We start from the raw sequence: 57,307 nt of genomic DNA on the forward strand, positions 1-57,307 counted from the left end.
GCGCCGATGGTACTGCAAGGGTGACCTTGTGGGAGAGTAGGACACCGCCGGACTTAACTTGCACAAAGGCTATGGCCACCCCGACACCGGGGTGGCCATTGCTGTTTAACCCACAACCAGGTGAACTGGTCGTGCGACACCAGACCTTCACAGAGCGCATCAGCATCAGGCCGGAGAAAACCTTGAGCGACACAGGCGACGACAGACAGGACCGCGAGCAGCGAGGCGGCGGTCGGCCGGAGCGCCAGGGTCGCCCCGATCGCGGCGGCCAGGACCGCGGGGGCCAGAACCGCCGGCCGAGCGATCGCGCACCTCGGGACGGAGATCGCCGCCCGTGGTCGCGCGACGAGCGCCCGAGCAGCTCGAGCGAGGGACGGCCCTACCGCCCGAGCTCGGGGCGCCCCGAGCGATCGGGAGAGCGTAAGCCGTATTCGCGTGATGGTGGCGGTGAGCGTAAGCCGTATTCACGTGATGGTGGTTCGGGTGAGCGTAAGCCGTACTCCCGTGATGGTGGCGGTGAGCGTAAGCCGTATTCGCGTGATGGTGGTGGGGAGCGTAAGCCGTTCTCCCGTGATGGTGGTTCGGGTGAGCGTAAGCCGTATTCGCGTGATGGTGGTGGGGAGCGTAAGCCGTTCTCCCGTGATGGTGGTTCGGGTGAGCGTAAGCCGTACTCCCGTGATGGTGGTTCGGGTGAGCGCAAGCCGTTCTCCCGTGACGGTGGTGGAGAGCGCAAGCCGTATTCGCGTGATGGTGGCGGGGAGCGCAAGCCCTACTCCCGTGACGGTGGCGGGGAGCGCAAGCCGTACTCCCGTGACGGTGGTGGAGAGCGCAAGCCGTACTCCCGTGACGGTGGTGGAGAGCGCAAGCCGTACTCCCGTGACGGTGATGGAGAGCGCAAGCCGTACTCCCGTGATGGTGGTTCAGGTGAGCGGAAGCCCTGGTCGCGTGATGGTGGTGGAGAGCGCAAGCCGTACTCCCGCGACGGCGGTGACCGCGGTCGCCGTGACGGCGATCAGAAGCTGTGGACCCATCGTGGTGCGCCGGCGCGCGGAGACCGCGATGCGCAGCGCGCGGAGCGCCAGTACACCGAGGAGGAGCTGCGTCAGCGCGAGCTGCGCTCCGTGCGGCCCGAGCACGACGATCCGGAGATCCCCGAGTCGGTCACGCCGAACGACCTCGAGCGCGTCGCCCGCAACGAGCTAAAGACGCTCAGCAAGGAGAACGCCGACGGCGTCGCGCGGCATCTCGCGATGGCAGCGATGCTCATCGACGAGGACCCCGCGCTGGCTCACCGGCATGCCGTGTCCGCTGCCCGTCGCGCCGGTCGCATCGCCGTCGTGCGCGAGACCCTGGCGATCACCGCCTATGCAACGGGTGACTTCGCGCTGGCCCTGCGTGAGCTGCGCACCCAGCGGCGCATCTCGGGATCGAACGACCAGCTCGCCCTGATGGTGGACAGCGAGCGCGGCGTCGGCCGCCCCGAGCGCGCGCTCGAGCTCGGCCGGTCCGTGCCCCGGGACACCCTTCCGGTGCCCGTGCAGGTGGCGGTCGCCATCGCGATGTCCGGCGCCCGCCTCGACCTCGGTCAGCCCGAGCTGGCCCTGGCGGAGCTCGAGATCCCGCAGCTCGACCCCACGCGCGCCTTCTCCTACAGCCCCGCGCTGTTCGACGCGTACGCCGAGGTGCTCGAGGAGCTGGGCCGCGAGGACGACGCGCGCGTCTGGCGAGACCGTGCCGTTGCGGCCGCGGAGGCGCTGGACGACAGCTTCGACGTCGGCGCCGACGAGACGGTGGAGATCATCGAGGTCGACGACCCGACCGAGTATCCCGACGACGACGCCCTCGACGCTCACGACCTGGACGGGGACGACCTCGATGAGGACGACCTGGTTGGGGACGACCTGAATGGGGACGACCTCGACGAGGTGAACGTGCCGGATGAGGCCTCCGAGGTCGCGGACGAGGTCGCGGACACGAACGCGGTTGCCGACGAGCACGCGGCAGACGCCGGCGTGGACATCGAGGACGACGAGGACGACGAGGACCCGGTGCAGTCGACCGATCCCGCCGACCAGGACGAGCAGGGAGACGCGGATGTTCCGACGGAGAAATAACGGGGCGACCCCGCTCGATGGTGTCGACGCGATCTTCGCCGACCTGGACGGCGTCGTCTACCGCGGCGACTCGGCCATCCCGCACGCCGTGGAGAGCCTGAACCAGGCATCCGACGCCGGTGTGCGCATCGGCTACATCACCAACAACGCGTCGCGCACGGATGCGACGGTGGCGGCGCACCTCTCGTCGCTCGGACTCCGCGTGACGCCCCCCGACGTCGTCACCTCGCCGCAGGCGGCCGTCCGGCTGCTCGCGGACGCGGTGCCGGCCGGGGCGACCATCCTGGTCGTCGGCGGCGACGGCCTCGTGCACGAGGTGGAGCGCGCCGGATTCGTGGTCACCCGCAGCGCCGAGGACTCTCCCGCCGCCGTGATCCAGGGCTTCGCTCCCGAGGTGGGCTGGACCCAGCTGGCCGAGGCCTCGTTCGCGCTGCACAACGCGGACGTGCAGTGGATCGCCACCAACACGGACTGGACCATTCCGGTCGGCCGCGGTGTGGCTCCGGGCAACGGCACCCTGGTCTCCGCCGTGCACACGGCCGTGGGTCGCCTGCCGAAGGTGGCGGGCAAGCCCGAGGTCCCCATCTTCGAGGAGGCCTCCCGCCGCTTCGGCGCGACCTCGCCGCTGTTCCTCGGCGACCGCCTGGACACCGACATCCTCGGCGCGAACCGTGCGGGCATGCCGTCCGTGCTCGTGCTCACCGGCATCGACCGCGCCAAGCAGGCCCTCGCCGCCGACGCGCAGTCGCGCCCCACGTTCCTGCTCGAGGACCTGCGCCAGCTGCACGAGCCCTATCCGGAGACGCGGTTCTCGGAGGACGGCGCGACCGCGACCGTGAACAGGGCCGTCGTCGGCATCCGCGGGGACCGCGTGCACGTGATCGAGCGCGGCAAGAGCCGCATCGACCTGCTGCGCGCCGGCTGCGCCGTCATCTGGGGTTCGGGTCGCGCGATCTACGGCCTCGAGGTCCCGGAGTCGCTGTACACGGCGCTGTAATCTGGGAGGCGTGGAGTACGAAGCAGAAGTCGGCGAGGCGGACGGCCTGGCGACGGATGCCCTGCGTCCTCGGCTCGAGGAGATAGAGGGCCGGCCGCTCGACCAGCGGGCGTCCGCACTCGCCGAGCTGCATGACGAGCTCCGCGCCCGTCTCGAGGGTGGGGACGCGGCCGCCGCCCGTGGCTGACGAGCGACTGGACGCCGCGCTCGCGTCCCGCGGCCTGGCGCGGTCCCGCACCGTCGCGGCGAAGCTGGTGACCGACGGCCTGGTGAGCGTCGACGGCGAGTGGATCGTGAAGCCCTCCCACCGCGTGACGCCCGACGCGGACATCCACGTGGCCCAGACCGACTCCTACGTGAGCCGGGGCGCGCACAAGCTCATCGGCGCGCTCGACGCGTTCCCCGACGTCAGGGTCGCGGGCGCGCACGCTCTCGACGTCGGTGCCTCCACCGGCGGCTTCACCCAGGTGCTGCTCGAGCGCGGAGCGGCATCCGTGATCGCGCTGGACGTCGGGCACGGCCAGCTCGTGCCGGAGCTGCGGGCCCACCCCGCCGTGATCGTGGTCGAGGGCAGGAACGTGCGGGAGCTCACCGCCGACGCTCTCGTGGCCGACTCCGGCCGCGAGGAGCCGCCGTCCCTCGTGGTCGGCGACCTGTCGTTCATCTCCCTCACGCTCGTGCTTCCGCCCCTCGTCTCCGCAGTCGGGCTCGCCGCCGACTATGTTCTGCTTGTGAAGCCACAATTCGAGGTGGGACGGGGCGGGATCCGCGAGGGCATCGTCCGGTCGGCCGACCTCCGTGCCGACGCCGTGACCCGCGTGCTGTGGTCGGCGTGGGATCTCGGGCTCGGGACCGCGGGTGTCGTGCCGTCACCGATCGTGGGCGGCGCCGGCAACCACGAGTACCTCATCCGGCTGAACGCCGCTCTCGGCGTCAATCCGACAGAATGGCTGAAGCGAATCAACGACATGGTGAGGGTGGAGCGAGCGTGACCGATCCGGCCAGGCACATCCTCGTCGTGTCGCACACCGGACGCGCGGACTCGATGGACGCGTCCGTGAGCGTCATCAACCGTCTCCTCGAGGCGAACGTGCGGCCCGTGCTGCGCGAGGACGAGAAGGACGACCTCGTCCGCTACTGCCCGACACTGCCGCACATCGACGTGCTCGGGCAGCAGGTGCGCACCGAGGAGCTCGAGCTCGTGATCGTGCTGGGCGGCGACGGCACCATCCTGCGCGCCGCCGAGATCGTGCGCGGCACAGACGTGCCCCTGCTCGGCGTGAACCTCGGCCACGTGGGGTTCCTCGCGGAGAGCGAGCGCGAGGATCTCAGTGAGACCGTGAGCCGCGCCCTGTCCCGCGAGTACACCGTCGAGGAGCGCATGACCCTCGACGTCACCGTGACAGTCGACAGCACCATCGTCCGCCGCACCTGGGCCCTCAACGAGGCCACCGTCGAGAAGGCGAGCCGCGAGCGGATGCTCGAGGTCATCATCGAGGTCGACGGCCGGCCGCTGTCGTCCTTCGGCTGCGACGGCGTCGTCATGTCGACGCCCACCGGATCCACCGCGTACTCGTTCTCCGCGGGCGGCCCCATCGTCTGGCCGAGCGTCGACGCGATGCTGCTCGTGCCGCTCAGCGCCCACTCGCTGTTCGCCCGCCCCCTCGTCGTCGGCCCGGACTCCGTGCTCGCGGTCGAGCTGCTGCAGCGCACCATGGGCACGGGCGTGCTCTGGTGCGACGGCCGCCGCACCGCCGAGCTTCCCCCGGGCGCCCGCATCGAGGCCCGCCGTTCCGACGTGCCCGTGCGGCTCGCGCGCCTGCGGCTCGCTCCGTTCACGGACCGCCTCGTCAACAAGTTCGCCCTCCCGGTCGAGGGGTGGCGCGGTCCGGTCGATCCGGCGAGGTCCGCGTGATCGAGGAGATCCTCATCCGGGACCTCGGGGTCATCGGATCGGCGACGCTGCCGCTCGGGCCCGGGTTCACCGCGCTCACGGGCGAGACCGGCGCGGGCAAGACCATGGTCGTCACGGCCCTCGGGCTGCTCCTCGGCGAGCGGTCGGACGCGGGAGCCGTGCGGTCCGGATCCGAGCGCGCGGTCGTGGAGGGCCGCTGGTTCGTGAGCGAGGACGGGCCCGTCGCCGAGCGCGTGCGCGACGCGGGCGGGGAGGTCGAGGACGGCGAGCTGCTCCTCGGCCGGTCGGTGTCGCAGGAGGGCCGCAGTCGGGCGACGGTCGGCGGCCGCAGCGCCCCGGTCGGCGTGCTCGGCGAGATCGGTCATCAGCTGGTCGTCGTCCACGGCCAGTCGGACCAGTTGCGCCTGCGGTCCGCCACCGCTCAGCGCGAGGCGCTCGACCGTTTCGCGGGGCCCGAGCTCGCGGGACCGCTGGCCGAGTACCAGGCCGTCTTCCGCCGGCTGCAGGAGAACCGCTCCGAGCTCGAGACGCTCGTGGGGGACCGCGACCGGCGCGAGCGCGAGGCGGCGGAGCTGCGCGAGGCGATGGAGGAGATCGAGAAGGTCGACCCGCAGCCCGGCGAGGACGCCGAGCTCGCCGAGCGCGCCGACCGACTCACGAACCTCGAGGATCTGCGCCTCGCCGCCGGCCAGGCGCACGAGTACTTGGCGAGCGAGGAGGTCGGCGAGGCTGCCGACGCGCTCGCGTTCCTCGACTCGGCCCGCCGCCAGCTGGACCGGGTCTCATCCCACGATCCCGAGCTCGAGGCCGTGACGGAGTCGCTGCGCAGCGCATCCTTCCTCGTGTCCGAGGTCGCGACCTCCCTGGCGAGCTACGTCTCGGGCCTCGACGCCGACGGCAGCCGGGAGCTCGAGGCGGTGCAGGATCGTCGAGCCGCGCTGTCGTCGCTGCAGCGGAAGTACGGCCCCGGCCTCGACGACGTGCTGGCCTACCTGAACACCGGCAGCGCGCGTCTGCTCGAACTCGACGGCGACACCGACCGCATCGACCTGCTCGAGGCCCTCGTCGCGGACGACGAGAAGGCCGCGTGGGACGCGGCCGACCGCATCTCCGGCATCCGCGCCGCAAAGGGCGAGGAGCTGGCCCGGCTCGTGACGGAGGAGCTCGGCGCGCTCGCGATGGCGGACGCGTCGCTCGACGTGACGGTGGAGCCGCGCGACGAGCTGAGCCTGCACGGGCGCGACGCGGTGAGCATCCTGCTGCGGCCGCATCCCGGATCGGAGCCGCGACCGCTCGGCCGTGGTGCCTCCGGCGGCGAGCTCTCGCGCGTGATGCTCGCGATCGAGGTCGTGCTGGCGGCGAGCGACCCGGTGCCCACGTTCATCTTCGACGAGGTCGACGCCGGTGTCGGCGGTGCGGCCGCGATCGAGATCGGGCGGCGACTGGCGCGGCTCGCGCAGTCCGCCCAGGTGATCGTCGTCACCCACCTCGCCCAGGTCGCCGCGTTCGCGACGAATCACCTGCGAGTGGCGAAGGGAAACGACGGCGCGGTGACGACCAGCAGCGTGCAGCGGCTCGAGGGGGAGGAGCGCATCGCCGAGATGGCGCGCCTGCTCTCGGGACTCCCCGACTCGGAGAGCGGGCTGGCGCACGCCCGCGAGCTCGTGGCGACGGCGACTGCCCTCAGCCGCTAGGTGCGGGTGCTCCTGCCCAGGCAGGGTGTTTCCTGCCCAGGCAGGGGCACGGGGATCGGCGCAATTCAGCAGATCCCAGGCAACACGCCGTCCGCTGGGCGCGACGCGCCGACGGTCTAACCGGATCTGCTGAGTTGCGTGAGTGGGCGGCCCGGATCTGCTGAGTTGCGTCGGCCGGTGGAGTGAATCTGCTGAATTGCGTTAGTGCGCAACCCGGTTCCGCTGAGTTGCGGCGCATCGGATCTCCTGAATCGCGTTCAGGTCATCGAGCGGCCATGCCCAATACACCAATACAGGCTCGCCCAGTACGCAATGCAGGCTTTGAGAGCCGGTTCCACATCAGATTCCGCGGGGATGGCAGTCACTCCCTATGAGGGAGCCTGTGTTGGGGAATGGGCGGCCTGCGTTGTACAGGGGTGCAGGGCGGCGTCGCTGGCCGGGTACGGACGCTACGATCCCTGAGCATGTCGAAGGGACGAGACGGATCCGGCGTGGGGTGCGTCGCTTCGACAAGCTCAGCGACCGTGTTTCGCTCAGCCGCCGTGTCGCTCAGCGACCGTCCCAGCCCAGCAACCACAGGAGCTCGCGACCGAGGCCGGACTCAGCAACCACAGCGCACAGCGGACGCACCCACCGCCGCCGCACCCGCTACACGAGGAGCTGGTGCTTCGCGAGATCGCGGTACAGCGGGGTCGTCTGCACCAGCTCCGAGTGAGTGCCGATGCCGACGACGCGGCCGTGCTCGAGCACGACGATTTGGTCCGAGTCCACGACGGTCGAGAGCCGGTGCGCGATCACGAGGAGGGTGCGGTTCTCCGCGACCGCGTCGATGGCCTCGCGCAGCCGCTGCTCGTTGAGCCCGTCGAGCGAGGAGGTCGACTCGTCCAGCAGCAGGATCGGCGGGGCGGAGAGCAGGGTGCGGGCGATCGCGAGGCGCTGGCGCTCGCCGCCGGAGAGCATCACACCCTCCTCGCCAACGGGCGCGGCGAGCCCGAGCGGGTTGCGCTCGAGGAGTTCGGTGAGGTTCACCGCGTGCAGCACGTCGATGCACTGCTGATCTGTGGCGTCGGGCGTGCCGAGCGTCAGGTTGTCGCGCAGGCTGCCGGCAAGCACGGGGGCGTCCTGCTCCACGTAGCCGATCTGGGCACGCAGGGCGTCGCGGTCGAGGGCGCGGACGTCGAGCCCGCCCAGGCGCACGACGCCCTCCGTCGGGTCGTAGAAGCGCTCGATGAGGGCGAGGATCGTGCTCTTGCCCGCCCCGGACGGGCCGACGAGGGCCGTTCGCCTCCCCCGCGGCACGGAGAAGCTGACGTTTTCGAGCACGGGTCCGCGGGCCTCCGGGTCGGCTTCCGTGACGGGAGCGGCCGCCCGGGCGCCCGGGGTCGACCCCTCGGAATCGGCGGCCTCGCGCACCGCCTCCTCCGCGTACCGAAAGGAGACGTCGTCGAACTCCAGCGCCGGCGCATCCGCCCGCTGGGCCTCGTACGGCGCTCCGGTGGTCACCGCGAGCGGGGCGAGCTCGCGGTCACCCTCGGTCTCGCTCGGCAGCGCGATGATCTCCCGGATGCGGCCGAGGGCGCCGAGAGCCGCGCTGACCGAGGTGACGGCGCCGAAGGCCTGGCCGAGCGGCAGGATCATGAGGAACAGGAAGAGGATGAAGGACACCAGGTTCGCGACCGTGATGTCGCCGTTCGCGACGCGGAAGCCGCCGACGCCCAGCACCACGAGGAACGACACCTGCATGGCGATACCGGCGACGGGCACCACGAGGGCGGAGATCTTCGCGACCTGGATGCCCATGCTCCACGCGGCCTCGGCATCCTTCTCGATGGCTGCGACCTCGCGGTCGGTCGCGTTCGAGGCACGGACCGTGCGCACCGCGCTCAGCGCGCGCTCGACGCTCGCGGCCAGGTCTCCCGTCTTCTCCTGCGCCTTCTGGCTCGCGATCCGGATGCGGGCGGAGAGCAGGGTGACCGTCACCACCGACGCCGCGATGACGAGCACGGTGAGGCCGAGGAGCACGGGGTCGATGATGAGCATTGCGATCAGTGCGCCGATGAACGTGACGGTGCCGCCGATCGCCTCGACGAGGCCCTGGGTGAGCACGGCGCGCAGCAGGGTGGTGTCCGATCCGACGCGCGAAACGAGGTCGCCGGTGCGGCGGGTGTCGAACTGGCTGATGGGTAGGCGCAGCATACGGCCGACCAGGTGCCGGCGTGACGAGAGGACGACGCTCTCACCGGTGCGCTGCAGCAGGTAGTGCTGGTACCCGGAGATGAGCCCGCTGAGCACGACGAGTGCGATGAGCGCCCAGACGAGCGGACCGAGGGATCGGCCGGCCTGGACGACCGAGATGACCTGGCTCACCAGCAGCGGCTGCGCCAGGCTCGCGGCCGCGCCGAGGAGGCTGAGCACCGTGACGACGGCGAGGATCCTCTTGTGCTCGAGGAGGTAGGGCAGCAGATCCGAGAAGCGGGCGCGGGGACCCTCGTCGCCCCCGTCCGCCCCGCGGCCTCGTCCTCGACCCCGGACGGGTCGGGCCGGACGGGCGGGTCGAGCGCTCCGGACAGGGCGCGACGACGTGTCGGTACTCATGAAACTTCTTTCTGGGGAGGAGAGGACGCGGGAACTAGCTTCGTCCGTACTTCTTGTGCACTGCCTGACGGCTCACGCCGAGGGCGAGCGCGATCAACTGCCAGGACGAGCCCGCGTTGCGGGCGCGCCGCACGGTGACGCCCTCGAGTCGGTCGAGTTCGCTCCGCAGCTTCGCGATGGCGCGGAGGGCCGTGTAGGGATCCTCGGAGCCCGCGTCACTCGCCAGCGCGGTGATCGTGTTCGAGTCCATGCGTCAACCCTAGTTGACGCCCGTGCGGCTGTCAATCTGAGTTGACACACGCGATCGCCGCGTCGGGCCGCGCCGCTAGAGTAGCGCCGTGCCAGCGCCCGTCATCGTCGCCTCCGACCTCACGAAGAAGTACAAGGACTTCGCCGCCGTCGACGGCATCTCGTTCGAGGTCGCGCCGGGGGAGTCGTTCGGGCTCCTCGGCCCCAACGGCGCGGGCAAGTCGACGACCATGCGGATGGTCGGCGCCGTGTCGACGCGCACGAGCGGCGACCTGCGCATCCTCGACCTGGACCCGAACGACTACGGCCCGGAGATCCGATCGCAGCTCGGGGTCGTGCCGCAGGCCGACAACCTGGACGTCGAGCTCAAGGCCCGCGACAACCTCGTCGTGTACGGGCGGTACTTCGGGCTCCCGCGCAAGGTCGTGCAGCAGCGCGCGGACGAGCTGATGGCCTTCGCCCAGCTCGAGGACAAGGTGAAGGCGAAGGTCGACGACCTGTCCGGCGGCATGAAGCGCCGCCTCACGATCGCGCGGGCGCTCATCAACGACCCGCGCATCCTGCTGCTCGACGAGCCGACGACCGGGCTGGACCCGCAGGCGCGGCACATCCTGTGGGACCGGCTGTTCCGGCTCAAGGAGCAGGGCACGACGCTCGTGCTCACCACGCACTACATGGACGAGGCCGAGCAGCTCTGCGACCGGCTCGTCGTCGTGGACAAGGGCAGCATCATGGCGGAGGGCTCTCCGGCGGCGCTGATCCGGCAGTACTCCAGCCGCGAGGTGCTCGAAGTGCGCTTCGGCTCCGACCGCAACGAGCAGGTGGCCGAGCAGCTGGCGGGCATCGGCGAGCGCGTCGAGGTGCTGCCGGACCGCATCCTCGTCTACAGCGAGGACGGCGAGGCCGAGCTGAACCACATCACGGAGCTCGGCCTGCATCCCCTGACCAGCCTCGTGCGCCGGTCGAGCCTCGAGGACGTGTTCCTCCGCCTCACCGGACGGAGCCTGATCGAGTGAGCGGCACGGAGAGTCCGCGAGGCGGATCGGTCGCGGCGGGGAGCGCGTCGGGCCGCGGCGCGCAGGGCCCGCAGTCGGAGATGGCGCGCGCCGCCATCGCCGCGGGCACGCTGCCGCGCCGGTGGGGCGCCCTCTACGTCGCCGAGCACCGCACCAGGTCGATGGCGGCGTACAAGGGCACCATCATCGCCACGGGCATCGGCAACCCGGTGGTCTACCTCTTCGCACTCGGTGTGGGGCTCGCCACGCTCGTCGACGCCAACGTCGGCGGGGCGGGCGCCACCGTGAGCTACCTGACGTTCGTCGCGCCGGCTCTGCTTGCCAGCGCGGCCGTGACGATCGCCACGGAAGAGTTCAGCTACCCCATCCTCGGCGCGTTCAAGTGGAATCCCACCTTCTTCGCCATCAACGCGTCGCCCATCTCGCCGCGGCAGATCGTCGACGGGCAGATGCTCTCCGTGCTCGTGCGGATGGTGCCGAGCTGCATCGTCTACTTCCTGTTCATGCTGGTGTTCGGGGCGGTGCCGTCGCCGATCGGCTGGCTGAGCATCCTCGCCGCGGTGGCCACCGGCATGGCCGTCGGGGCCGTGCTCATGTCCTACGTCTCGACGCTGCAGACCGACAGCGGCCAGATCGCTCTGCTCATGCGGTTCGGCCTCACGCCGATGTTCCTGTTCTCGGGCACGTTCTTCCCGCTCGCCCAGCTGCCGGCATACCTGCAGTGGATCGGCTGGATCTCGCCGCTCTGGCACGGCACGGAGCTCGGCCGAGTCTTCAGCTACGGCGCGCCCGAGCCGATCTGGCTCACCGTCGCCCACGTGCTCTACCTTGCGGCGTGGTTCGTGTTCGGCTGGCTGGCGTCGCGCCGGGTCACGGCGCGGAGGCTGAACAAGTGAGCGTGCTCGAGCGGACGCGGCGCTCGGGCCCGCTGCCGCAGTCCCTGCGCGCGCTCTACGCGGGCAACGCGCGCTCCGTCATGGCCCGCGGCCTGCTCGCGACGAAGAGCACCAACTGGACCGTCGTGGTCAGCGGATTCTTCGAGCCCGTGTTCTACCTGCTCGCCATGGGGTTCGGCCTGGGTGAACTCGTGGGCTCGGTGAGCACGACCACCGGGCAGGAGGTCAGCTACGGCGCCTTCATCGCGCCCGCGCTGCTCGCCGTGTCGGCCATGAACGGCGCGGTCTACGACTCCACCTGGAACGTCTTCTTCAAGATGAACTACACGAAGCTGTACCAGGGGATGCTGTCGACGTCGCTCGGGCCGCTCGACGTGGCCTTCGGCGAGATCGCGCTCGCCCTGCTGCGCGGGGCCGTCTACGCCACGGGCTTCCTGATCGTGATGCAGGTGCTCGGTTTGAACCTCTCCTGGCTCGCCATCCTCGCGCTGCCCGCCGTCGTGCTCATCGCGTTCGCCTTCGCGAGCTTCGGGATGGCTATCACCTCCTACATGAAGACGTTCCAGCAGATGGACTGGATCAACTTCGTGATGCTGCCCATGTTCCTGTTCTCGGCGACGTTCTACCCGCTGTCGGTCTATCCCGAGTGGATCCAGACGGTCATCCAGGCCCTGCCGCTGTGGCACGCGGTCGAGCTGATGCGCGGGCTGACGACCGGCGCCGTGGACGCCGGTGTGCTGTGGCACGTGCTCTACTTCGTCGTGATGATCCTGGTGGGTCTCGTGTTCACGACGAAGCGCTTGCGCGCGCTGTTCCTGGACTGACCGGCACCGCGGCCCGGGCGCCCCCGATAGCCTCACGGTCGCTGAGCCTTCACGGTCGCTGAGCCTGTCGAAGCGACGTAACGTCCCTTCGACAAGCTCAGGGACCGTATAGTCGCGTCCCGGCGCACCATCCGTCCCTTCGACAGGCTCGGGGACCGTATGGTCGCGTCCCGGCGCACCATCCGTCCCTTCGACAGGCTTGGGGACCGTATGGTCACGTCCCGGAGCACCATCCGTCCCTTCGACAGGCTCAGGACCGTGCTGGTCGCGTCCCAGCTGAAGCCCGCTAGGCGGTGCGGCGGCGGTGGATGCGGGCCTCCCAGGGGCGCAGCGGTGCCGTCGCCGGGGCGTCGTCGTAGTTGCCCAGCACCAGGGTCGCGTCCGCCCAGCCGCCGGGCACGTCCCAGCGCAGCTCGTCGTCCGACATGTTGCCCATCACGAGGAGTTGGTCGTCGCCGAGCGTGCGGGTGAACGCGTACAGCCGCGGATGCTCGGGCTCGAGCATCGCGAACCGGCCGAGCGCCACGGTCTGATCGGTGTGCCGCAGCTCGATGAGCCGTCGGAAGTGCTCGAAGATCGAATCCTCGGACGCGCGGTCGGCGGCGACGTTGATCTCCCGCCAGTTGTCGTTGACCTCGATCCACGGCGTGCCCGTGGTGAAGCCGGCGTTCTCACCCCCGTCCCACTGCACGGGCGTCCTGGCGTTGTCGCGGCCCTTCGCCCGCAGCGAGGCGAGCATGATCTCCGGGTCGGTGCCGAAGTGCTCCGAGTCCTGCGCGTAGTGACCGAGCGCCTCGATGTCGCGGAACTGGTCGATCGAGGTGAACGACACGTTCGTCATCCCGATCTCCTCGCCCTGGTACACGTAGGGCGTTCCGCGGTGCAGGTGCAGGATCGTCGCCCACGCCGTCGCCGAGGCGCGGCGGAACTCCCGGTCGTTGCCGTAGCGGGACACGACCCGCGGGCGGTCGTGGTTGTCGAGGTAGAGGCTGTTCCAGCCGACGTCGGCCAGCTCATCCTGCCAGCGGCCGAACGACCGCTTGAGCATCACGAGGTCGAGCGGATGCGCGTGCCACTTCGGGTCGTAGCCGAACGGCTCGTCCTCGTCGTCCTGCGGCGCGGGGAAGGGAACGTCGATGTGCTCGAACTGGAACACCATGTCCAGCTCCTTGCGGGCCGGATCGGTGAAGAGGCGCGCGTCCTCCACCGTGACCCCGGGCATCTCGCCGACCGTGATGAGGTCCGCGTCGCGCCCCTCGAACACGCGCGCGTGCATCTCCTGCAGGAACTCGTGGATGCGGGGGCCAGAGATGTAGGACGCGTGGCCGTCGCCGAACAGGGCGCCCTCGCGCTTCGGCCCGTCCGGCAGAGCGACGTCCTTGGAGATGAAGTTGATGACGTCCATGCGGAAGCCGTCGACGCCGCGGTCGAGCCACCAGTTCATCATCTCGTAGACGGCATCGCGCACCTCCGGGTTCTCCCAGTTGAGGTCCGGCTGCTGCTCCGCGAACAGGTGGAGGTAGTACTCGCCGGTGCTCTCGTCCAGGGTCCAGGCGGAGCCGGCGAAGGCGGCACCCCAGTTGTTCGGTTCGGCCCCGGGCTCGCCGGGCGCGAACCCCTCCCGCGGCCGCCGCCACCAGTACCAGTCGCGCTTCGGGTTGTCCAACGAGCTGCGGGACTGGCGGAACCATGCGTGCTCGTGGGAGGTGTGGTTCACGACGAGGTCCATCACGAGCTTGATGCCGCGCTCGTGCATCTCGGCGAGCATGGCGTCGAACTCGTCGAGCGTGCCGAACTCCGGTGCCAGGGAGCGATAGTCGCTGATGTCGTAGCCGTTGTCGAACTGCGGGGACGCGTAGATGGGGGAGAGCCACACGACGTCGACACCGAGGTCGACGAGGTGATCGAGTCGTGATCGGATGCCGCCGATGTCACCCACGCCGTCCCCGTCGGAGTCGGCGAAGCTGCGCGGGTAGATCTGGTAGACCACGGCGTCCGACCACCAGGCGGGCGGCTGCGCGGTCGCGGCGGAGCCGGCCTGGTCGGTGTCCTCGGTGCGGTCGGTGTCGTCGGTGCTCGTGCTCACACCGTCGATCCTGACACTCGACTCCGGCCCGCGCGGCCCCGGTGCCCGCCGTGTCGCCCGGGGCCGCCGCCCCCTGAGACCTGCGGCCATGCTTCCGGATGCCCGCATCGGTCGGCCGCACGCCCGGGCGCGGCCCGGTCGTCGTCTTTACCCGCGGTCACCGCGGGAAGGCACCGGCGGTGGGCGGCGCCCCCGGTGGCGGTCTAGAGCAGCACGACGAGCTTGCGAGCGCTGACCCCGTCGCGCAGGGCGTCCATGGCGACCTGCACCTGTGTGAGACCGGAGCCAACCACCCGCGCCGTGGGGGAGGCGACGTACCGGCCACTGGCGAGGGCATCCGGAAGGAACGACTCCCACAGCATCGCCCCGACCTCGTTGTGCATGAGGGAGCTCCCCCAGACGAAGCGTGCACGGATGCCGCGAGCACGACAGCGCGCCTGGAGTGCCACGTTCCCGGCGACCAGACGCGCCATCAGCCGGAGGAAGTCCGGGTGCAGCGGGGTGCGTCCGCGCAGCGCGTCGAAGGAGACCGAAGGGCTGGCGAGCGCGACGCGCTTCGCCCCCGCGCCCGCGGCGAGAGCAACCGCGGGCTCGGCGGAGCCGGTGCCCACGGCCAGCACCCCGACCACGTCCGAGCCCTTCAGCGCACGCACGACGTCCGCCACCACGGTCGGGTTCCGGTAGTCGAAGACTTCACTCGCGCCCAGTGCCCGGGCTCGGCCGTGGCGCGCGGGGGAGGCGGTCGTGACCACGCGGTAGCCTGCGGCGACCGCGAGCTGGATTGCGTTGCTGCCGACGCTCGTCGAACCACCCCAGACCACGACGGTCTGCCCGAGCGGGGCGGCTCCGTCCACCGGGTGCCGCAGCCCGAGCTGGTCCTCCTGGAACAGGGCCGATGCCGCCGTAGAGACGGCGAGCGGAAGGACCGCCGCATCCTCGAAAGCCATGTCGTCGGGGATCGGGGCGGCCAGGGACTCGAGGACGACGGGGAACAGCTGGAAGCCGCCTTCGGCCTGATGGTTGCGACCCTTCTCCATGCCCACGGCATACGCGAGCACCCGGTCCCCGATGCGGAAGCGGGAGACGCCGCTGCCCACCTCGACCACCTCGCCGGCCACATCCTCGCCGAGAACGGCGGGCAGGGGAAGCCAGCGGTACATCACGGTGCTCGCCGATTGCTTGACGAGATCCAGCGGATTCACCGCGACCGCCCGTGCGCGGAGCACGATCTCGCCCGGGCCGGGCAGCGGATACGGGGCGGCGCGGACGGCGAGGTCGGCGAAGGGGCGGTCGAGCCAGGCGGCGGAATTGGCGGTCATGGGCGCTCCAGACCTCTGCGCGGCCGTCCCGGTGACGACACGTCGTGCCATCATTCTACCCGCTGCGACGGCACGACGTGTCATGGGTTACGGTGTGACGATGGGTCGATGGGCGCCGGATGCAGCGATCCGGCTCGAGCGGGCCGCGCTCGAGCTCTTTTCCGAGCAGGGCTTCGCCGACACGACCGTGCCGCAGATCGCGGCGCGTGCTGGGCTCACCACACGCACGTACTTCCGGCACTTCGCCGACAAGCGCGACGTGCTCTTCCTCCGTGAGCGGGAGTTCCCTGCTGTCGTCTCCGCCGTGCTGGCCGACGCGCCGGGCGGCCTGACTCCCGTCGATCTCGTGATGCACGGATTCGACGCCGTCGCCCGGGACGGCTTCGACGACTGGCGTGAGGCGGTCCGCGCCAGGCGGCGCATCATCCGCTCCGACATGCACCTCCGTGAACGTGAACTCCTCAAGTCGTCGGCGCTTGCCGGCGCGATCGAGGGCGTGCTCGTCGAGCACGGGCTCGAGGCGCGGGACGCCGCGCTACTGTCGTCCTTCGGCGTACTCGTCTTCGACGCCGCCCTCGACAGCTGGCTCGAGGGCGCGAACGACCGGCCCCTGCACGACGTGCTGCGCGAGACGCGGGACCGCCTGGGGCGGTTGACCGGCTGAGGACCGCCGGATCGGCGACCCACCGGTCCAGGGATCAGCGCGTCAGCCGATCGAGCGCAGCACCGCCACGGTCGCCAGCACGGCCTCCGCCGCCTCGCGGCCCTTGTCCTCCTTCGAGCCGGGCAGGCCCGCACGGTCGATGCCCTGCTGCTCGTCGTCGAGGGTGAGCACCCCGAAGCCGACGGGCTTGCCGGTGCGGATGCTGACCTGGGTGAGGCCGCTGGTCGCGGCGTCGGACACGTAGTCGAAGTGGGGCGTGCCGCCACGGATGATGACGCCGAGGGCCACGACGCCGTCGGCGCCCGCCTCGAGCGCGGCCTGGGCGACGACGGGGAGCTCGAAGCTGCCCGGCACCCGGATCTCCGTGACCTCCGCTCCCGCCTCCTCGAGGGCCCTGTGCGCCCCGGCGAGGAGGCCGTTCGTGATGGTCTCGTGCCAACGTCCGGCGACGATGGTCACCTTCAGGCCGCGCCCGTCGACCTCGATCTCGGGTGATCCTTCGCCGCTCATGCCTCGTGTCCCTTTCCGTCGCCTCCGGACAGGGTACCGAGGGCATCGAGTGAGTGCCCCATCCGGTCCCGCTTGGTCTCGAGGTACCCCTCGTTGAACGCGCTGACCCCGACGAGGAGCGGGACCCGCTCGCGCACGACGATGCCGTGCGACTCGAGCTGCTTCGCCTTGTCCGGGTTGTTGCTCAGCAGGCGCACGGATCGCACGCCGAGGTCGTCGAGGATAGCGCTCGCCGCGCCGTAGTCGCGGGAGTCGGCCGGGAGGCCGAGCGCGAGGTTGGCGTCGAGCGTGTCCAGCCCGTCCTCCTGCAGGCGATAGGCCTTCAGCTTGTTGATGAGGCCGATGCCGCGTCCCTCCTGACCGCGCAGATACACGACGACGCCGCCCTCGCTCTGGATGGCGTCGAGCGCCGAGTCCAGCTGCGGTCCGCACTCGCACTTGAGCGACCCGAAGGCCTCGCCGGTGAGGCACTCCGAGTGCACGCGCACGAGCGCGCCCTCGGCGCTCGGGGTGCCGGCGATGATGGCGACGTGATCCGCGCCCGTCGTGCGGTCGCGGTAGGCGCGCACGCGGAATGCTCCGTGCGAGGTGGGCACCGTGGTCTCGACCTCGAAGATCACCTGGGACGACTCGGTCAGGACCGGTGCGGCATCCGCGTCGGACGGCGCCTCGCTCTCGAGCCACTCGATGAGGGCCGCGATCGTGATCACCGGGACGCCCTCGCGCTCGCCGAACGCGAGCAGCCCGGGCAGGCGCATCATCTCGCCGTCCTCGGCCACGATCTCGGAGATGGCCGCGACCGGCACGAGCCCGGCCAGGCGCATCAGGTCGACACTGGCCTCGGTGTGCCCCGGCCGCTGGCGCACGCCGCCGTCGAGGGCGCGCAGGGGGAGGATGTGTCCCGGCCGGCGCACGTCGCCGGCCTCGGAGGCCGGGTCGGCCAGCACGCGCAACGTGTGCGCCCGGTCGGCTGCGCTGATCCCCGTGGTCACGCCGCGGGCCGAGTCGACGGTCACCGTGTAGGCGGTGCCGCGCACGTCCTCGTTGCTGACCACCATGAGCGGGAGCTCCATGCGGTCGGCGATCTCGTTGGTCATGGGCGCGCAGAGGAACCCGGACGAGTTGCGCACGGTCCACGCGATCGTCTCCTGGGTGGCGAGCTGCGCCGAGAGCACGACGTCGCCCTCGTTCTCGCGGCCCTCGTCGTCCACCACGATCACGGGGCGGCCCGCCCGCAGCGCGTCGAGCGCCACGGGGATGGTGGCGAGGCTCATCGGCCCTCTCCCAGCTGCAGCATCCGCCGCACGTGACGGGCGAGGATGTCGGTCTCGATGTTCACGGCGTCACCGGGCTCGAGGGCGCCGAGCGTCGTCGCCGTCAGCGTCTCGGGGATGAGGGAGACCTCGAACCAGGCCTCGCCGGCGCCCGCGTCCGGCGCGCTGATGCCGCTCACCGTGAGGCTCACCCCGGACACGGCGATGGAGCCCTTGTCCACCACGAGCGGGGCGAGGTCATCCGGCAGCGAGAACCGCAGCACCCGCCAGGCGTCGCCCGGCGTCACGCTGAGCAGCCGGGCGGTCCCGTCGACGTGGCCCTGCACGATGTGCCCGCCCAGGCGGTCGCCGACCTGGGCGGCGCGCTCGAGGTTCACGGGGTCGCCCGACTCGAGCGAGCCGACCGTGCTCATGACCAGGGTCTGGGCCATGACGTCAACCGTGAAGGTCTCCGCGTCCCACTCGACGACGGTGAGGCACACACCGTTCACCGAGATCGAGTCGCCGTGACCCGCGTCGGCGACGGCACGGGGGCCGCGGATGCGCAGCCTCCCCGAGTCGCCCTGTCGCTCCCAGCGCTCGACGCGCCCCAGTTCTTCGATGATGCCCGTGAACACGGTCACCGTCCTTTCGGTCGCGAGATCGTCAGCACGTCATCGCCGAGGCGGTGCACGGATCGGATTTCCAGTCGTATTGCATCGTTCAGGGTGGCCACCCCGACGTCCTGGACCGCCAGGCGGGGGCCGCCGAGCAGCAGGGGCGCCTGATAGACCAGGACCTCGTCGGCGAGCCCGGCGCGCAGGAACGCGCTCGCGAGCGTCGGACCGCCCTCGACGAACGCCGAGCGGAAGCCGCGATCGTAGAGGTCGGCGAGCACGGTGCGCACGTCATGGGTGGGATAGGCGAGCGGGGGCTCCGGGTGCGTGTGCACGGCGGCTCCCGCCGGGATCGGCCGGGTGCCCACGATGACGGGGGTGGGCTGGTGATCCAGGAGCGTGCCGTCCGCCCGCCGTGCGGTGAGGCTCGGATCGTCGTCGAGCAGGGTTCCCGTGCCGACGAGGATCGCTCCCGCGCGGGCCCGCCGCTCGTGCACGTCGTCGCGCGCCTCGGGTCCGGTGATCCACTGGCTCGTGCCGTCCCCCGCGGCCGCGCGACCGTCGAGGCTCGCCGCCCACTTCACCGTGACGAACGGCCGCCGCAGCCGGGCCGCGGTGAGCCAGCCGTGGATGCTCTCCGCCACCTCGTCGGCACAGACGCCGCCGATCACCTCGACCCCGCCCTCCGCGAGCGTCCGGGCGCCGCCGGAGGATCGGTCACCCGGATCCGCGATCGCGTAGACGACGCGGGCGACCCCGGCCTCGAGGAGTGCACGCGCGCACGGGCCCGTGCGGCCCGTGTGGTTGCAGGGCTCGAGCGTGACGACCGCGGTGGCGCCGCGCGCGCCGCCCTGCGGCAGTTGGGAGAGTGCGTCGACCTCGGCGTGCGCCGTGCCCGCGCCCCGGTGCCAGCCCTCGGCGAGCACCGTGCCGGCGTCGTCGAGCAGCACGCAGCCGACCTGGGGGTTCTCGCCCCACACCGGTCCCCCCGCCGAGAGCTCGATCGCCCGGCGCATCGCGGGCACGTACGTGGTTGCCGCCCCCGTTGTGCTGGTGCTCATGCGGATTCCTGTTCCTGGTGGTGTGCGCGACCCGTAGGCGCGGCGCGGCGATCGACGGACTCTATTGAAGCGTCAACCACCGCGTCCGGCAGGTATTCCCCGCGGTGCCGGCGACGGTCTCCGCGTCGCGACTCGCGGGCTTCGTTGCGGCTTCGACGGTAGGACATCGCGGCCGGTGGCTCGCGGTGCCCCGATCAGTTCGGCGAGCCGGCGCGCTCCACGGCGTCCCGCTCGCCCGTAGCGGGGCGCTGGGCCGATCGCCGGCCGAGCGAGCCGATGCGGTGCCGCACGCCCCAGACGAACACGCGCGTCATCGCCTCCACGACGATGCCCATGCTCATCTTCGAGGAGCCAGACTCCCGCTCGATGAAGGTGATGGGCCGCTCGGCCACGGGCCGTCCCGAGCGCTCGACGAGCCACGCCATCTCGATCTGGAAGCTGTAGCCGTGGGAGTGCACCGCGGAGAGGTCGAGGGCCCGGAGCGCGTCGGCGCGGTACCCGCGAAAGCCGCTCGTGATGTCGCGGAGGCGCGACCCGAGCATGACCCGGGCGAACAGGGTGCCCGAATGAGAGATCACACGGCGGTGCAGCGGCCAGTTCTCGACCCGGCCGCCCGGCATCCAGCGGGTGCCGATGACGAGGTCGGCGCCGTCGGTCAGCGCCCGCAGCAGGCTCGGCAGCTCCTCCGGCTGGTGTGATCCGTCCGCGTCCACCTCGAAGACGAGGTCGTAGTCGCGGGCGAGGGCCCAGCGGAAGCCGGCGACGTAGGCGCTGCCCAGCCCGGACTTGCCCGCACGGTGCAAGACCGAGATCCGGGGATCGGCCGCGGCGAGGTCGTCCGCGATGCGGCCGGTGCCGTCCGGGCTGTTGTCGTCGACGACGAGCACGCTCAGTTCCGGCGCCGCGTCGAGGATGCGGCGGACGGTGCTGGGGAGGCTCTCGCGCTCGTTGTAGGTCGGCACGATAGCCAGTGCTGCTGTCACGGTTACCAGCGTAACGGCGTCAGGGGGGACGGCTAGCCGTCCTCCCTGTGAACGGACCGGAACCGCCGCGGGGCGCCGATCAGGATCAGGAACGAAGCGCGGCGGCGCGCCTGGCGGGACGGAGCAGGCCGACCCGGTCGTACACCGTGGCGATGGTGGCCTCCGCGATCTCGTTGGCGCGCTCGGCGTTGACCGCGAGCATCCGGTCGAGCTCGGCCGGATCGTCCAGCAGTTCGAGCGTGCGCTCCCGCACCGGGGCGAACGTGTCGACGACCGCCTCGGCCACATCCTTCTTGAGGTCCCCGTAGCCGCGGCCCTCGTACGCGGCCTCGAGGCCGGCGACCGGCGTGCCCGTGAACGCGGACAGGATCGACAGCAGGTTGGAGACGCCCGGCTTCTCGCCCCGGTCGAAGCGCACCTCCCGGCCCGTGTCCGTCACGGCCGACTTGATCTTCTTCGCCGTCACCTTCGGGTCGTCGAGCAACCAGACGATGCCCGCGGGCGACTCCGACGACTTGCTCATCTTCGCGGTGGGGTTCTGCAGGTCGTAGATGCGCGCGGTCTCCTTGAGGATGAGCGCCTCGGGCATCGGGAAGGTCTCGCCGAACCGCGAGTTGAAGCGGTTTGCGAGGTCGCGGGTCAGCTCGACGTGCTGCCGCTGGTCGTCGCCCACCGGCACCACGGTCGTGCCGTAGAGCAGGATGTCCGCCGCCATGAGCACGGGATAGGCGAACAGGCCGAGCGACGCGGAGTCCGTGCCCTGCTTCGCCGCCTTGTCCTTGAACTGCGTCATCCGGCTGGCCTCACCGAAGCCGGTGATGGTGTTCAACACCCAGGCGAGCTCCGCGTGGGCGGGCACGTGCGACTGCACGAAGAGGGTGGAGCGCTCGGGGTCGATGCCGGCCGCGATGTACTGGGCGGCCGTCCGACGGGTCTGCTCGCGGAGCGTGCCCGGGTCCTGCGGCACGGTGATGGCGTGCAGGTCCACGACGCAGAACAGCGCGTCGTGGGTCTGCTGCAGCGCCTTCCACTGCAGCAGCGCGCCGACGTAGTTGCCGGCGTGCAGGGAGTCGGCGGAGGGCTGCATGCCCGAGAAGAGGCGGGGGAGTGCGGTCATGGGGGTTCGCGGATCCTTTGCGGGGTATGCGGGGTATGCGGGGCGGAAATCGAGGGGGAGGGATGCGGGTCAGACCGCGTAGTCAACGACGACGGGCGTGTGGTCGGAGAACCGGGCGTCGTAGGAGGGGGCTCGGTCGACGGTGTACCCGCTCGCGGTCGCGGCGAGGGCTGCCGTCGCGAGGTGGTAGTCGATGCGCCAGCCGCTGTCATTGTCGAACGCCTTGCCGCGCCAGCTCCACCAGGTGTACGGACCGTCCACCTCCCCGGCGGACGCTCGCCCGACGTCGACCCAGCCGAGTCCGGTGCCGGTGGAGCCGTCCGCGCCCTGCACGGTCTCACCCTGCGGTCCGGTGATGCGGTCGAAGTACGCGCGCTCGCGGGGCAGGAAACCGGCGCGCTTCACGTTGCCCTTCCAGTTGCGGATGTCCAGCTCGCGGTGGCCGACGTTGAGGTCGCCGAGCACCACGGCGTACGGGTTGTGCGCCGCGATCTCGGGCAGCCGCGCCTCCATGCCGTCGAGGAAGCGGTACTTCTCCTCCTGCTTGGGCGTGTCCGCCTCGCCGGAGTGCACGTACGCGCTGACGACCGTGACGACGCGGTCGCCCACCTCGTAGTCGGCCTCCAGCCAGCGGCCGGCGGTGTCGAAGTCCTCCTCGCCGATGGCGACGCGGTGGATGTGAGCGCGGTTGCGGCTGGCGAGGGCCACGCCCGCGCGACCCTTCGCCGTCGCTGCGTCGTGCAGGATGTTCCACTCCGGGCCGAGCAGGCTCTCGATGTCCTCGGTGCTCGCCCGGACCTCCTGCAGGGCGAGGATGTCGACGCCGCGGCCGTCCAGCCACTCGCCCATTCCCCTGCGGTACGCGGCGCGGATGCCGTTGACGTTGACCGTGGCGATGCGCAGGGGTGAAGCCATGCGCAGAAGCTTAGTTCGCGCGGACGGGTTGCCCGTCCGGTGCTGTCTCCTCCGGGGACCCGGTCTCGGCGTCGGGCTCGACCTCGGGCAAGCGGCCGATGCGGCGGCGCAGCACGACCCGGCGCAGCCCCCGGGCGTCCGCGTACTCCGCCTCGAGCCTGCGGCGCACGACGCGGGCGAGCAGGCGCCGGGCGTCCGCCTCGGCCTCGGCCTCCGTCTTCTCCCGCGGCTGCGGCGCGAGCGACCCGACGGTCTCGCCCCGGTCGCTCATGCCGACCGCGATCCACGACGCGGCGTAGAGGATGACGCGGCAGATGAGGTTGAACCAGATCAGGAGTCCGATGATGACGGCGAAGGAGGCGAGCAGCGGATTCCTGCTCGCGCCGCCGAGAAGCGTCGACCCGAGCACCTTGAGCACGCCGAGCGCGACCCCGCCGAGCAGGCAACCCGCGATGAGGCGGCGGAAGGGGATGGGGATGCCGGACAGCACCCGGAAGAGGCCGGCGAGCAGCAGGGTGTCCAGCGTGAGCACGATCGCGAGGCCGACGACGCGGGCCACCACGATCTGGAGGATCGAGTCGTCGCGGACGCCGATGAGGGAGAAGAGGAAGCCGAGCGCCTCCGTGCTCGCCACCGAGATCGCCGCCGAGACGAGCAGGACGAGGCCGAAGCCGATCGCGATGCCGAAGTCCTTCACCTTCAGCAGCAGGAAGAACGTCGTGGGCGGGGGCAGGTCGAAGATGCGCCGCACTGCGTCGCGGGCGGCGGCGAGGAAGCCGAGGGCGGTCACGATGAGGCCGACGGCGGCGAGCGCGCCCGTCCAGCCGAAGATGCCCGCGTCGAGCAGCACCGCGGGGTCGACGGCGCCCTCCGGGCCGATCAGCCCCGGCACCGACGCGTTGATCTGGTCGAGCAACGCGTTCTCGAGCGCCGGGTTGGCTCGCAGGAACAACCCGGCGACGGAGAAGCCGACCCAGAGCGCGGCGAACACGGCGAAGATCGCGGAGTAGCTCATGCCGGAGGCGAGGAGGTCGCCTCCGTTGTTCATGTAGTTGAAGAAGACGCGGACCGGGCGCCACTCGAACACACGCGCGATGAGGGCGGCGATGCCGGTGGGCGCCGGTGCGTTCGTCTTGTCCTGGGGGGAATCGTCCTCGACCTCACCGCGGCGGTCCGCCTCGGCGGCCGTCTCGCTGGCCATCGGCGGGGGATCAGTCGGGGATGACGATCTCGCGCTGCAGGATCGCGGCGATCTGTGCGGGGTCGTCGCTCTCGCGGAGGCGCCGGCGGAAGGCGTCGTTGATCAGCTTGCGGGCGAGATGGGCGAGGATCACGAGGTGCTTGTGGTCGGGGCCCTGCGGGGCGCCGATCAGGAAGATGAGGTGCGCGGGTCCGTCGTCGGAGCCGAAGTCGACGCCGGCGTCGCTGAGGCCCACGGCGACGCTCGGCGTCGTGACGTGGGTCGACCGTGCGTGGGGGAAGGCGATGCCTCCGGGGAGCCCCGTCGCCATCTGCTCCTCGCGGGCGCGCACGTCGGCGAGGAAACCGTCCACGTCAGTCACGCGTCCCGCCTGGGCGAGCGTCTCCGCGAGCCGGCGCGTCGCCTCCTGGCGGGTCTCCGCCTCGAGGCCGATCACCACGAGGTTCGCCTCGGTGATGGGGCTTCTCGTGTCGGTCATGGAGCTCCCTTGCGGCCGTGACAGCGGGCCCGGGTGTCCGCCGTCGTGTCCTGCCAGGCTACGCCGTTTGCCGCGCTCTCCCTACCGTCCTGCCGCGCGCGAACGGCGCTCCCTCAGGAGAGCCGCCAGGTCGCCCTGTGCGCGACGCGTCTCAGGCGCGGCCTGTTCTTCGGCGCCGGTCCCTCAACCGCCTGAGGTGCCCATTTCGGTTCCGTTTAGCGCGAAAACGGGACCGAAGCGGGCACCTCAGCGGGGGAGAACCGGGCGGGTCAGGCTCCGCGTCCGCGCAGGATGGCCTGCTTGACCTCGGCGATCGCCTGGGTCACCTGGATGCCGCGGGGGCACGCCTCGGAGCAGTTGAAGGTGGTGCGGCAGCGCCACACGCCCTCGCGGTCGGCGAGCACGTCGAGCCGCACGTTCGACTCGTCGCGGGAGTCGAAGATGAAGCGGTGCGCGTTCACGATGGCGGCAGGCCCGAAGTACTGGCCGTCCGTCCAGAACACGGGGCAGCTCGAGGTGCACGCGGCGCAGAGGATGCACTTGGTGGTGTCGTCGTAGCGGGCGCGCTGCTCGGGGCTCTGCGCACGCTCCTTGCCCTCCTTGGGCTTGGAGTTCGCGATGAGGAACGGCTGCACCTCGCGGTAGGACTGGAAGAACGGCTCCATGTCCACGACGAGGTCCTTCTCGAGCGGCAGGCCCTTGATCGCCTCGACATAGATGGGCTGCGTGATGTCGAGGTCCTTGATCAGCGTCTTGCAGGCCAGGCGGTTGCGGCCGTTGATGCGCATCGCGTCGGATCCGCAGATGCCGTGCGCGCAGGACCGGCGGAAGGTCAGCGACCCGTCCTGCTCCCACTTGATCTTGTGCAGCGCGTCGAGCACGCGGTCCGTGGGCAGCATCTCCACGTCGAAGTCCTGCCAGCGCGGCTCGGTGTCGATCTCGGGGTCGAACCGGCGGATGATGAGCGTGACGGTGAAGGTCTCCACGGCGCTCGGCGTTGCAATGCTCACTGTTGCCTCTTCTTGCTCTTCGGGGTGCCTAGTACTTGCGTTCCATCGGCTGGTAGTTCGTGATGACCACGGGCTTCGTGTCGAGCCGGATGTGGTCGCCTGCGAGCGACGAGTGCGCGTCACCGGAGAGGTACGCCATCGTGTGCACCAGGTATTTCTCGTCGTCACGGGTCGGGTAGTCCTCGCGGAAGTGCCCGCCGCGGCTCTCCTTGCGCGACATGGCGGAGTACACGACGACCTCCGCGAGGTCGAGCAGGAAGCCGAGCTCGATGGCCTCGAGCAGGTCGGTGTTGAACCGCTTGCCCTTGTCCTGCACGCCGATGTTCTTGTACCGCTCGCGCAGGTCCGCTATCACGTGGGTGACCTCGGTCAGCGTCTCCTCGGTCCGGAACACCTGGGCGTTGCGGTCCATCGAGTCCTGCAGCTCCTTGCGCAGCACCGCGAGGCGCTCCGTGCCGTTCGAGGCGCGGGCGTTCTCCACCATGTCGATGACCCAGGCGGCCGGGTTCGGGGGCAGCGGCACCCAGTCCGCCGTCTGCACGTACTCCGCGGCATTGTTGCCCGCGCGCTTGCCGAACACGTTGATGTCGAGCAGGGAGTTCGTGCCCAGACGGTTGGAGCCGTGCACCGAGACGCATGCGCACTCGCCCGCGGCGTAAAGGCCGGGAACAACGGTCGTGTTGTCGGCGAGCACCTCGGCCCGCACGTTCGTGGGGATGCCGCCCATCGCGTAGTGCGCCGTGGGCAGCACGGGCACGGGCTCGGTATACGGCTCGACGCCGAGGTAGGTGCGCGCGAACTCGGTGATGTCCGGAAGCTTCGCGTCGATCACCGCCGGGTCGAGGTGGGTGATGTCGAGGTAGACGTAATCCTTGTTCGGTCCGCCGCCGCGGCCCTCGCGGATCTCGGTCGCCATGCAGCGCGCGACGATGTCGCGGGGGGCGAGGTCCTTGATCGTGGGCGCGTAGCGCTCCATGAAGCGCTCGCCCTCGCTGTTGCGGAGGATCGCGCCCTCGCCTCGGGCGGCCTCCGACAGCAGGATGCCGAGGCCGGCCAGGCCGGTCGGGTGGAACTGGAAGAACTCCATGTCCTCGAGCGGGAGGCCCTTGCGCCAGATGATGCCGACGCCGTCACCGGTGAGGGTGTGCGCGTTCGACGTCGTCTTGTAGATCTTGCCGAAGCCGCCGGTCGCGAAGACCACGGCCTTCGCCTGGAAGACGTGGATCTCGCCGGACGCGAGGTCGTAGGCGACGACGCCCGCGGGGCGCTTCTGCCCGTCGACCTCGGTCATGACCAGGTCGAGCACGTAGAACTCGTTGAAGAAGTTGATGCCGAACTTGACGCAGTTCTGGTACAGCGTCTGCAGGATCATGTGACCCGTGCGGTCCGCGGCGTAGCAGGCCCGGCGCACGGGCGTCTTGCCGTGCTCGGCCGTGTGCCCGCCGAAGCGGCGCTGGTCGATCTTGCCGTCTGGTGTGCGGTTGAAGGGCAGGCCCATGTTCTCGAGGTCGATGACCGCGTCGATGGCCTCCTTCGCGAGGATCTCGGCCGCATCCTGGTCGACGAGGTAGTCGCCGCCCTTCACCGTGTCGAAGGTGTGCCACTCCCAGCTGTCCTCCTCGACGTTCGCGAGGGCCGCGGCCATGCCGCCCTGCGCCGCGCCCGTGTGGGAGCGGGTCGGGTAGAGCTTCGAGATGACCGCGGTCTTCGCCTTCGGTCCGGCCTCGATGGCCGCGCGCATGCCGGCGCCGCCTGCGCCAACGATGACGATGTCGAACTGGTGGTAGTGGACGCCGTCGACGACGGTGCTGTCAGATTCCGTTGGCATTGTTTCTTTCTTGGCTCCGGCCGTCACGGCACGGGGCAGAACGAGGGGAGCAGGTCGGCGCTGGCGCCGGCCGGGCACGGGTCGAACGTGAAGATGACCAGCGTGCCGAGCAGAAGCAGCACGGCGGTCGACCCGGCCAGTGCGAACTTCAGAACCTTGTTGACGGTCGGGTTGGCCGCGTAGTCGTTGACGAGCGTGCGCATGCCGTTCGCGCCGTGGATGAGCGCCAGCCACAGCATGGCGAAGTCCCAGATCATCCAGAACGGGCTCGCGTACTTCCCCGCGACGAAGGCGAAGTCGATGGCCTTCACGCCCTCGCCGACCACGAGGTTCACGATCAGGTGGCCGAAGATCAGCACGACGAGCAGCGCGCCCGACACGCGCATGTACAGCCAGCCCCACTTCTCCCAGTTGACGCCGCCGGTGCGGCGGGGAGCGCGCGGAGAATCGATGGTGACCGACATGACTACACAGCCCCTTCGCTGAAGACGTTGATGAGGTGCCGCGGCGTGAAGCCGATCATCAGCACGAGCCAGACCCCGATCACGACGTAGAACATCGCGCGGTGGTACTTCGTGCCGAGCTGCCAGAAGTCGATCAGGATGATCCGCAGGCCGTTGAGCGCGTGGAAGAGGATCGCGCCGACCAGGCCGAGCTCACCGATGCCCATGATCGGGTTCTTGTACGTGCCGATGACGGCGTTGTAGGCCTCGGGGCTGACTCGAATCAGAGCCGTGTCGAGCAGGTGCACGAGGAGGAAGAAGTAGATGGCAACGCCGGTGATGCGGTGCAGTACCCAGGACCACATGCCCTCGCGGCCGCGGTAGAGAGTTCCCCCAGGAACGCGTCGCGGCTGTGCTGCACGGGTCCCTGTCGTCTTGACTGACACGAACTCACCCTCCTGATCGTCCGCGACGCCGTTATCGGCGGCCGCACGCACGGTGTGCAGAAATCAGTCTACGTCGCGTTAAGGGGAGCACCGTTCAGGGGGCAGGCGTTGGAGCCCGGGGTAATGCTGTTGGGGGGAAATGCCCAGGAAAGCGGTGCTCAGGAGGGAAAAACGGGGCGGTGGGAGGGGGCGTTTCGCCGGGTGGCCGGCCCGGCGGGGAGCCGGACCGGAAGCGGGATCAGAGGGAGGCGGACGGCACGGCCTGGCGCCCGCGGATCGCGGCGGTGTAGTGGCCGACGAGCTCGTCGCAGAGCACGTCCCAGGTGCGGGTGCGCACCTTGCGACGGCCGGCCTCGCCCATCCGGCGGCGCAGCTCCGCGTCCTCGACCAGCGTCGCGACGCCTGCCCGGAGCTGGGCATCCGCGTCCGCCGGGTCGAACAGGAGCCCGTCGACGCCGTGCGCGACGAGGTCGATGGGGCCACCGGCGGCGGGTGCGACCACCGGCACCCCGCTCGCGTGCGCCTCCTGCAGCGTCTGCCCGAAGGTCTCCTCGGTGCCGGTGTGCACGAACAGGTCGAGCGCCGCGTACGCCTCGGCGAGATTCGTGCCCGACCGCTGGCCGAGCCAGGCGACCGGCATGCCGCGCAGGGAGCGCTCGAGGGTCGCCCGTGACGACCCCTCGCCGACGACCGCGATCGTGATGCCGCGGAGCCCGCGCAGCGCGGAGAGGCGCTCCAGCTGCTTCTCGGGGGCGAGTCGGCCGACGTAGCCCACGACGACCTCGCCGAAGGGGGAGAGCCGCTGGCGCAGCTCGGCGGTGCCCGGGGCGGTGCGCCGGTTGGGGGTGAACAGGGCGGTGTCGACGCCGCGTCCCCACCGCGCGAGCCGCTGCACGCCCGCGGCCTCGAGGTCGTGCATGGCGGCGCTCGACGGGACGAGGGTCAGGTCGGCGTTCTCGTGCGCCCGCCGCACCATGCGCCAGGCGAGTCCGGTCGCCGCGGAGAGGCCGTGCCGCGCGGCGTATCGCGCCACGTCGGTCTGGTAGACCGCGACGCTCGGCACGCCGAGCCGCCTGGCGGCCGCGATACCCTGCGCGCCGAGCAGGAACGGCGACGCGGCGTGCACGACGTCGGGGACGAAGTCGGAGAGGATGCCCTGCAGGGCCGGCGTCGGCAGTCCGACCGGGAACCGGCGGTAGGCGAGCGCGGGGACCTCGTGCACCGGGAAACCCAGGTACTTGGCGGGCGCTCCCGCCGACGGGGTGATCACCAGGGCCTGGTGTCCCGACGCCCTCAGGTGATCGAGGACCCGGCAGACGCTCGTCGTGACGCCGTTGACGGTGGGAAGGAAGCTTTCCGTGATGACCGCTACTCGCACGCTTCGAACGCTAGGCGCGCGGTGTTGCGCGCCGACGGCGGCGAGGTGAACCACGGCTGAACGGCCCGATGCGCCTTCGGGGTTCGAGCGCGGGTACGCCGCTATCGTGGGGCCATGTCCGACCCCAGCGCACCCATCGACCGTTTCTACAGCGTGATCCCGGCCGGTGGGGTGGGCTCGAGGCTGTGGCCGCTGTCCCGCGCCGACGCGCCGAAGTTCCTGCACGACCTCACGGGATCCGGCCAGACCCTGCTGCGGGACACCTGGGACCGGCTCGCCCCCATCTCGGGCGAGCAGCGGATCATGGTCGTGACGGGCCGCGCGCACCGCGCCGCCGTAGAGGCGCAGCTGCCCGAGCTCGCCGACCCGAACGTCGTGCTCGAGAGCGAGGGCCGGGAGTCCACGGCCGCCATCTGCCTCGCCGCCGCCATCCTGCAGCGGCGCGAGCCCGGCGTCATCATCGGCTCGTTCGCCGCCGACCACGTCATCCCCGACCACGAGCTGTTCGCCGCGGCCGTCGCGGAGGCGGTGCGGGCCGCGGAGGCCGGGTTCATCGCGACCATCGGCATCCGGCCGACCGAGCCCGCCATCGGCTTCGGCTACATCGAGACGGGCGAGCCGCTCGCGATCGACGGCGCCCCCTCCGCCCGCAGCGTGCGCAAGTTCGTGGAGAAGCCCAGCCTGCACACGGCGAAGAAGTACCTGGAGAGCGGCTCCTTCCTCTGGAACGCCGGCATGTTCATCGCCCGTGCGGACCGGCTGCTCGAGGAGCTCGGCAAGACCGAGCCGGAGATGCTCGCCGGGATCCTCGAGCTCGCCGAAGCCTGGGACACCCCGCGCCGCGGGGCGGTCGTCGACCGCATCTGGCCGAACCTGAAGAAGGTCGCGATCGACTACTCCATAGCGGAGCCCGCCGCGAAGGCCGGCGCGCTCGCCGTGATCCCTGGCCGCTTCCGCTGGGACGACGTCGGCGACTTCGCGTCGGTGCGCAAGATGCAGTCCGGCGGCCGCACGTCGGACCTCGTGATCCTCGGCGCCGACGCCCGCATCCTCTCCGACGCCTCGAGCGGCATCGTCGTCAGCCAGTCGAAGCGCGTGATCAGCCTGGTCGGCGTTAAGGACATCGTGGTGGTGGACACCCCGGACGCGCTCCTCGTCACCACGACGGCGAACGCCCAGCGCGTGAAGTCCGTGGTCGACGCGCTGAAGCTGAACGGCAGCGACGACGTCCTCTGACCACCGCGCCGGCACGCGGTGACGCGTTCCCGACCCCGCGGCTGATCCCCCTCCGCGCGGCTGACCCTCCTGTGCGCCTGCCCCTCCTGTGCCCCTGCCCAGGCAGCGGCATCCTGCCCAGGTAGAAGCTGGGCAGGATGCTCCTGCCTGGGCAGGGGAGGTAACGAACGGGTAACAACGGCCGCCGGGGTGTTCCCGGGATCGACGGGGCGGAGCCGCCGCTGGCTAATGTCCGAGCATGCCTACTCCCGCTTACCCTGTCTCCGGCCGGCCCTCGGCCCGTCGCGCCGCCCGCACGCGATCGGGCGCCGTCGCCCTCGCCTCCGCCCTCCTCCTCGCCGGCTGCGCGTCCGCGCCGGAGGATGAGCCCGCCGCGGGCGGGGACACCGCACCCGACTACTGCGCCCGCATGGTCACGAACTCCGGCGGCCTCGAGGACCGCTCGTTCAACCAGTCGAGCTGGGCCGGCCTCGAGCAGGCCCAGGAGGAGCTCGGGATCGAGGCCGAGGTCCTCGTCTCCACGAGCGAGGCCGACCTCGGGCCGAACGTCACCCAGGCGGTGGAGACCGGCTGCGACTTCGTGCTCACCGTCGGCTTCGAGCTCGCGACCGCGACCGAGGAGGCCGCCGCGGACAACCCCGACGTGCACTTCGCCATCGTGGACGAGGTCGTCACCGCCGAGAACGTGAAGCCCATCGTGTTCGACACGGCGCAGGCCTCCTACCTCGCCGGATACCTCGCGGCCGGCGTCTCGAAGACGGGCAAGGTCGCCACCTTCGGCGGCGGCAACCAGCCCCCCGTGACCCTGTTCATGGACGGCTTCGTCGATGGCGTCGCGAAGTACAACGAGGTGCACGGCACCGCGGTCCAGGCCCTCGGCTGGGACAAGGTCGCGCAGGACGGCACGTTCACCGGCGACTTCGAGGACGTGTCGAAGGGCAAGACGACCACGGAGAACCTCATCGACCAGGGCGCGGACGTGATCCTGCCGGTCGCCGGTCAGGTGGGTGAGGGCGCGGCCGCCGCGGTGCTCGAGTCCGGCTCCGCGTCGCTCATCTGGGTCGACAACGACGGCTACGAGACGCTCCCGGAGGAGTACCGGCCGATCGTGCTCACCAGCGTGCTCAAGAACACCGGCGACGCCGTGGTCTCCATCGTGTCCGACGACGTGGACGGCACGTTCGACAGCGAGCCGTTCGTCGGCACCCTCGAGAACGGCGGCGTCGACATCGCCGAGTTCCACGACCTGGCGGGCTCGGTTCCCGCGGAGCTGTCCGCCGAGATCGACGGCCTGCGCGACGACATCATCGCGGGTGAGATCACCGTGGAGTCGCCCTCTACCCCGTGATCCACCCCGTGTGTCGCCCGCGTTTCCGGCAGTTCGCAAGTTGGTAACAACTGCGGCGAGGCGGCCCCCGCGCGTCGGGGGGCCGCGAGCCGTCTGGCTAGCATGAAGGCACGTATGCCCGCGCTCGGTGCGGGCACCATCTTGGAGGACATCTTGACAATCACCACCCGTAAGGCCTCGCTCAGCGGCCTTGCCACCCTCGGCGTGGTCGCCCTGCTCGCCGGATGCGCCCAGGCGCCCGAGGAGAGCGACGGCGGCGCGGCGGCTCCCGCGGACAACGACTTCCTGCCCTGCATGGTGTCGGACTCCGGCGGGTTCAACGACGCCTCGTTCAACCAGCTCGGCAAGGCCGGCCTCGACGAGGCCGCGGAGGAGCTCGGCGTCGAGGCCAACGCGGTGCAGTCCGACGCGGAGACCGACTTCGGCCCGAACCTCACCAACCTGGTGAACCAGGGCTGCAGCATCATCGTGACGGTGGGCTTCCTGCTCGCCGACGCGACCAAGGCCGCGGCCGAGGAGAACCCCGACGTCAACTTCGCCATCATCGACGACGCGTCCATCGACGCCGACAACGTCAAGCCCCTCACGTTCAACACCTCGGAGGCGGCCTTCCTCGCCGGCTACGCGGCGGCGAGCTACAGCAAGACGGGCACCGTCGGCACCTTCGGCGGCCTCCAGATCCCGACCGTCACCATCTTCATGGACGGCTTCGCGGACGGCGTCGCGTACTTCAACGAGCAGAAGGGCAAGGACGTCAAGGTCATCGGCTGGGACGTCGCGTCGCAGACCGGCTCCTTCACGGGTGGCTTCGCCCAGGGCGTCGAGGCGAAGACCGCCGCGCAGACCCTGATCGACCAGAACGCCGACGTGATCCTTCCCGTCGGTGGCCCGATCTTCCTGAGCGCCGGCGAGGCCATCCGCGACGCGGGTAAGGAGATCGCGCTGATCGGTGTCGACGCCGACGCGTACGAGACCGCGCCCGACCTGAAGGACCTGTTCCTCACGTCCATCCTCAAGGGCATCCAGGTCGGCGTCTCCGACGTCGTCTCTGCCGCCGGTGAGGGCGAGTTCTCCGCCGAGCCGTACGTCGGCACGCTCGAGAACGACGGCGTCGGCCTCGCGCCGTTCCACGACTTCGAGTCGAAGGTGGACCCGGCGCTGAGCGGCGAGCTCGACACCATCAAGCAGGGGATCATCGCCGGTGACATCACGGTGGAGTCCCCCTCCGCCCTGCAGTAGTACCCATCCGCGGCGTCCCGGACGCCGCACCGACGGGAGGGGGGCCAGCGCTGCTGGCTCCCCTCTCCGTTCGTCCGCCCTGTGACAACATCCTTCCGCCCTGGCCCTCTCCGCCCTGGCCCCCGCCCTGGCCCGCTCCTCCTCCCGCCGAGACGAATCGGCCGCCGGAGCCCGAGACATTAGATTGATCGCATGAAACTCGAACTCCGAGGCATCACGAAGAGGTTCGGCGCCCTCGTCGCGAACGACCACATCGACCTCGTGGTCGAGCCGGGGGAGATCCACTGCCTGCTCGGTGAGAACGGCGCGGGCAAGTCGACCCTGATGAACGTGCTCTACGGCCTCTACCACGCCGAGGAGGGCGAGATCCTGCTGGACGACGTCGTCCAGCACTTCGCCGGTCCGGGTGACGCCATGGCCGCGGGCATCGGCATGGTGCACCAGCACTTCATGCTCATCCCCGTGTTCACCGTCGCCGAGAACGTGATGCTCGGCCACGAGGAGACCCGCTTCGGTGGCCGGCTCGACCTCGCCGGGGCCCGCGCGAAGGTGCGCGAGATCTCCGCCCGGTTCGGCTTCGACGTCGATCCCGACGCCCTCGTTGACGACCTGCCGGTCGGCGTGCAGCAGCGCGTCGAGATCATCAAGGCCCTGTCGCGCGACGCGAAGGTGCTCGTGTTCGACGAGCCGACAGCGGTGCTCACGCCGCAGGAGACCGACGAGCTGATGGCCATCATGCGCCAGCTCAAGGCCGGCGGCACGTCCATCGTCTTCATCACGCACAAGCTGCGCGAGGTGCGCGAGGTCGCGGACCGCATCACGGTGATCCGGCACGGCAAGGTGGTGGGCGAGGCCCAGCCGACCGCGACGAACGCCGAGCTCGCCTCCCTCATGGTCGGCCGCGCCGTCGAGCTCACGGTGCAGAAGAGCCCGGCGCAGCCGGGCGACCGTGCCCTCGTCGTCGAGAACCTGTCCGTGCTCGACGCGAACGGGCACCGGGTCGTCGACTCGGTGAGCCTCGACGTGCGGGCGGGCGAGATCCTCGCCATCGCCGGGGTGCAGGGCAACGGCCAGACCGAGCTGACCGAGGCCATCCTCGGCCTCCAGCCGCACGTCACCGGCACCATCACGCTCGACGGCAGGAGCCTGCGCGGAGCGAGCGTGCGGGACGTGCTCGACTCCGGCGTGGGCTTCGTGCCCGAGGACCGCAACGAGGACGGCCTCGTCGGCGCGTTCACCATCGCGGAGAACCTGATGCTCGACCGCAGCGAGGGCGCGCCCTTCGTGCGCGGCGGCACGCTGCAGCTCGGCGCCGTGCAGCGCTTCGCCGAGGAGAAGTCCGCCGAGTTCGACGTGCGCTCGCAGGGGGTCGGCACCCCCGTGGGCCGGCTGTCCGGCGGCAACCAGCAGAAGGTCGTGCTCGCCCGCGAGCTGAGCCGCGAGCTGCGCCTGTTCGTCGCCGCCCAGCCCACCCGCGGCATCGACGTCGGGTCCATCGAGTTCGTGCACAAGCGCATCGTTGCCACCCGCGACGAGGGCATCCCCGTCATCGTGGTGTCCACCGAGCTCGACGAGGTCGTCGCGCTCGCCGACCGCATCGCCGTCATGTACCGCGGCGGCATCGTCGGCATCGTTCCCGGCTCGACGTCGCGCGACGTGCTGGGACTCATGATGGCGGGCGAGGCCCCCACCGATCACGCGGCGACCGCCGCCGAGGGAGTTGCCCGATGACAGACAGCCAGCTCCCGGGCCCGCTCGCGCCCGGCCGACCGGAGACGCTCGTCGCCGAGCCGGCACCGCCCGGCCGCGGCGACGACGGACAGCAGCGCTCGCGCTGGGACACCGCCCTCCGCGACATCCTCGGCGGCAGCGCCATGATCTCGGTGCTCGCCGTGCTCGTCGCGCTCGTCGTCGGCGCCGTGCTCATCGCCTTCACCGACGAGCGCGTGCAGGAGACCGCCGGGTACTTCTTCTCCCGCCCGTCCGACATGCTGAGCGCGGTGTGGGACTCGGTCTCCGGCGCGTACTCGGCCCTGTTCCAGGGCTCGGTCTACAACTTCCGCCGCCCCGGCTTCGCCAACGGCATCCGGCCGCTCATGGAGACGCTGACCTTCGCCACCCCGCTGATCGCGGCCGGCCTCGGCGTCGCCCTCGCGTTCCGCGTGGGCCTGTTCAACATCGGCGCGCGCGGCCAGATGCTCATCGCCGCGGCCTGCGCCGGCTGGGTGGGCTTCGGCCTGCAGCTTCCGCCGGTCATCCACCTGCTCGTCGCGGTCGGGGCCGGAATCCTCGGCGGCGCGCTGTGGGGCGGCATCGTCGGTCTGCTCAAGGCGCGCACCGGTGCCCACGAGGTGATCGTGACGATCATGCTCAACTACGTCGCCTTCTACCTGATCTCCTACCTGCTGCGCACCCCGGGCGCGCTGCAGGCGCCGGGCTCGAACAACCCGAAGACCCCGGCCATGGCCGACACCGCCGTGTTCCCGCTGCTCTTCGGGCCGCAGTACAGCGTCCACGCCGGCTTCCTCTTCGTCGTCGTCGCGACCGTGTTCATCTGGTACCTGCTGAACCGCTCGAGCCTCGGCTTCCGGTTCCGCGCCGTGGGCGAGAACCCCAGCGCGGCGCGCGTCGCGGGCATCGACGTGAAGAACTCGTACCTCTACGCGATGCTGCTCTCCGGCGGGCTCGCCGGCCTGGCGGGCGCGTCGCAGGTGCTCGGCACCGTGACGACGGGCTTCAGCGCGGGCATCGACGCCGGCATCGGCTTCGACGCCATCACGGTCGCCCTGCTCGGCCGCTCCAAGCCGTGGGGCGTCTTCGCCGCGGGCATTCTGTTCGGCGCGTTCAAGGCCGGCGGCTTCTCCATGCAGGCCGCCGAGGGCGTGCCCATCGACATCGTGGTGGTCGTCCAGTCGCTCATCGTTCTGTTCATCGCGGCCCCGCCGCTCGTGCGTGCCATGTTCCGGCTGCCCACGCCGGGCACGGGACGCACGCGGGCGCGCATCGGCGCCGGAAAGGCCGAGGTGGCGAAGTGACCGCGACGAGCACCGCGCGACCCGTCGAGGCCGGCGCCGCCGACCGCGTCGCCGTCCGCAGCTACAAAGCCCCGATCGCCTACGGCATCTTCACGCTGATCGCCCTCGTGCTCTTCGTGGTCCTGGGCCGCGACGGCACGTCGACCTTCGGTCTGTCCACGAACGCCGACCTCGTGCAGCTGGCGCCCGTCTCCCTGCCCACGCGGATTACCGGCATCGTCGTGACGGTCCTGCTCGCCGTGATTGCCGTGTTCGCGTTCACGCTGGCGCGGGCGGCGCGGCGGATCCCCCTCTGGCTCACCGTGGTGTTCGGCGTGCTCTTCCTCGTCGCGTTCCTGACCTGGGCCTCGGCGAACCAGACCATCCCCGTGCCCGGCCTGCTGATCGGAACCGTGAGCCTCAGCGCGCCGCTCATCTTCGGCGCGCTCGGCGGCGTGCTCTCCGAGCGCGTCGGCGTGGTCAACGTGGCGATCGAGGGTCAGCTGCTCGCCGGCGCATTCGTGTCGGCCATGGTCGCGTCGATCACGAACCAGCCGCTCATCGGCGTGCTCGCCGCCATGGTCGCGGGCATGCTCGTGTCGTTCGTGCTCGCGGCGTTCGCGATCAAGTACCTGGTCGACCAGGTGATCGTCGGCGTCGTGCTCAACGTGCTCGTCACCGGCCTCACGAGCTTCCTCTACGCGCAGGTGCTCGTGCCGAACTCGCAGGCGCTCAACTCGCCGCCGCGGTTCCCGCGCATCCCGATCCCGCTGCTCAGCGACATCCCGATCCTCGGGCCCGTGCTGTTCCGGCAGACGATCATCATCTACGTCATGTACGTGGCCGTCGCGCTCGTCTACTTTGGCCTGTTCCACACCCGCTGGGGTCTCCGGCTCCGCGCCGTGGGCGAGCACCCGACCGCCGCGGACACCGTCGGCATCAAAGTCGCCGCGACCCGGTTCTGGAACGTCTCGCTCGCCGGGGCCATCGCGGGCATCGGCGGCGCCTTCTTCACGCTCGGCTCCGTCGGCTCCTTCAACAAGGAGATGACGGCGGGCGCCGGCTTCATCGCGCTCGCGGCCGTGATCTTCGGCCGGTGGGACCCGCTGCGCGCGACCCTCGCCGCGCTGCTGTTCGGCTTCGCCAGCAACCTGCAGAACGTGCTCGGCGTCATCGGCTCGCCGGTGCCCAGCGAGTTCATGCTGATGCTGCCCTACGTCGTGACGATCTTCGCCGTCGCAGGACTCGTCGGCCAGGTCCGCGGTCCCGCCGCGGCCGGCAAACCCTACGTGAAAGGCTGACCATGTCAGAGCAACAGCCCCCCTCCTCGGGCGGCATCGACTGGGGCTCGCTCCGCGAGGCCGCCCTCAAGGCGATGGAGAAGGCGTACGTCCCCTACTCCAAGTTCCCCGTCGGCGTTGCGGCCATCGTCACGGACGGCCGGATCATCGCCGGCTGCAACGTGGAGAACGCCTCCTACGGCCTCACCCTCTGCGCCGAGTGCGCCCTCGTCTCGACGCTGCACCTGACCGGCGGCGGTCAGCTCGTCGCGTTCACCTGCGTGGACGGCGACGGCAACACGCTCATGCCCTGCGGGCGCTGCCGCCAGCTGCTGTTCGAGCACGCCGTCCCCGGCATGCTGCTCGAGACGGTCTCGGGCATCCGAACCATCGACGAGGTGCTGCCCGACGCGTTCGGCCCCCGCACCCTCTCCGCGTACGGGGAGAGGTAGTGAGCGACACGGTCGAGGCGTTCGACGCCGTCGACCTCATCCGCACCAAGCGCGACCGCGGAGAGCTCTCCACGGAGCAGATCCGCTGGTTGATCGACGCGTACACGCGCGGCTACGTGGGCGACGAGCAGATGGCCGCCATGGCCATGGCGATCCTGCTGAACGGCATGGAGCGCCGCGAGATCCGCGACCTCACCCTCGCCATGATCGCGAGCGGCGAGACCATGAGCTTCGACACACTCGGCAAGCCGACGGTGGACAAGCACTCGACGGGCGGCGTCGGCGACAAGATCACGCTGCCGCTCATGCCCCTCGTCGCATCCTTCGGCGTCGCCGTCCCGCAGCTGTCCGGCCGTGGCCTGGGCCACACCGGCGGCACCCTCGACAAGCTCGAGAGCATCCCGGGCTGGCGCGCGGAGCTCTCCAACGAGGAGATGTTCGAGCAGCTGCGCGTGCACTCCGGCGTCATCTGCGCCGCCGGGGCGGGCCTCGCGCCCGCGGACAAGCGCCTGTACGCGCTGCGCGACACCACGGGCACCGTCGAGGCCATCCCGCTCATCGCGTCGTCGATCATGAGCAAGAAGATCGCGGAGGGCACGGGAGCGCTCGTGCTCGACGTGAAGTTCGGCTCGGGCGCCTTCATGCAGGACATCGAGAAGTCCCGCGAGCTCGCCCGCACCATGGTCGATCTCGGCACCGACGCGGGCGTCACCACGACGGCGCTGCTCACGAACATGAATGTGCCGCTCGGTCTCGCCATCGGCAACGCGAACGAGGTGCGCGAGTCCGTCGAGGTGCTCGCGGGCGGCGGACCCGCGGATGTCGTGGAGCTCACCATCGCGCTCGCCCGGGAGATGCTCGCCGCGGCGGGGCAGCCGGACGCCGACGTCGAGGCGGCGCTCGCCGACGGGCGCGCCATGGACTCGTGGCGGGCCATCATCGCGGCGCAGGGCGGCGACCCCGACGCGGCGCTGCCCGTCGCGCGAGAGACCCACACCGTCCTCGCCGACCGCGCGGGCGTGCTCGTGGAGCAGCAGGCGCTGCCCTTCGGCATCGCCGCGTGGCGCCTCGGCGCCGGCCGCGCCCGCAAGCAGGATCCCGTGCAGCACGCGGCGGGCATCGACCTGCACGCCAAGCCGGGCGACCGCGTGGCGGAGGGTCAGCCGTTGTTCACGCTGTCCGCGGACGAGCCCGCCCGTTTCGCGCGGGCGCTCGACGCGCTGGAGGGCGCGTACCGGATCGGCGACGAGGGCGAGGCCGTGCAGAACGGCGGCCCGCTCATCGCCGACCGCATCGCCTAGCGTCCCGGCGTCCCGTCCCGGGGTCCGCGGAGCACGCAACACAGGCTCCTCCACAGGCGGCCGCGCGGTAGCGCGCGGACCGGATCCCCCGGACCCTGTGAGGGAGCCTGTGTTGCGCGGGGTGTGTCTCAGGAGCGTCCCTTCGACAGGCTGAGGGACCGTAATGGGGATGGAGTCCATGAGATCCAGCGGGCACTCCGACGCAATTCAGCAGATCTGGCCTACTGCTCGACCTAATTCAGCAGATTCCTCGCCGTCGTCGGCGTGTCAGGGCGATCAAGCGGCGTGTCGCTCGGGATTTGCTGAGTTGTGTCGGTGGCTCGCCGGATTCTGCTGAGTTACGTCGGTGGCCGGTCGAGAGTCCGCTGCAGCGCGGTGCTGCCGCGCGGTCAGGGGCGGGAGTCGCCGATGCGCTCCAGGGCGTCCACCAGGAGGTCCCAGAGACGGGGCGCGTCGATGCCGGTGGCCACCGAGGTCGTGCAGGAGGTCAGCGCCTCCTCGTCGGCCAGGACGAAGGGCCGCAGGTCCACGACGGTCATGCCGCGGGTGAGCGTGCCGGTGAGCTCCACGTCGATCGGCGCGCGCTGCACCTGGAGCACGGCGCGGTCGATGACGTACGCCACGGCGCAGGCGTCGTGCACGGGCGGGCTCGGGAAGTCCTGGGTGTCGCGGTAGGCGCCGCCGTAGAACTCGAGCATGTCGAGCACGAACCGGGCGGGCGCCGTGCCGAGGGCCGCGATCCGCTCCTGCACCGCCCGGTCGGCGAGAGCCCGGTGCGTGACGTCGAGCCCCACCATGGTCACCGGCCAGTCCTGCGCGAACACGATCTGCGCCGCCTCCGGGTCGATGGCGATGTTGAACTCGGCCGTCGGCGTCAGGTTGCCCGGCCCGTACGCGCCGCCCATCAGCACGACCTCCCGGACCCGCTCGACGATCCGCGGCTCCTTCCGGGCGGCCAGGGCGATGTTGGTGAGCCCGCCCACGGGCACGAGCGTCACCGTGCCGGGGTCCGCGGCGAGCACGGTGTCGATGATGAGGTCCACCGCGTGCCTGCCGTCGAGGTCGAAGGATGCGGGCGGCAGCGCCGGCCCGTCGAGCCCGGACTCGCCGTGGATGCCGGGCGCCGTCTCCCCGTGGCCGAGCAGCGGCCGGTCGCAGCCCGCGGCGAACGGCACGCCCGTGATGCCCGCGACGGTCGCGATGGCGAGCGCGTTACGGGTGACGTTCGGCAGGCTGGAGTTGCCGACGACGGTGGTGACGGCGACGAGATCGACGCCGGGATTCCCGTGCGCGAGGAGCAGGGCGATCGCGTCGTCGTGGCCGGGGTCGCAGTCCAGGATGATCTTCGGTCGCACGGGTGCCGGTCCTTCCCTGCCCGCCGGACGGGAGAGCGGGCGGGGACGACCCTAGTAGGTTGGAGGCATGAACTCCGCTCCGGAAGACTTCCTGCTCGCGGGCGGCAGCGCCAACATCACGGCCCTGCCGAAGGTCTCGCTCCACGATCACCTCGACGGCGGGCTTCGGCCGCAGACCATCATCGAGCTCGCGGACGACGCGGGCATCGAGCTCCCCGCGACGGATCCCGACGCGCTCGCCGACTGGTTCGCGGACCAGGCGGACTCCGGCTCGCTCGTGGACTACCTGAAGACGTTCGACGTGACCATCTCCGTCATGCAGACGGAGGAGGGCCTCGCCCGGGTCGCGCGCGAGTTCGTGCAGGACCTCGGGAAGGACGGCGTCGTCTACGGCGAGATCCGCTGGGCGCCCGAGCAGCACCTGACCCGCGGCCTCACGCTCGATCAGGTGGTCGACGCGGTGCAGGACGGCATCGAGGCGGGCATCGACGACGTGCGTCACGCGGGCGGCCGCATCCGCATCGGGCAGCTGGTCAGCGCCATGCGGCACCTCGACCGCGGCCGCGAGATCGCCGAGCTCGCGGTGCGTCACCGCGACGCCGGCGTCGTGGGCTTCGACATCGCCGGACCCGAGGCGGGCTTCCCGCCGTCCCGGCTGCAGGACGCGTTCGACCTCCTGGCCGCCGAGTTCTTCCCCCGCACCGTGCACGCGGGCGAGGCCGACGGGCTGGACAGCATCCGCAGCGCCCTCATCGACGCCCGTGCCCAGCGCCTCGGCCACGGCGTGCGGATCGCCCAGGACGTGTTCCTGGAGCGCGAGGACGACGAGAACACGTTCGTGTCGCTCGGCCCGCTCGCCCAGTGGGTGCGCGACCAGCAGATCGCGCTCGAGCTCTCCCCGAGCTCCAACCTGCAGACCGGTGCGATCGAGGCCTGGGGCGACGAGCTCGTCGACCACCCGTTCGACGTGCTCTATCAGCTCGGCTTCCGGGTGACGGTGAACACGGACAACCGACTCATGAGCGATACGTCGCTCAGCCAGGAGCTCGCGCTGCTGAGCGACGCGTTCGCCTACGACCTCTCCGACCTGCAGACGTTCCAGCTCAACGCGGCCGACGCGGCTTTCCTGCCGCTCGAGGACCGCGAGGAGCTCGCGGACATCATCACCGAGGGCTTCGACCGCGCCTAGGCGCGTTAGACATCTTCCAAGCGAGGGTTGAGAGACTTCAGGACGTGCTTCCTCCCCTTCCCCAGAACGCGATCACCATCGGCGCGCAGGCCGACGACTGGAGGGGCGCGGTGCGCCTGGCGGGTGATGCCCTCGCCCGTTCCGGCGCGGCGACGCCAGCGTTCGCGGAGGAGATGATCCGGGTGATCGAGGAGTTCGGCCCCTACGTCGTCATCGCCCCGGGCCTCGCCCTCGCGCACGCCCGGCCCGGTCCCGAGACGCTCGCCGACGGGCTCTCCGTCGTGACCCTCGCGACCCCCGTCTCCTTCGGTCACGCGCACAACGACCCGGTGAGCGTCGTGCTCGGCCTGTCCGCGACGAACTCGGACGGTCACATCGCCGGCGTCGCGGGGCTCGCCAACGTCTTCAACGACGCGGGCGCGATCTCGCGCCTCGCGGCCGCGACGAGCGCCGACGAGGTGCTCGCCATCATGAAGCAGGGTGAGAGGGAATCATGAAGATCGTGGCCATCTGCGGCGTCGGGGTGGGAACGTCGGCCATCCTCAAGGTGAACGCGGAGCGCGCGCTCGCCCGCCTGGGACTCGAGGCGGACGTGACCGCGTCGGACGCCGCGAACGTGCAGGTCGCCGCCGAGGACGCGCAGGTCATCCTGTCGTCGCCCGAGCTCGTGAGCCGCATCGGCAAGACCTTCGCCGACATCGTCGTCATCGAGAACTACTTCGACGTCGACGAGATCGCCGAGAAACTGCAGAAGGCCATCGGCTGACTCAGCCCGCATTCGCTGACGACGAGTTGGCCCTCTCGGGGCTCCGACTCGCGATCGAATCAGCGGATGGGCGGTTCAGCCCGCGATGAGGGCGTGCACGCTCCGGCTCAGCTCCGCGACCACGCCGCGTGCGGCGTCGCGGCGCTCGTCCGCGCTCCCCGTCGTGCTGTGCGCGTCGATGTAGACCTTCACCTTCGGCTCGGTGCCGCTCGGCCGGACGATGACGCGTGCGCCGCCCTCCAGCCAGAAGCGGAGCACGTCGCTCGGCGGTAGATCGCCGAAGCCCTGGCTCAGGTCGTCGACGCGCTCGACCGCGATGCTGCCGATGCGGCGGGGCGGGTTCGACCGGAGCCGCTCCATGGTGCGCGGGATGTCGGCGAGGTCGGTCACGCGCACTGACACCTGGTCCGACGCGAAGTGCCCGAACCGCTCGGCGAACTCGCGGTCGTAGGAGTCGATGGTGCGGCCCTCCGACTTGAGCAGCAGCGCGCCCTCGAGAGCGGCGACCGCTGCGGAGATGCCGTCCTTGTCGCTCACCTTCCACGGGTCGACGAGGTAGCCGAGCGCCTCCTCGTAGCCGTAAATGAGGTCCGGCACGCGGGAGATCCACTTGAAGCCGGTCAGCGTCTCGGCGAAGCCGAAGCCGAAGTCCCGCGCGATGGCGGCGAGGGCGGGGGACGAGACGATCGACGACGCGAAGGTTCCGGTCTTGCCCTCGCGGCGGTAGCGCTCGGCGATGCCGAGGCCGAGGAGGGTGCCGATCTCATTGCCGCTGAGCCGCCGCCACGCGCCGTGGTCGTCGACGATGGCGACGGCGAGGCGGTCCGCGTCGGGGTCGTTCGCGAGGATCAGCTCGGCGCCCGACTCGATCGCCTTGGCGAACGCGAGGTCGAGCGCGCCCGGCTCCTCCGGGTTGGGGAACTCGACGGTCGGGAACGTCGGGTCCGGCTCGAGCTGCTCCTCGACCAGGATGGGCGCGTTGACCCCGGCGGCCTCGAACACCCGCCGGGCCACGTCCCAGCCGACGCCGTGCATCGGCGTGTAGACGAAGCGGATGGGGGAGACGGGCGCCTCGAGGATGGACGCGGTGAGGCTCACGTACTCGTCGACGACGCTCTCGTCGGCGACCGTGTAGTCGGTGGAGCGGGGCAGCGTCGCGACGCTGCGCTCGGCGGCGACCTTGGCGATGAACGCCGCGATGTCGCGGTCGGCGGGGGAGACGATCTGAGAGCCGCCGTCCGCTCCGCCGAGGTAGACCTTGTAGCCGTTGTCCTTCGCGGGGTTGTGCGACGCCGTGACCATGACGCCCGCGTCCACCCCGAGGTGCCGCACGGCGAACGCGAGGACGGGTGTCGGCAGCATCCGGGGCAGCAGGATGGCGCGCACGCCGGCTCCGGCCATGATCTCCGCCGTGTCCCTCGCGAAGATCTCGGAGTTCTTCCGCACGTCGTAGCCGATGACGATGGACGGGCGGGGGCTGCGGTTGCGCAGGTAGTCGGCGAAGCCCGCTGCGGCCTGCGCCACGAGCACCCGGTTCATCCGGTTCGACCCGGCGCCGAGGGAGCCGCGGAGCCCCGCCGTGCCGAACTGCAGGCGCGCGTCGAAGCGGTCGCGCAGGTCGGCGACGGCGGCGTCCCTGGCGTCACCGGATCCGCTGGTCGCGGCCTCCAGCAGCGCGCGGAGCTCCGCGCGCGTCTCCTCGTCCGGGTCCTGGTCGAGCCAGGCATTCGCCGCGGCGAGCAGCGCCTCGTCCAGCGCGGGGCGGCTCACAGCGCGCCCACGATCCGGGCGAGCAGGTCGCCGAGGCGCCCCTCGGCCTCGCGGCCCGCCTCGAGCACCTCCTGGTGGCTGAGCGGGGTCTTCTGGATGCCGGCGGCGAGGTTGGTCACGAGCGACATGCCGAGCACCTCCATGCCTGCCTCGCGCGCGGCGATGGCCTCGAGCGCCGTGGACATGCCCACGATGTGGCCGCCGATGGCCTTCGCGTACTGCACCTCGGCGGGCGTCTCGTAGTGCGGACCGCGGAACTGGCAGTAGACGCCCTCGTCGAGGTCCGGGTCCACGCCGTGCGCGATCCCGCGCAGCCGGGCGGAGTACAGGTCGGTCAGGTCGATGAAGGTCGCGCCCTCGAGCGGCGAGTCCGCCGTCAGGTTGATGTGGTCGCTGATCAGCACGGGGGTGCCCGGCGTCCAGTGCTCCTTGATGCCGCCCGCGCCGTTGGTGAGGACCATGACCTTCGCGCCGGTCGCGGCCGCGGTGCGCACGGAGTGCGCGACCCGGCGGACCCCGTGGCCCTCGTAGTAGTGCGTGCGGGCGCCGATCACCAGCGCGTGCGCGCCGCTGGCGAGCCGGATGCTGCGGAGGGTGCCGACGTGGCCGGACAGGGCGGGCGCCGAGAAGCCGACGATCTCCGTGGCGGGGACCGTGGCGACCGTCTCGCCCAGCAGGTCGGCCGCTTTGCCCCAGCCGCTGCCGAGGGTGAGAGCGATGTCGTGCCGCTCCACCCCGGTCGCCTCCGCGATCTGCGCTGCGGCCTGCGCGGCGATCTCGAAGGGGCTGTTCTCTGGCACGTCGAGCGGATTCTGCGCGGTGAGCATCCACCGATTGTAGGGGCCGGAGGGTCGTGACCTGCCCGGTCACGGCGTCCTCTTTGGTGGGCACAGGCTTCTCGGGAGACAATGAGCCCCATGGCCTACGAGTTCGACACCCCGCAGAAGATCGCCGTCCTCGGTGGAGGTCCCGGAGGCTATGAGGCCGCCATAGCCGGGGCCCAGCTGGGCGCCGAGGTGACCCTGGTCGAGCGGGTCGGGGTGGGCGGCTCCGCGGTCATGACGGACGTCGTCCCGTCGAAGACCCTCATCGCCACCGCGGAGGCCACGAACTCCATCGGCGAGGCCGCCGATCTCGGGGTGCAGTTCTTCAGCCGGTCCGACGCATCGCACCGTCCGGTGCGGCCGGAGGTGGCCGTGAACCTCCGTGCCGTCAACCAGCGCCTCCTGCGCCTGGCGCGTCAGCAGTCCGAGGACCTGCGCGGCAGCCTCGTGCGCGCCGGCGTGCGCATCGTGCAGGGCGAGGGCCGCCTCGACGGCACCAACCGCATCATCGTGTCGACCGCGCGCGGCGCGACCGGCACGGACTTCGACGAAATCACCGCGGACACCATCGTGCTCGCGATGGGCGCCCGCCCGCGCGTGCTCGACTCCGCGAAGCCGGACGGCGAGCGCATCCTCACCTGGACGCAGCTCTACAACATGGAGGCGACGCCGGAGCATCTCATCGTCGTCGGCTCGGGCGTCACGGGCGCCGAGTTCGCGTCGGCGTACACCGCGCTCGGCTCGAAGGTGACGCTCATCTCCAGCCGCGACCAGGTGCTGCCCGGCGAGGACGCCGACGCGGCCGACCTCATCGAGGACGTGTTCAAGCGCAACGGCATGACCGTGCTCTCCAAGTCCCGCGCGGAGAGCGTCGTGAGCCGCGGCGACTCCGTCGTGGCCACGCTGACCGACGGCCGCACCGTCGAGGGCAGCCACTGCCTCATGGCCGTCGGCGCGGTGCCGAACACCGCGGGTATCGGCCTCGAGGAGGCCGGCGTGCAGCTGACCGACTCCGGGCACGTGCGCGTGAACCGGGTCGCCCGCACCTCGGTGTCGAACATCTACGCCGCCGGGGACTGCAGCACGTCGCTGCCGCTTGCATCCGTCGCGTCCATGCAGGGCCGGACCGCCGTCTACCACGCGATGGGCGACGCCGTGAACCCGACGGAGCTGCGCAACGTGACCTCGAACATCTTCACCCAACCGGAGATCGCGACGGTCGGCTGGTCGCAGAAGGACATCGAGGAGGGCATCGCCCAGGGCGAGATCTACAAGCTGCCCCTCGCGTCGAACCCGCGGGCCAAGATGCAGAACGTGAAGGACGGCTTCGTGAAGCTCTTCGCGCGCACCGGATCCGGCACGGTGATCGGCGGCGTGATCGTCGCCCCCCGCGCGTCCGAGCTGATCTTCTCGCTTGCGATCGCCGTGGAGCACCGCCTCACGGTCGACGAGGTGGCGCGCGCGTTTACGGTGTACCCGTCGCTCTCCGGCTCCATCTCGGACGCCGCGCGCGCGATGCACATCGTCAAGTAAGGGGGAGGCGGCGGGCCCGCTGCGCCGGTCCCTCGCCCTGTCGAGAGACAGCACTGGTCCTGAGTGCAATTCAGGAGACAAGCACTAGTCCTGAGCGCAATTCAGCAGATTCGGGCTCGAGGTCGGCGCGTCGGGTGCCAGGAACGGCGTGTCGCGCGGAATCTGCTGAATTGCGTCACCGCGGTTCCTGAATTGCGCACATCCTCCTGAATTGCGCACATCCTCCTGAATTGCGCACAGGCTGCTGAAGCGCGCACGGAACGGCGACGAAGAATCGGTCCCTGCGCCTGTCGAAGGGACGGGAGCGTGGGGGGAGCGTCCCTTCGACGAGCTCAGCGACCGTGTTCGACCGGCTTCACGCGCTGCGCATTGGTCGTAGAGTCTGTAGGCCTGAGACTGTCGGTCCCGGAGCCTGCGAAGGGACGGGAGCGTCCCTTCGACGAGCCCAGGACCGTGTTCGGCCGGCTGCTCGCGCGACGGAGCGGCGGGACGGGCGGACCGGATGCCACCCTAGGCGATCTCGAGGAGGACGTGGCCCGAGGAGACCGTCACGCCCACCTCGGCCGCCAGGTTCGCGATGGTGCCGTCGCGGTGGGCCGTCAGCGGCTGCTCCATCTTCATGGCCTCGAGCACGAGGATGAGGTCGCCCTTCACCACGGTGTCGCCGTCCGCGACCGCGACCTTCACGACCGTCGCCTGCATGGGCGACTTCACCGCGTTGCCGGATGCCGCCGTCGCGACGGATCCGCTGCCGCGCCGCCGGGGCGCGGGGGCGGCCGCGACGGCCGCTCCGCCGCCGCGGAACAGGTTCTGGGGGAGGGAGACCTCGACGCGCTTGCCGCCGACCTCCACAACGACGTCCTGGCGCTTGTCGGGTCCGGCGGCGGCGTCGCTGCCGAGCTCGCCCGTCCAGGGCTCGATCTCATTGACGTAATCGGTCTCGATCCAGCGCGTGTACACGGAGAAGGGGGAGCCGTTCGACGGCGCGAACGCCTCGTCGCGCACGACCGCGCGGTGGAACGGCAGCACGGTCGGCAGCCCCGCCACCTCGAACTCGTCGAGGGCGCGGCGGGAGCGCTCGAGCGCATCCGCGCGGCTGGCGCCGGTGACGATGAGCTTCGCGAGCAGGGAGTCGAACGCGCCGGAGATCACGTCGCCCGCCTGCACGCCGGAGTCGACGCGTACGCCGGGGCCGCCGGGCGCCTTGAACACGTGCACGGGGCCGGGCGCCGGGAAGAACCCGCGGCCCGCGTCCTCTCCGTTGATGCGGAACTCGAAGGAGTGGCCGCGGGGCTTCGGGTCCTCGTAGTCGAGCACGCCGCCCTCGGCGAGCCGGAACTGCTCGCGCACGAGGTCGATTCCGGTGACCTCTTCGCTCACCGGGTGCTCGACCTGCAGGCGGGTGTTCACCTCGAGGAACGACACGGTGCCGTCCTTGCCGATGAGGAACTCGCAGGTGCCGGCGCCGACGTAGCCGACCTCGCGCAGGATGGCCTTGGACGCGCGGTAGAGCTCGGCGTTCTGCTCGTCGGACAGGAAGGGCGCGGGCGCCTCCTCGACCAGCTTCTGGTGGCGGCGCTGCAGCGAGCAGTCGCGCGTCGACACGACGACGACGTTGCCGTGCGCGTCGGCGAGGCACTGGGTCTCGACGTGCCGGGGCTCGTCGAGGTACTTCTCCACGAAGCACTCGCCGCGGCCGAAGGCGGCGATGGCCTCACGGGTGGCCGACTCGAACTGCTCGGCGACCTCGTCGCGGGTACGGGCGACCTTCAGGCCGCGGCCGCCACCGCCGAACGCGGCCTTGATGGCCACGGGGAGGCCGTACTCGTCGACAAACTCGAGCACCTCCTCGGCGCCCGACACGGGGTTCAGGGTGCCCGGGGCGAGCGGCGCGCCGACGCGCTCCGCGACGTGCCGAGCGGTCACCTTGTCGCCCAGCTGTTCGATCGCCTCGGGGGAGGGGCCGATCCAGATGAGTCCCGCGGACTGCACGGCACGCGCGAAGTCGGCGTTCTCCGCGAGGAAGCCGTAGCCGGGGTGCACCGCGTCCGCGCCGGAGCGACGGGCGATGGACAGGATCTTCTCGATCACGAGGTAGGTCTCGGCGCTCGTGCTGCCGCCGAGGGCGTATGCCTCGTCGGCGAGGCGGGAGTGCATCGCGTCCCTGTCCTGGTCCGCGTAGACGGCGACGGAGCCGATCCCGCTGTCCCTGGCCGCTCGGATGACCCGGACGGCGATCTCGCCTCGGTTGGCGACCAGGACCTTGGTGATGCGCGACATGGAACCCAAGCCTAGGGGCGCGTCCGCGGGGGGATTTGAACCAGCCCTACAAAGATGCCTCCGCGTGTCGCGAGAACACCCACAACACCACGGGTGGCGGGATCAGGACGATGCGGCCCCCGCGCGCTTCCACAGGCTCGGCCAGTCGACGCCGAGCTCCCGCACGAGCCCGCGCAGGCGCGGGATCGAGAGGCCGACGACCGTGTGCGGATCGCCCACGATGCCGCTGATGAAGCCGGCGCCCAGGCTGTCGATCGTGAAGGCGCCCGCGACGTGCAGCGGCTCACCCGTCGCGACGTACGCGTCGATCTCGTCGTCCGTGATGTCGTCCGCGAACGTGACCGTCGCGGCCGTCGGCCCACCCACCCCGCGCACGACCTCGCCGCCGCGGACGAGCAGAAGGTGGTGGCCGGAGTGCAGCACCCCGGTGCGGCCACGCTGGGCGAGCCAGCGCTCCCTGGCCCGCTCGGGCGTGTGCGGCTTGCCGTAGATGACCCCGTCGAGCTCGAAGGCAGAGTCGCCACCCAGCACGAGCCCGTCGATCGGCTCGCCGGCGTTGGCCGCGACCCCGCCCTCCGCCTTGGCCCGCGCGAGCAACTGCACCATCTCCGCGGCGGGCAGCGGATCCCTGCCCTGCTCGGCCCGGCGCACCGTCTCCTCCTCGTCGACGAGGGGCGCGAGCACGACGGGCTCGATGCCCGCGGCCCGCAGGGTGGCGAGCCGGGCCGGTGAGGTGGAGGCGAGGTAGAGGCGCATGGGCACTTCCTGACGCGGTGTGGGATGCTCGACGGATGGGACAGTCGCGCCACGCATCCGCCGGCGCCGACGCCTCGGCGGTCGGCACCGAGCTCGAGTTGGAGGTCACCAACGTAGCCCACGGCGGTGTCTTCGTCGCCCGGCACGAGGGCCGCGTGGTGTTCGTCTCCGACACCGTGCCCGGCGAGCGGGTGCGGGCGCGGATCGCCGACACGGGCCACTCGCGCTTCTGGCGCGCGGAGACGGTCGAGGTGCTCGAGGCGTCCCCGCACCGCCGGGCGCACGTCTGGTCGGCCGCGGCCGTGGACCGGGCGCCGGAGGATCGGGCGGGCGGCGCCGAGTTCGGCCACATCGAGCTCGGCCACCAGCGCGAGCTGAAGCGGCGCGTGCTTGCCGACTCGCTGTCCCGCATGGCGCACATCGAATCCGACGTCACGGTCGAGGCCCTGCCGGGCGACGACGAGGCGGGCGGCCTCGGCTGGCGCACCCGGGTGCGCCTGCACGTCGACGAGGACGGGAGCCTCGGCCCCTTCGCCGCGCGGTCGCACCGCGTCATCCCCGTGAACGAGCTCCCGCTCGCGACCCGCGCGGTCAACGAGAACGCGCCCTTCGGGCAGCGCTTCCCGTCCGCCGAGGCGGTGGACGTCGTCGCCCCCTCGACGGGGCCGGCACGCGTCCTGCTGCTCGACGGCACCGCGCAGCGGCGGGACACGGTGACCGAGGTCGTGCGGGGGAGGCGCTTCGCCCTCGAGGCCGGCGGCTTCTGGCAGGTGCACCGGGCCGCGGCGGAGACGCTCTACGACGCCGTCCAGTCCACCGTGGACGAGGCCGCGTTCGATCCGCGGGCGGCGAACCTCGACCTGTACGGCGGGGTCGGGCTGCTCGCCGCCGCGCTCGGCGACCGCTTCGGTGGCACGGTGCGGGTGACCAGCGTCGAGAGCAACGAGGTGGCGACGGAGTACGCAGGCGAGAACCTCTCCGAGTGGGTGGGCGCGCAGGCCGTGACGGCGCGCGTCGAGCGCTACCTGCAGCAGCTGTCGCGCGACGCGTCCGCGGCCGAGCGCAGGCGGCTGGAAGCGGCCACCGTGCTGCTCGACCCGCCGCGCTCCGGCGCGAAGCGCCCGGTCGTCGATGCCCTGGCAGCGCTTCGTCCCGCGCAGGTCGTCTACGTCGCCTGCGACCCCGTCGCGTTCTCGCGCGACGTCGCGCTGTTCGCCGAGCGCGGCTACTCGCTGCAGTCGCTCCGCGCCTTCGACCTGTTCCCGCACACCCACCACGTCGAGGCCGTCGGCCTGCTCACGCGGTAGGCGGGGGACGGCGGTCGGGCGCGCGACGGCCGGTGTGCCCCGTCGCCGTCCCCCGCCGCCATTGCGGTAGGGGGCTCGGTGTGCGCCCCTGGCCCGTTTGCACCCGGATCAGGGCGTCTCCGCCTTTCGAAACCCTTCGAAATCATCCGGACCCCTTTTTCTCAAGTACGATGTGCCCCATTCGCGGGCGAATTCCTTCGCATTAGGAATTCGATGTGACCCCCTATCGAGGGACCCTCTAAAAGGGGCCGCCATGTACCCATAAGGGGGCATATTGCCCCTATCGATCCCCCCGTAATGTCGATTCCAAGACATCCGGGGGGAATCTTTCATGAAGAACAGAATTGCGCTCGCAATCATGCCTGCTATCACTCTTGCTGCTATGACCCTGACGCTCGGCGCCACGCCGGCGCACGCGGACCCGATCACCACGCAGCCCGAGAAGAACCGCACCGTCGCGTCCGACACCTTCGGCCGCACCGTTTCCGGCGGCTGGGGAACGTCGAGCACCGGTGGCGCGTACACGCTCTCGAAGGCGTCGTCCTTCTCGACCGACGGCAAGGCCGGTGTGGTGTCGATCCCGACGCCCGGCAGCTCCCGCACCGCGACGCTCAGCGGCGTCTCCGCGACCGACGTCCGCGTCGGCCAGACCTTCACCGTTCCGGCGCTCCCGACGACGGGCGGCGGGCTCTACGTCAGCAGCCGGCTCCGCGTCGCCAAGGACTCCTACTACGTCGCCAACCTCCGCATCGACGCCGAGGGCGCCGCTCGCCTCTCGGTGGACCGGGTGAACGGATCCGTGGCGAACACCACCTCGATCATCAAGGACAAGGTCGTGCTCGCCAAGGTTCCGGCCGGCAAGCCCGTCCGCCTCGAGTTCCAGGCCACCGGCACCGACGCCGTCATGCTCCGGGCCCGTGCCTGGGCGACCAGCGGCGCCATGCCGGACTGGCAGCTGACCATGAGCGACAAGAGCGCCAGCCGCCTGGCCGGCGCCGGCGCCGCTGCCATCAACGGCTACCTCTCCAGCACGACTCCCGCGCTCAAGTTCACCGTCGACGACGTCTCCGTCGTCACCCTCGACCCGAAGCCGGCAGCCGCGGCGCCCGCTCCCGCCCCGAAGCCGGCACCTGCGCCCGCGCCTGCTCCTGCTCCTGCTCCGGTCCCCGAGTCCGCCGCCAAGCCCGTCACGCCTTCCGCCCCCGCCCCCGTCGTGAGCACGGACGTGCGTCAGACCGCCGGCGTGCCGAAGGGCACCAAGCTCACCGTGCACGAGGGCGACATCACCGTCACGAAGCCCGGAACCGTCATCGACGGCCTGGACGTGCACGGCCTCATCACGATCAAGGCAGCCAACGTCACGATCAAGAACTCCATCGTCCGCGGCGGTCCGCAGACGAAGAACGGGGCGATGATCAGCAACTACACGTCCGGTCTCCCCTTCACGGTCCTGAACACCGAGCTCGTCGCCAGTCACCCGTCGCCCTACGTCAACGGCATCCTCGGCTCGAACTTCACGGCCCGCGGCCTGAAGATCCACGACGTCATCGACGGCATCCACATCATCGGGGACAACGTGACGGTCGAGGACTCCTGGATCTACGACAACCTGCACTTCCTCCAGGACCCGAACCACAAGGGCACGCCCAGCCACGACGACACCATCCAGATCCAGCAGGGCAGCAACATCCGGATCGCGAACAACCACATGACCGGCCCGCACAACGCGATCGTCCAGATCACGCAGGACCGCGGCGTCGTGTCCAAGATCACGTTCACCAAGAACATCGTCGACAACGGCTTCTGCAGCATCAACATCGCGCAGAAGAACTACGGACCGATCGCCGGCTTCACCATCACCGACAACACGTTCGGCCGTAACACCTCGCACCCCAACTGCGCCATCGTGTCGCCGCTGACCACCACCCCGCTGCTCACCCTGGCGAACAACACCTGGGCTGACAATGGCAAGGCGATCAGCATCACCCGCGGTCGCTGACGCACCACCCGAGCGAGAAGCCCCCGCCCATCAGGGCGGGGGCTTCTCCCCGTCCGCGCGGTGCACGATCTGCGGCATCCTCGGGGCGAAACGAAGGATCGGCACAGGATAAGCGACACCGGGTGAACCGAGTCACTCGAGAAAGAGAAAAGCGCAGGCCGTCGATAAGCGCTCGGATTATGTCATCAACACGAATAGGAACAGGAATCCGGTGATCGGGATGATCCGCAGAAAAGCGAGTCGGGCGCACGGGAGTGCTATGCCGGAGGCGTCGGCGGACCATTCCCCGGAGCTTATTCGCACGAATTCCTCCCGTACTCGGACCGCACAACAGACCCCGGGCGCGAGGCCCGGCGCCGTTGGCCCGGCCGGGCTTCGGTCCGAGCCCGTGGTGCGGGCCGATACGATGGGTGCGGGCGCTAGGGGCGGCGCCGAGGGATGTGGGTTGGGACGCCAGTGAACAACGCAGCAGTGGAAGAGAAATCGGCCGATGCGCCGCAGCGCGTACGGGTCGCGGTCGTCGATGATCACGAGTCGGTGCGGCTCGGACTGAAGGCGGCTTGCATCGACGCGGGATACGAGTTCGTGCTCGCCGCCGCCAGCGCCAGGGAGCTCGTCGAGGGACTCGTCGGCAAGGCGTGCGACGTCGTCGTGCTCGACCTGTCGCTCGGTGACGGCTCGACCGTGACGGAGAACGTGAAGAGCGCGCAGGAAACCGGCGCGGCGGTGCTTGTGCACAGCATCGCCGACCGGGTCGCCAGCGTGCGCGAGGCGCTGGCCGCCGGTGCCGCGGGCGTTATCCCGAAGTCCTCCGCGACCCGCACCGTCATGGCGGCCATCGCGACGGTGGCCCGGGGCGACGTGCTCAACAACCTCGAGTGGGCGACCGCCATTGACGCGGACAGCGACTTCGCCAAGGCGCAGCTGGGCCGTCGGGAGCGCGACGTCCTGCACCTGTACGCCTCCGGGCTGCCGTTGAAGGCCGTGGCCGAGCAGCTCGGCATCGCGAACTCGACGGCTCGGGAGTACCTCGACCGCATCCGCGTGAAGTACGTCGAGGTGGGCCGTCCTGCCCCCACCAAGGTGGACCTCCTGCGCCGCGCCGTCGAGGACGGCATCCTGCCGGGACTCGACCAGGACGGCGGCGATGGCCGCTGAGACGGCGGCGTTAGTCCCCGTCCCCGAGGCCAGTAGCCCCAAGAACCCGATCAGCCGGGCCCGCATCGAGACGGTCCTCGCGCGCGCCGTCGGTGGATTCGGCCTTCTCTTCTTCGCGTTCCAGGGGCTCCCCGCCCTCCTCCGTCAGAACGAACTGCTCAACCCGGGCTGGTCGGCCCTCGTGATCACGGCGGTCTTCGGCGGCCTCGTCGCCGTCGCGGTCGCGAGCCTCGTCCGACGCTGGGTCATGCCGGCGAACCGGTTCGTGGCGGTCGCGTACCTCGTTGCGCTCGCGACCTGGCCGCTCGGGGTGGAGGGCCCGCAGGGCTTCCAGAGCGACCAGCCGTGGCTGTACGGCATCATGACCGTCGCCACGTCTTGCGCCGCCATCGCCTTCCCGGTCTGGGTCGCCTCGGTGTACACGGTGCTGTCGCCCGTGATCTACGGCATCGTGCGGGTCCTGCCCGGCGGCGGCGGGGCGCCGCTCGGCCTCACCGCGCTCGAGGTCGTCTACTCGATCATCCTCGGCGGCGCCGCGCTCGTGCTGGTCACGGTGCTGCGGCAGGCCACGAGCACGGTCGACACGGCGCAGCACACCGCGCTCGACCGGTACTCCCGCGCGGTGCGGCAGCACGCGACGGAGGTGGAGCGCGTGCAGGTGGACGCCATCGTGCACGACAGCGTGCTGACCACGTTCCTCTCGGCGGCCCGCGCGTACACGCCGGAGTCGCAGGACCTGGCGGCGCGGATGGCGCAGAACGCCATCCGGCACCTCGCCGACGCCGCGGTGAGCACGGGCGAGGACGGCGCACTCGTGCCGGTCAACACCCTCTCCCAGCGCATCGCCGCCTCGGCGGGCGGGTTCTCGGTTCCCTTCGAGCTGCGGTTGGCGGAGTGCACGGGTCACGGCGTGCCCGAGAACGCGGCGGAGGCGCTGCACTCGGCGACCGTGCAGGCCATGGTCAACAGCGTGCAGCACGCCGGCCGGCCCGAGCGCGCCGTCCACCGGTGGGTGTCCGTCGCGGGCACGACCGCCGGCGGCGTCGTGATCGAGATCGGCGACGACGGGGCAGGCTTCGACCCCCGCCGCACCCCGGGCGAGCGACTCGGCCTCCGGGTGTCGATCATCGAGCGGGTCGCTAAGGTCGGCGGCACCGTCGCCGTGGAGTCCGAGCCGGGGCGGGGCACGGTGCTGCGCATCGAGTGGCCGGGCGAGGCCAACGTCGTTCCACCCATCGCGCCGGACGGGGGAATGGCATGATCGCCGTCCCGCGCACCGTCATCCTCGCCCTCGCCGGGCTGTTCTCGGCGTACCACGTGCTCCTCGGCTTCGTCTCGCGGGATCAGCCCGCGAGCCCCGTTCCCGCGCTGCTCGCCATGGTGCTCTACGTGGTGGCTACGACGCTCAGCCTCTGGCCGCGTGGGCCGGTGCTCATGCCCACCTGGCTCGCCGCCTTCAACCTCGCCGTGTCCATCGCGATGCCGCTCCTCGTGACCAGCCAGCTGGACCCGAACGACCAGAACGGGTACGCCACCTGGTACGTGGCCGCCGTGGGCACCCTGCTCACGATCACCTCGACCAGGCGCCGGCAGGCATTCGCCTGGGTCGGCGTGCTCTCGCTCGTCCTGCAGACCGTGCTCTGGGCCGGCCCGGAGGGGCTGTCCGATCTCGGCGTGCTCGGCAGCGTCGTCTGGGTCGCGGTGTCGCACCTGCTCGCGCGGGCCCTCGCGAAGGCCGGCCGGGACACCCGCCAGTTCGGCCTCGCCGAGCGCGAGGCGGCGGACTGGCAGGCCGCGCAGGACGCGCACCTGTTCGAGCGGCAGTTCCGGCTCCGCCAGACGAGCAGCATGGCGCTGCCCATGCTCCGGCGGATCGTGGAGCAGAACGGCAGGCTGAGCGACGACGAGCGGCAGGAGTGCCTCTACCTCGAGGGCGCCATCCGCGACGAGATCCGCGGCCGCAAGCTGCTCAACGACGCCGTGCGCCACGAGGTCATGGACGCCCGGCGCCGGGGCACCGTCGTCACGCTGCTCGACGAGGGGGGCATCGACGACCTCGACGAGGCGGAGCTCTCGCGCGTGCACTACTCGCTCGCCGACGCGATCCGGGCGACGCGCACCGACCGGCTGATCGCCCGCACGGTGCCGGAGGGGTCCGCCACGGCGGTCACGGTGGTGGGCCTGAGCGTCGGGGGTGACGGCAGTGCGAGCATGCTCGGCGAGGACGATCTCGACGACGAGGTGGACCTCTGGCTGGAGATCCCGCGCGTCGTCGTCAGTCGAGCCGACGCCTGACGCCCAAACCCAGGTGTTCACAGCCTGACGCTCGCGCCTGAGGCCCGACGGCATGCCCCGCTCAGCCGAGCAGCGGCTCCAGGCTGCGCGCGCCGTCCCGGAGCCGGTCGAGCACGTCCCCCGGGTCCGCCACCCGCGTCGCCGGCGCGGACAGTGCCAGCCCGGCCACGAGCCGGCCGCGTGGACCCCGGATGGGCAGCGCGATGCAGCCGTAACCGCGGGAGAACTCGGCCACCTGCCGGGCGAAGCCCGCGGACTCGGTCTCGCGGCGGATCTCGATGACCCGCTCCGCCGACGCCCGGAGGGTGCCCGGCAGGGGCTGACCCGTCGCGGCCAGCTCCGCCAGCAGCAGCCGGCCCATCGCCGACGCGTCGAGCTCGCGGAGGGCGCGCGCCTCGTCGGTGAGCGGGAAGTCCGGATCGAGGTCGAGCGGCTGGACGCGGTCGCCGTCGTAGCGGACGAGGTGGATGCCGCCGCGGATGTGCCCGCGCAGCGCGTCCAGCACCGAACGTGCGGCGCGTGGGGGAGGCGGCGGCGCGACGAGCGACGCGAGTTCGACCACCTTCCGCCCGAGGGCGAACCCGCGCAGGTCGGGC

The 57,307-nt window shown here is 70.9% G+C and carries 51 protein-coding genes (1 of these 51 cut by a window edge); 27 read left to right on the top strand and 24 right to left on the bottom strand.

All coding sequences use genetic code 11. The annotated features are described in order from the left end of the window. Positions 1-182: 182 nt before the first annotated feature. The 6 genes from DAI20_RS18900 to recN are packed head-to-tail and all read left to right on the top strand — an operon-like array spanning position 183 to position 6,720. Positions 183-2,114 (top strand): primosomal protein, encoded by a 1,932-nt coding sequence (locus DAI20_RS18900; protein ID WP_240605941.1) that lies wholly within the window; start codon positions 183-185, stop codon positions 2,112-2,114. After that, positions 2,095-3,111 carry an HAD-IIA family hydrolase gene (locus tag DAI20_RS06410; RefSeq protein WP_108249791.1) on the top strand — a complete coding sequence of 339 codons (1,017 nt, stop codon included), beginning with the start codon at positions 2,095-2,097 and terminating at the stop codon, positions 3,109-3,111. The genes DAI20_RS18900 and DAI20_RS06410 overlap by 20 nt, the downstream gene beginning before the upstream one ends. 10 nt (positions 3,112-3,121) lie before the next feature. Next, positions 3,122-3,298, top strand: coding sequence for a hypothetical protein (locus tag DAI20_RS18435; RefSeq protein ID WP_159084948.1), 177 nt, complete (start codon positions 3,122-3,124; stop codon positions 3,296-3,298). Continuing rightward, the gene (locus DAI20_RS06415) at positions 3,243-4,103 is read left to right on the top strand and encodes a TlyA family RNA methyltransferase (RefSeq protein WP_108249792.1); all 861 of its coding nucleotides are present in this window, start codon (positions 3,243-3,245) and stop codon (positions 4,101-4,103) included. The genes DAI20_RS18435 and DAI20_RS06415 overlap by 56 nt, the downstream gene beginning before the upstream one ends. Continuing rightward, complete coding sequence (locus DAI20_RS06420) at positions 4,058-5,026, top strand: NAD kinase (RefSeq protein ID WP_108249793.1); 969 nt, start codon at positions 4,058-4,060, stop codon at positions 5,024-5,026. Before DAI20_RS06415 ends, DAI20_RS06420 begins: the two co-directional genes overlap by 46 nt. Further along, complete coding sequence (gene recN, locus DAI20_RS06425) at positions 5,023-6,720, top strand: DNA repair protein RecN (RefSeq protein WP_108250525.1); 1,698 nt, start codon at positions 5,023-5,025, stop codon at positions 6,718-6,720. Before DAI20_RS06420 ends, recN begins: the two co-directional genes overlap by 4 nt. Positions 6,721-7,368: 648 nt before the next feature. Here recN and DAI20_RS06430 read toward each other — a convergent pair. Both DAI20_RS06430 and DAI20_RS06435 read right to left on the bottom strand, forming a co-directional pair. Next, positions 7,369-9,315 (bottom strand): ABC transporter ATP-binding protein, encoded by a 1,947-nt coding sequence (locus DAI20_RS06430; RefSeq protein ID WP_108249794.1) that lies wholly within the window; start codon positions 9,313-9,315, stop codon positions 7,369-7,371. Between the two features lie 34 nt (positions 9,316-9,349). Then, on the bottom strand, positions 9,350-9,565 hold the full coding sequence (locus DAI20_RS06435) for a hypothetical protein (RefSeq protein WP_240605943.1): 216 nt from the start codon (positions 9,563-9,565) through the stop codon (positions 9,350-9,352). Between the two features lie 88 nt (positions 9,566-9,653). Here DAI20_RS06435 and DAI20_RS06440 point away from each other — a divergent pair, with 88 nt between their 5' ends. Genes DAI20_RS06440 through DAI20_RS06450 form a run of 3 tightly spaced genes read left to right on the top strand, consistent with a single transcriptional unit; the run spans position 9,654 to position 12,300 of the window. Next, a complete protein-coding gene (locus tag DAI20_RS06440) occupies positions 9,654-10,580 on the top strand; it encodes an ABC transporter ATP-binding protein (RefSeq protein ID WP_108249795.1) in 927 nt (308 codons plus the stop codon). Next, positions 10,577-11,476, top strand: a complete 900-nt coding sequence (locus DAI20_RS06445) for an ABC transporter permease (protein WP_240605944.1) — start codon at positions 10,577-10,579, stop codon at positions 11,474-11,476. The genes DAI20_RS06440 and DAI20_RS06445 overlap by 4 nt, the downstream gene beginning before the upstream one ends. Continuing rightward, positions 11,473-12,300 carry an ABC transporter permease gene (locus DAI20_RS06450; RefSeq protein ID WP_240605945.1) on the top strand — a complete coding sequence of 276 codons (828 nt, stop codon included), beginning with the start codon at positions 11,473-11,475 and terminating at the stop codon, positions 12,298-12,300. The genes DAI20_RS06445 and DAI20_RS06450 overlap by 4 nt, the downstream gene beginning before the upstream one ends. A gap of 286 nt (positions 12,301-12,586) precedes the next feature. Here the strand turns inward: DAI20_RS06450 and DAI20_RS06455 are convergent, their stop codons facing one another. Further along, positions 12,587-14,386 (bottom strand): glycoside hydrolase family 13 protein, encoded by a 1,800-nt coding sequence (locus DAI20_RS06455; RefSeq protein WP_306766462.1) that lies wholly within the window; start codon positions 14,384-14,386, stop codon positions 12,587-12,589. A 203-nt stretch (positions 14,387-14,589) separates the two neighbouring features. Then, positions 14,590-15,705 carry a zinc-binding alcohol dehydrogenase family protein gene (locus DAI20_RS06460; RefSeq protein ID WP_108249797.1) on the bottom strand — a complete coding sequence of 372 codons (1,116 nt, stop codon included), beginning with the start codon at positions 15,703-15,705 and terminating at the stop codon, positions 14,590-14,592. Positions 15,706-15,805: 100 nt separating this feature from the next. Here DAI20_RS06460 and DAI20_RS06465 point away from each other — a divergent pair, with 100 nt between their 5' ends. Further along, the gene (locus DAI20_RS06465) at positions 15,806-16,369 is read left to right on the top strand and encodes a TetR/AcrR family transcriptional regulator (protein ID WP_159084949.1); all 564 of its coding nucleotides are present in this window, start codon (positions 15,806-15,808) and stop codon (positions 16,367-16,369) included. 42 nt (positions 16,370-16,411) lie between these two features. Here DAI20_RS06465 and ribH read toward each other — a convergent pair whose 3' ends face one another. The 14 genes from ribH to DAI20_RS06535 form a co-directional block, all read right to left on the bottom strand. Beyond that, positions 16,412-16,879, bottom strand: coding sequence for a 6,7-dimethyl-8-ribityllumazine synthase (gene ribH / locus DAI20_RS06470; RefSeq protein WP_108249799.1), 468 nt, complete (start codon positions 16,877-16,879; stop codon positions 16,412-16,414). Next, entirely contained in the window at positions 16,876-18,153 is a 1,278-nt protein-coding gene (ribA, locus tag DAI20_RS06475; RefSeq protein WP_108249800.1) for a GTP cyclohydrolase II, read from the bottom strand. Before ribA ends, ribH begins: the two co-directional genes overlap by 4 nt. Continuing rightward, positions 18,150-18,770, bottom strand: coding sequence for a riboflavin synthase (locus DAI20_RS06480; protein ID WP_108250529.1), 621 nt, complete (start codon positions 18,768-18,770; stop codon positions 18,150-18,152). The genes ribA and DAI20_RS06480 overlap by 4 nt, the downstream gene beginning before the upstream one ends. A gap of 2 nt (positions 18,771-18,772) precedes the next feature. Beyond that, positions 18,773-19,810, bottom strand: coding sequence for a bifunctional diaminohydroxyphosphoribosylaminopyrimidine deaminase/5-amino-6-(5-phosphoribosylamino)uracil reductase RibD (ribD, locus tag DAI20_RS06485; RefSeq protein ID WP_240605946.1), 1,038 nt, complete (start codon positions 19,808-19,810; stop codon positions 18,773-18,775). Between the two features lie 194 nt (positions 19,811-20,004). Continuing rightward, on the bottom strand, positions 20,005-20,793 hold the full coding sequence (locus DAI20_RS06490) for a polyprenol monophosphomannose synthase (protein WP_205781379.1): 789 nt from the start codon (positions 20,791-20,793) through the stop codon (positions 20,005-20,007). A gap of 85 nt (positions 20,794-20,878) precedes the next feature. Then, positions 20,879-21,910, bottom strand: coding sequence for a tryptophan--tRNA ligase (trpS, locus tag DAI20_RS06495; protein ID WP_108249801.1), 1,032 nt, complete (start codon positions 21,908-21,910; stop codon positions 20,879-20,881). A gap of 69 nt (positions 21,911-21,979) precedes the next feature. Then, positions 21,980-22,825, bottom strand: a complete 846-nt coding sequence (locus DAI20_RS06500; protein ID WP_108249802.1) for an exodeoxyribonuclease III — start codon at positions 22,823-22,825, stop codon at positions 21,980-21,982. A gap of 10 nt (positions 22,826-22,835) precedes the next feature. Beyond that, complete coding sequence (locus tag DAI20_RS06505; protein ID WP_108249803.1) at positions 22,836-24,026, bottom strand: YihY/virulence factor BrkB family protein; 1,191 nt, start codon at positions 24,024-24,026, stop codon at positions 22,836-22,838. Positions 24,027-24,036: 10 nt separating this feature from the next. Then, complete coding sequence (locus DAI20_RS06510) at positions 24,037-24,504, bottom strand: PTS sugar transporter subunit IIA (protein ID WP_108249804.1); 468 nt, start codon at positions 24,502-24,504, stop codon at positions 24,037-24,039. Positions 24,505-24,773: 269 nt separating this feature from the next. Beyond that, positions 24,774-25,514 carry a succinate dehydrogenase iron-sulfur subunit gene (locus DAI20_RS06515; protein ID WP_108249805.1) on the bottom strand — a complete coding sequence of 247 codons (741 nt, stop codon included), beginning with the start codon at positions 25,512-25,514 and terminating at the stop codon, positions 24,774-24,776. A gap of 28 nt (positions 25,515-25,542) precedes the next feature. After that, positions 25,543-27,342 carry a succinate dehydrogenase flavoprotein subunit gene (gene sdhA, locus DAI20_RS06520; RefSeq protein WP_108249806.1) on the bottom strand — a complete coding sequence of 600 codons (1,800 nt, stop codon included), beginning with the start codon at positions 27,340-27,342 and terminating at the stop codon, positions 25,543-25,545. 23 nt (positions 27,343-27,365) lie between these two features. Next, the gene (locus DAI20_RS06525) at positions 27,366-27,806 is read right to left on the bottom strand and encodes a succinate dehydrogenase hydrophobic membrane anchor subunit (protein WP_108249807.1); all 441 of its coding nucleotides are present in this window, start codon (positions 27,804-27,806) and stop codon (positions 27,366-27,368) included. A gap of 2 nt (positions 27,807-27,808) precedes the next feature. Continuing rightward, positions 27,809-28,231, bottom strand: a complete 423-nt coding sequence (sdhC, locus tag DAI20_RS06530) for a succinate dehydrogenase, cytochrome b556 subunit (protein ID WP_108250532.1) — start codon at positions 28,229-28,231, stop codon at positions 27,809-27,811. Between the two features lie 238 nt (positions 28,232-28,469). Then, entirely contained in the window at positions 28,470-29,609 is a 1,140-nt protein-coding gene (locus DAI20_RS06535; protein WP_108249808.1) for a glycosyltransferase family 4 protein, read from the bottom strand. 114 nt (positions 29,610-29,723) lie between these two features. On the opposite strand from DAI20_RS06535, the gene DAI20_RS06540 reads away from it, so the two are divergent. The 8 genes from DAI20_RS06540 to DAI20_RS06575 all read left to right on the top strand — a co-directional run bounded on the left by DAI20_RS06540 (position 29,724) and on the right by DAI20_RS06575 (position 39,479). Beyond that, complete coding sequence (locus DAI20_RS06540) at positions 29,724-30,845, top strand: mannose-1-phosphate guanylyltransferase (protein ID WP_108249809.1); 1,122 nt, start codon at positions 29,724-29,726, stop codon at positions 30,843-30,845. A gap of 238 nt (positions 30,846-31,083) precedes the next feature. Next, positions 31,084-32,193 carry a BMP family lipoprotein gene (locus DAI20_RS06545; RefSeq protein WP_108249810.1) on the top strand — a complete coding sequence of 370 codons (1,110 nt, stop codon included), beginning with the start codon at positions 31,084-31,086 and terminating at the stop codon, positions 32,191-32,193. A gap of 153 nt (positions 32,194-32,346) precedes the next feature. Next, the gene (locus tag DAI20_RS06550; RefSeq protein ID WP_108250533.1) at positions 32,347-33,432 is read left to right on the top strand and encodes a BMP family lipoprotein; all 1,086 of its coding nucleotides are present in this window, start codon (positions 32,347-32,349) and stop codon (positions 33,430-33,432) included. Between the two features lie 192 nt (positions 33,433-33,624). After that, positions 33,625-35,163 (top strand): ABC transporter ATP-binding protein, encoded by a 1,539-nt coding sequence (locus DAI20_RS06555; protein ID WP_108249811.1) that lies wholly within the window; start codon positions 33,625-33,627, stop codon positions 35,161-35,163. Beyond that, positions 35,160-36,467 carry an ABC transporter permease gene (locus DAI20_RS06560; protein ID WP_108249812.1) on the top strand — a complete coding sequence of 436 codons (1,308 nt, stop codon included), beginning with the start codon at positions 35,160-35,162 and terminating at the stop codon, positions 36,465-36,467. Before DAI20_RS06555 ends, DAI20_RS06560 begins: the two co-directional genes overlap by 4 nt. Then, positions 36,464-37,747 (top strand): ABC transporter permease, encoded by a 1,284-nt coding sequence (locus DAI20_RS06565; protein WP_108249813.1) that lies wholly within the window; start codon positions 36,464-36,466, stop codon positions 37,745-37,747. The genes DAI20_RS06560 and DAI20_RS06565 overlap by 4 nt, the downstream gene beginning before the upstream one ends. A gap of 2 nt (positions 37,748-37,749) precedes the next feature. Beyond that, entirely contained in the window at positions 37,750-38,178 is a 429-nt protein-coding gene (locus DAI20_RS06570) for a cytidine deaminase (RefSeq protein ID WP_108249814.1), read from the top strand. Then, positions 38,178-39,479, top strand: a complete 1,302-nt coding sequence (locus DAI20_RS06575) for a thymidine phosphorylase (protein ID WP_108249815.1) — start codon at positions 38,178-38,180, stop codon at positions 39,477-39,479. Before DAI20_RS06570 ends, DAI20_RS06575 begins: the two co-directional genes overlap by 1 nt. A gap of 389 nt (positions 39,480-39,868) precedes the next feature. Here the strand turns inward: DAI20_RS06575 and DAI20_RS06580 are convergent, their stop codons facing one another. Continuing rightward, on the bottom strand, positions 39,869-40,834 hold the full coding sequence (locus DAI20_RS06580; RefSeq protein ID WP_108249816.1) for a nucleoside hydrolase: 966 nt from the start codon (positions 40,832-40,834) through the stop codon (positions 39,869-39,871). Positions 40,835-40,901: 67 nt separating this feature from the next. Here DAI20_RS06580 and DAI20_RS06585 point away from each other — a divergent pair, with 67 nt between their 5' ends. Genes DAI20_RS06585 through DAI20_RS06595 form a run of 3 tightly spaced genes read left to right on the top strand, consistent with a single transcriptional unit; the run spans position 40,902 to position 42,789 of the window. Further along, positions 40,902-42,023, top strand: coding sequence for an adenosine deaminase (locus DAI20_RS06585; protein WP_108249817.1), 1,122 nt, complete (start codon positions 40,902-40,904; stop codon positions 42,021-42,023). 44 nt (positions 42,024-42,067) lie between these two features. Further along, entirely contained in the window at positions 42,068-42,520 is a 453-nt protein-coding gene (locus DAI20_RS06590) for a PTS sugar transporter subunit IIA (protein WP_108249818.1), read from the top strand. After that, positions 42,517-42,789 carry a PTS sugar transporter subunit IIB gene (locus DAI20_RS06595; RefSeq protein WP_108249819.1) on the top strand — a complete coding sequence of 91 codons (273 nt, stop codon included), beginning with the start codon at positions 42,517-42,519 and terminating at the stop codon, positions 42,787-42,789. The genes DAI20_RS06590 and DAI20_RS06595 overlap by 4 nt, the downstream gene beginning before the upstream one ends. A 75-nt stretch (positions 42,790-42,864) precedes the next feature. Here the strand turns inward: DAI20_RS06595 and DAI20_RS06600 are convergent, their stop codons facing one another. Both DAI20_RS06600 and DAI20_RS06605 read right to left on the bottom strand, forming a co-directional pair. Continuing rightward, positions 42,865-44,559, bottom strand: coding sequence for a phospho-sugar mutase (locus DAI20_RS06600; protein ID WP_240605947.1), 1,695 nt, complete (start codon positions 44,557-44,559; stop codon positions 42,865-42,867). Beyond that, positions 44,556-45,386 carry a purine-nucleoside phosphorylase gene (locus DAI20_RS06605; protein ID WP_108249820.1) on the bottom strand — a complete coding sequence of 277 codons (831 nt, stop codon included), beginning with the start codon at positions 45,384-45,386 and terminating at the stop codon, positions 44,556-44,558. Before DAI20_RS06605 ends, DAI20_RS06600 begins: the two co-directional genes overlap by 4 nt. A 90-nt stretch (positions 45,387-45,476) precedes the next feature. Here DAI20_RS06605 and DAI20_RS06610 point away from each other — a divergent pair, with 90 nt between their 5' ends. Then, positions 45,477-46,916, top strand: coding sequence for an NAD(P)H-quinone dehydrogenase (locus tag DAI20_RS06610; RefSeq protein WP_108249821.1), 1,440 nt, complete (start codon positions 45,477-45,479; stop codon positions 46,914-46,916). A gap of 510 nt (positions 46,917-47,426) precedes the next feature. Here the strand turns inward: DAI20_RS06610 and DAI20_RS06615 are convergent. Beyond that, positions 47,427-49,196, bottom strand: coding sequence for an acetyl/propionyl/methylcrotonyl-CoA carboxylase subunit alpha (locus tag DAI20_RS06615; protein ID WP_108249822.1), 1,770 nt, complete (start codon positions 49,194-49,196; stop codon positions 47,427-47,429). A 102-nt stretch (positions 49,197-49,298) separates the two neighbouring features. Continuing rightward, on the bottom strand, positions 49,299-49,952 hold the full coding sequence (locus DAI20_RS06620) for a Maf family protein (protein ID WP_205781380.1): 654 nt from the start codon (positions 49,950-49,952) through the stop codon (positions 49,299-49,301). Positions 49,953-49,987: 35 nt separating this feature from the next. On the opposite strand from DAI20_RS06620, the gene DAI20_RS06625 reads away from it, so the two are divergent. The 5 genes from DAI20_RS06625 (at position 49,988) to DAI20_RS06655 (ending at position 56,711) form a co-directional block, all read left to right on the top strand. Next, positions 49,988-51,259 carry a class I SAM-dependent RNA methyltransferase gene (locus DAI20_RS06625; RefSeq protein ID WP_108249824.1) on the top strand — a complete coding sequence of 424 codons (1,272 nt, stop codon included), beginning with the start codon at positions 49,988-49,990 and terminating at the stop codon, positions 51,257-51,259. Between the two features lie 382 nt (positions 51,260-51,641). Continuing rightward, a complete protein-coding gene (locus DAI20_RS18440; RefSeq protein ID WP_159084950.1) occupies positions 51,642-53,258 on the top strand; it encodes a right-handed parallel beta-helix repeat-containing protein in 1,617 nt (538 codons plus the stop codon). Between the two features lie 471 nt (positions 53,259-53,729). Beyond that, positions 53,730-54,416, top strand: a complete 687-nt coding sequence (locus tag DAI20_RS06645) for a response regulator transcription factor (protein WP_108249828.1) — start codon at positions 53,730-53,732, stop codon at positions 54,414-54,416. After that, the gene (locus DAI20_RS06650; RefSeq protein WP_108249829.1) at positions 54,406-55,677 is read left to right on the top strand and encodes a sensor histidine kinase; all 1,272 of its coding nucleotides are present in this window, start codon (positions 54,406-54,408) and stop codon (positions 55,675-55,677) included. The genes DAI20_RS06645 and DAI20_RS06650 overlap by 11 nt, the downstream gene beginning before the upstream one ends. After that, the gene (locus tag DAI20_RS06655; protein WP_108249830.1) at positions 55,674-56,711 is read left to right on the top strand and encodes a DUF8320 family protein; all 1,038 of its coding nucleotides are present in this window, start codon (positions 55,674-55,676) and stop codon (positions 56,709-56,711) included. The genes DAI20_RS06650 and DAI20_RS06655 overlap by 4 nt, the downstream gene beginning before the upstream one ends. Before the next feature lie 61 nt (positions 56,712-56,772). On the opposite strand, the gene DAI20_RS06660 is transcribed toward DAI20_RS06655, so the two are convergent. Further along, positions 56,773-57,307 carry the 3' portion of an IclR family transcriptional regulator gene (locus DAI20_RS06660; RefSeq protein WP_108249831.1) on the bottom strand. It continues 284 nt past the right edge of the window, so the window shows 535 of its 819 coding nt (coding positions 285-819); its start codon lies beyond the right edge, outside the window — the gene reads right to left on this strand; the stop codon is at positions 56,773-56,775.

Origin of the sequence: Planctomonas deserti (genome assembly GCF_003067705.1) — a bacterium.
Taxonomy (GTDB): Bacteria; Actinomycetota; Actinomycetes; order Actinomycetales; family Microbacteriaceae; genus Planctomonas; species Planctomonas deserti.

Coding starts and splice junctions, on each gene's coding strand:
- DAI20_RS06560 (WP_108249812.1), top strand. CDS start 35,160: ATGACAGACAGCCAGCTCCCGGGCCCGCTCGCGCCCGGCCGACCGGAG.
- DAI20_RS06570 (WP_108249814.1), top strand. CDS start 37,750: ATGTCAGAGCAACAGCCCCCCTCCTCGGGCGGCATCGACTGGGGCTCG.
- DAI20_RS06415 (WP_108249792.1), top strand. CDS start 3,243: ATGACGAGCTCCGCGCCCGTCTCGAGGGTGGGGACGCGGCCGCCGCCC.
- DAI20_RS06595 (WP_108249819.1), top strand. CDS start 42,517: ATGAAGATCGTGGCCATCTGCGGCGTCGGGGTGGGAACGTCGGCCATC.
- DAI20_RS06435 (WP_240605943.1), bottom strand. CDS start 9,565: ATGGACTCGAACACGATCACCGCGCTGGCGAGTGACGCGGGCTCCGAG.
- DAI20_RS06655 (WP_108249830.1), top strand. CDS start 55,674: ATGATCGCCGTCCCGCGCACCGTCATCCTCGCCCTCGCCGGGCTGTTC.
- DAI20_RS06620 (WP_205781380.1), bottom strand. CDS start 49,952: ATGCGCCTCTACCTCGCCTCCACCTCACCGGCCCGGCTCGCCACCCTG.
- DAI20_RS06610 (WP_108249821.1), top strand. CDS start 45,477: ATGGCCTACGAGTTCGACACCCCGCAGAAGATCGCCGTCCTCGGTGGA.
- DAI20_RS06505 (WP_108249803.1), bottom strand. CDS start 24,026: ATGGCCAGCGAGACGGCCGCCGAGGCGGACCGCCGCGGTGAGGTCGAG.
- sdhA (WP_108249806.1), bottom strand. CDS start 27,342: ATGCCAACGGAATCTGACAGCACCGTCGTCGACGGCGTCCACTACCAC.
- DAI20_RS06555 (WP_108249811.1), top strand. CDS start 33,625: ATGAAACTCGAACTCCGAGGCATCACGAAGAGGTTCGGCGCCCTCGTC.
- DAI20_RS06525 (WP_108249807.1), bottom strand. CDS start 27,806: ATGTCGGTCACCATCGATTCTCCGCGCGCTCCCCGCCGCACCGGCGGC.
- DAI20_RS06605 (WP_108249820.1), bottom strand. CDS start 45,386: ATGCTCACCGCGCAGAATCCGCTCGACGTGCCAGAGAACAGCCCCTTC.
- DAI20_RS06465 (WP_159084949.1), top strand. CDS start 15,806: ATGGGTCGATGGGCGCCGGATGCAGCGATCCGGCTCGAGCGGGCCGCG.
- DAI20_RS06420 (WP_108249793.1), top strand. CDS start 4,058: ATGGCTGAAGCGAATCAACGACATGGTGAGGGTGGAGCGAGCGTGACC.
- trpS (WP_108249801.1), bottom strand. CDS start 21,910: ATGACCGCACTCCCCCGCCTCTTCTCGGGCATGCAGCCCTCCGCCGAC.
- ribH (WP_108249799.1), bottom strand. CDS start 16,879: ATGAGCGGCGAAGGATCACCCGAGATCGAGGTCGACGGGCGCGGCCTG.
- DAI20_RS06585 (WP_108249817.1), top strand. CDS start 40,902: ATGAACTCCGCTCCGGAAGACTTCCTGCTCGCGGGCGGCAGCGCCAAC.
- DAI20_RS06510 (WP_108249804.1), bottom strand. CDS start 24,504: ATGACCGACACGAGAAGCCCCATCACCGAGGCGAACCTCGTGGTGATC.
- DAI20_RS06615 (WP_108249822.1), bottom strand. CDS start 49,196: ATGTCGCGCATCACCAAGGTCCTGGTCGCCAACCGAGGCGAGATCGCC.
- DAI20_RS18440 (WP_159084950.1), top strand. CDS start 51,642: ATGACCCTGACGCTCGGCGCCACGCCGGCGCACGCGGACCCGATCACC.
- DAI20_RS06430 (WP_108249794.1), bottom strand. CDS start 9,315: ATGAGTACCGACACGTCGTCGCGCCCTGTCCGGAGCGCTCGACCCGCC.
- DAI20_RS06545 (WP_108249810.1), top strand. CDS start 31,084: ATGCCTACTCCCGCTTACCCTGTCTCCGGCCGGCCCTCGGCCCGTCGC.
- DAI20_RS06540 (WP_108249809.1), top strand. CDS start 29,724: ATGTCCGACCCCAGCGCACCCATCGACCGTTTCTACAGCGTGATCCCG.
- DAI20_RS06625 (WP_108249824.1), top strand. CDS start 49,988: ATGGGACAGTCGCGCCACGCATCCGCCGGCGCCGACGCCTCGGCGGTC.
- ribA (WP_108249800.1), bottom strand. CDS start 18,153: ATGAGCCTCGCCACCATCCCCGTGGCGCTCGACGCGCTGCGGGCGGGC.
- DAI20_RS06460 (WP_108249797.1), bottom strand. CDS start 15,705: ATGACCGCCAATTCCGCCGCCTGGCTCGACCGCCCCTTCGCCGACCTC.
- DAI20_RS06650 (WP_108249829.1), top strand. CDS start 54,406: ATGGCCGCTGAGACGGCGGCGTTAGTCCCCGTCCCCGAGGCCAGTAGC.
- DAI20_RS06410 (WP_108249791.1), top strand. CDS start 2,095: ATGTTCCGACGGAGAAATAACGGGGCGACCCCGCTCGATGGTGTCGAC.
- DAI20_RS06500 (WP_108249802.1), bottom strand. CDS start 22,825: ATGGCTTCACCCCTGCGCATCGCCACGGTCAACGTCAACGGCATCCGC.
- ribD (WP_240605946.1), bottom strand. CDS start 19,810: ATGAGCACCAGCACAACGGGGGCGGCAACCACGTACGTGCCCGCGATG.